The organism is Streptomyces sp. yr375 (genome assembly GCF_900110755.1).
In the GTDB taxonomy this organism is placed as follows: Bacteria; Actinomycetota; Actinomycetes; order Streptomycetales; family Streptomycetaceae; genus Streptomyces.
In genome coordinates, this window is record NZ_FOFF01000002.1 from 167419 (window position 1) to 224052 (window position 56634).

The following is a 56634-nucleotide window of genomic DNA, read 5'->3' on the forward strand; positions in this document are numbered from 1 at the left end:
CGGTGATGTCGTCGAGTGTGCGGGTGTAGAGGCGGATGTCGTCGCCGTCGCGGTGCACCTGGACGCGGATTCCGTCGAGCTTCTCCTCCACCGCGCAGCCGCCGAGCCTGCCGACCGCCTCGGTGACGGAGGACGCGGTGTGCGCGAGCATCGGCAGCACCGGGCGGCCGACGGTGAGCCGGAACGTCGCCAGGGCCGGGGGTCCGTCCGCGAGCAGGGCCCGCGCCACCGCCTGGAGCGACCCGGCCAGCATCACCGCCCGCCGTACGTCCGGCGGGGGCGCACCGGTCGCCTGCGCCAGACCCTCCACGGCTACGGCGTCCAGCGCGCCCTGCCGGACCTCGCCGGTGATCAGGCCCAGCAGGAAGCGCTGCTCGTCGGCGGTGGCCGCGCCCATCAACTCGCCGACCAGCCGGGCCCGTTCGGCCTGGGAGCCGGGGCCGGACACCGTGCCGAGCTCGGTGAGACGGGCGTCCACCTCGCGCACGGTCAGGGTCGGCGCGGCGGCCGGGGCGACCGGGCGGCTCAGCGCCTTCCAGCCGACGCCCAGCCGGCCCTGCGGGAGCCGGCCGGCCAGGTAGGGGATGACGATCGGGGCGTCGTCCGCCGCCGCGTCCCGGAACAGCTCGGCGAGCAGGGCGATCTTGCGGGAGCGCGCCGAGGCGGCGGCGACCTCCCGGGACACGTCGGCGAGCCGGGTCAGCAGCATGCAGCCATGGTGCAACGCCCGGGTCCCGGCTACATCCGCACCGCCGCGTCGAGGTGCGCCATCAGCAGCTCCCCGTTGATCGCGGCCCCGGCCCGGTAGCCCCGGCTGGCCGCGTTCACGACCTGCTCGGCGAAGCCGGACGCGTTGCCCGCCGGCCCTGCATGTGCGCGGCGGGCGCGTTGCGCGGCTCGCCGGCGTCGACGACCAGCGTGCGACGCCGGGCCCGGCCCAGGACGAGCGCGGCGGACAGCCCCGCCGCGCCCCCGCCGACGACGATCACCTCGTACGTCTCGGTCGTCTCGTACGTCTCGGTCGTTTCGTGGGTCTCGGTCATGGGGACCACCTCCGTCGCCACGGTCGCCGGGCAGGTGCGGGATTGACAAACCTCTTTGCCGGTTCGGCAAGATGGGGGCATGACTACCGATGAGGTTCTCGCGGAGGTCGGGCCGCGGCTGCGGCGGATCCGCAAGGAGCGGGAGGTGACGCTCGCGGCGCTGTCCGAGTCGACCGGGATCTCCGTCAGCACCCTGTCGCGGCTGGAGTCGGGGCTGCGCAAGCCCAGCCTGGAGCTGCTGCTGCCGATCGCGCAGGCCCACGAGGTGCCGTTGGACGAGCTGGTCGGGGCCCCGCCGGTGGGCGACCCCCGGGTGCGGCCGGCCAAGCCGCTGGTGCGGCACGGGCGCACCTTCTGGCCGCTGTCCCGCCAGCCCGGCGGCCTCCAGGCCTTCAAGGTGCTGGTGCCCCGGAGCGAGGAGGAGCCGGAGCCGCGCGTCCACGAGGGCTACGAATGGCTGTACGTGATGTCCGGGCGGCTGCGGGTGGTGCTCGGCGAGCACGACGTGGTGCTGTCGGCGGGCGAGGCCGCCGAGTTCGACACGCGCGTGCCGCACTGGTTCGGGTCGACGGGGGAGGGACCGGCCGAGTTCCTGAGCCTGTTCGGGCCGCAGGGGGAGCGGATGCACGTGCGGGCCAAGCCCCGGCAGCCGTGACGCAGGCGACTCTTGGGTGGTCGGCTGTTCCCTCTCCACAAGCGACCGCTTAGTATGCGTTCGACCCGGTCGGAACGCCGGTCGGACGACGCAGTCCCGTGGAGGCTCCGCATGCAGGCATGGCAGGTGCACGAGAACGGCGAGCCGAGCGAGGTGATGCGGCTCGCGGACGTGGAGCGGCCCACGCCCGGCGAGGGCCAGGTCCTGCTCAGGGTGCGTGCCGCCAACATCAACTTCCCGGACGCGCTGATGGTCCGGGGCCACTACCAGGTGCGGCCCCCGCTGCCCTTCACGCCGGGCCTGGAGATCTGCGGCGAGACCGAGGACGGCCGCCGCGTGATCGCCAACCCGGCCCTGCCGTACGGCGGTTTCGCCGAGTACGCCGTGGCCGACGCCGCCGCCGTGCTGCCCGCGCCCGAGTCGCTGGACGACGCCGAGGCCGCCGCGCTGCACATCGGCTACCAGACGGGCTGGTTCGGCCTGCACCGCAGGGCGCACCTGGAGGCCGGCGAGACACTGCTCGTGCACGCCGCCGCGGGAGGCGTCGGCAGCGCGGCCGTACAGCTCGGCAAGGCGGCCGGCGCGACCGTCATCGGTGTCGTCGGCGGCGCCGACAAGGCCGCCGTGGCACGGGAGTTGGGCTGTGACGTCGTCATCGACCGGCGGGTCGAGGACGTCATCGGCGCGGTGAAGGAGGTCACCGGCGGCCGGGGCGCCGACGTGATCTACGACCCCGTCGGCGGGGCTGCCTACACGCAGTCCACGAAGGTCGTCGCCTTCGAGGGCCGGATCGTGGTCGTCGGCTTCGCGAGCGGGACCATCCCGAGCCCCGCGCTCAACCACGCCCTCGTGAAGAACTACGCGATCCTCGGCCTGCACTGGGGCCTGTACAACACCAAGAACCCGAAGCTGGTCCAGCACTGCCACGAGCAGCTCACCGAGCTGGCCGCCCGGGGCGCGATCCGGCCGCTGGTGAGCGAGCGCGTACCGCTCGGTCAGGCCGCGGCCGCCGTGCAGCGGGTCGCCGACGGCGTCACCACCGGCCGCGTCGCCGTGCTGCCCGCGCTGGAGAACGGAGCCACCGCATGACCATCGACGCAGCCGAACTCCAGCGCCGCACAGCGGAGTTGCTGGCCGCGCACCCGCCCGCCGACACGGACCGGCTCGACTTCCTGAAGGCCCGCTTCGACGCCGGGCTCGCCTGGGTGCACTACCCGCAGGGCCTCGGCGGCCTCGGTGCGCCCCGCACCCTCCAGGCCGTCGTGGACGCCGAGTTGGAGGCCGCCGGCGCTCCCGACAACGACCCGCGGCGCATCGGCATCGGCCTCGGCATGGCCGCGCCGACGATCCTGAAGTACGGCACCGAGGAGCAGAAGCAGCGCTTCCTGCGCCCGTTGTGGGTGGGCGAGGAGGTGTGGTGCCAGCTCTTCAGCGAGCCCGGCGCGGGCTCCGACCTCGCGGCGCTCGGCACCCGGGCCGTCCGTGAGGGCGACGGCTGGGTCGTCAACGGGCAGAAGGTGTGGACGTCCAGCGCCCACCTCGCCCGCTGGGCCATCCTCATCGCCCGCACCGACCCGGACGTGCCCAAGCACGCGGGCATCACCTACTTCCTCTGCGACATGACCGACCCCGGCGTCGAGGTCCGGCCGCTGCGCCAGATCACCGGCGAGGCGGAGTTCAACGAGGTCTTCCTGACCGACGTCCGCATCCCCGACACGCGCCGCCTCGGCGAGGTCGGCGCGGGCTGGCGGGTCGCGCAGACCACGCTGAACAACGAACGCGTCGCCATCGGCGGCATGCGGCTGCCCCGCGAGGGCGGCATGATCGGCCCCGTCGCCAAGACCTGGCGCGAGCGGCCCGAGCTGCGCACCCACGACCTGCACCAGCGGCTGCTGAAGCTGTGGGTGGAGGCCGAGGTCGCCCGCCTCACCGGCGAACGCCTGCGCCAGCAGCTCGCCCTGGGCCAGCCGGGACCCGAGGGCGCCGGCATGAAGCTCGCCTTCGCCCGCCTCAACCAGGAGATCAGCGGACTGGAGGTGGAACTCCGCGGCGAGGAAGGCCTGTTGTACGACGACTGGACGATGCGCCGCCCGGAGCTGGTGGACTTCACCGGCCGTGACGCCGGGTACCGCTACCTCCGCTCCAAGGGCAACAGCATCGAGGGCGGGACCAGCGAGGTCCTGCTGAACATCGTCGCCGAACGCGTCCTGGGCCTGCCGTCCGAGCCGCGCACCGACAAGGACGTCGCCTGGAAGGACCTGTCCCGATGAGCGCACAGCCGGATCTCCTCTACACCGAGGAGGAAGAGGCGCTGCGGGCCGCGGTACGGGACCTGCTCGCCGATCACTGCGACGCGCCGGGCGTCATCGCCCGCACCGAGTCGGACACCCCGCACGACCTGGCGGCCTGGAAGGCGCTCTCCGACGGCATGGGCCTGGCCGGCCTGCTGGTGCCCGAGGAACTGGGCGGCCAGGGTGCCACGCACCGCGAAGTCGCCGTCGTGCTGGAGGAGTTGGGGCGCGCCGTCGCCCCCGTGCCGTATCTGACCAGTGCCGTGGTCGCCACCGAGGCGCTGCTCGCCGTCGAGGACGCGGAGCTGCTCGGCCGCCTCGCGTCCGGGCGGACCATCGGCGCACTGGCGGTCGCCCTGCACCTCGCGCCGGGCACCGCCGTCAAGGCCGTACACGTCGAAGACGGCCTGCTCCACGGGGAGTTGACCGGCATCGCGGACGCCGTCGCAGCCGACGTGCTGCTCGTGCCGGCCGACGACGGCGGGCTGTACGCGGTGGACGCGGCGGCCGTGACCGTCACCCCGCAGGTCTCCCTCGACCTGACCCGCCCGCTCGGGACGGTCACGCTGACCGGCGCACCCGGCCGCCGCCTCGGCGACGCCGAACCCGCCGTACGCCGCGCCCTGCGGGCCGGGGCCGGGCTGCTCGCCTCCGAGCAACTCGGGCTCGCCGACTGGGCGTTGACCGAGACCGTGCGCTACCTGAAGGAGCGCAAGCAGTTCAACCGGCCGGTCGGCGGGTTCCAGGCGCTCAAGCACCGGCTGGCCCAGTCGTGGCTGGAGGTCGTCAACCTCCGCGCCGCCGCCCGGGGCGCGGCCGACGCGCTCGCCACCGGCGCGGACGCCGACGTGGCGGTCGCCGTCGCCCAGGCCTACGCGGCGCCCGTCGCCGTCCGGGCCGCCGAGGAGGCCCTGCAACTGCACGGCGGCCTCGGCATGACGTGGGAGCACCCGGTCCACCTCAACCTCAAGCGGGCCAAGGCCGATTCGATCGCCTACGGCACGGCGGGCACCCACCGGGAGGCCCTGGCCGAACTGGTCGACCTGCGCGCCCCCTGACCCGGCGCGTATACGGCCGGAGAACCCGCGGGAAAGCCCGCCCCACCTGGGGCGGGCTTTTTCGGGTGCGGGGCCGGGTGGAGTGAACAGGCAGCGGCGGTCCGGCCAACTCCTGCCGTGCGCAGGCCCATCGGGTGCGGCGGGGCGTGATACTCGCGGAGGTCCCCACGCCGTCCACGGGAGGCAGAGTCATGGCCCTCACCACTCGTCGCAGAGCCCTCAGCACCCTCGGCGCCGCCTTCGCCGGCGCGGTCGCCCTGCCCGGCGTCAGCGCGCTCGCCGCCGAACGGCACCCCGGCGCCCGCCCGTTGCGGCACGCCCACGCCCACAACGACTACGAGCACCCCCGCCCCCTCCTCGACGCGCTCGACCACCGCTTCGGCAGCGTCGAGGCCGACATCTTCCTCGTCGACGGCGAACTGCTGATCGCCCACTCGGCGGACGAACTCGACCCCACCCGCACCCTGGAGTCCCTCTACCTCGCCCCGCTCGCCGCCCGCGTGAAGGCCAACCACGGGTCGGTGTACCGGGGCCACCGGCAGCCGCTGCAACTCCTCATCGACATCAAGACCGAGGGCTCCTCGACCTACCTCGAACTCGACCGCCGACTCAAGCGCTACAAGGGCCTGTTCACGACGTACGCGCACGGCCGCATCCACACCGGCCCGGTCACCGCCGTCATCTCCGGCGACCGCGCGGCCCGTACCCCGATGGCCGCGCAGAGCGTGCGCCGGGCCTTCTACGACGGCCGGCTCACCGACCTCGGCACCTCCGAGGCGTCGTTCGCCTCCCTCATCAGCGACAACTGGACGCTCAACTTCACCTGGCTCGGCGTCGGCACCTTCCCCGAGGCGGAGCGGCGCAAGCTGCGCGACATCGTGGCCGCCGCCCACGCGCGCGGACAGCAGGTGCGGTTCTGGGCCACGCCCGACATCGCCGGCCCCGACCGGGACGCGCTGTGGACGCAGCTCCTCGCCGCCGGCGTCGACTACCTCAACACCGACGACCTGGCAGGCCTGGAGGCGTTCCTCGACGCCCACCGGACGGCGTAGCGCGGCCCGCCGACACCACTCGTTCGGCGGACGGGGCAGCCGCACCGGCGCACCCTCCGTTGCGTCACACTTGCGGCCGAATGCCGCGAAAGCGGACGTAGCGGAGGAGGTTGACGGTGGCCATCTCGATTTCCGTCGTGCTGTTGCTGCTGATCCTGGCGGTGATCTTCATGCGCAGCGGCGGACTGAAGGTCTCGCACGCACTGGTCTGCCTGCTGCTCGGCTTCCTCCTGGCCGGCACCAGCATGGCCGCCACCATCCACAGCGGCATCACGGCGACCGCCGAACTCGTCGGCAGCCTTCGGCCGTGACGCCGCTGCGGGGTCGTCACCCCTGACGCGGGGCGACTACTTGGTGAAGACCCCGATGCCGTTCGACACCGGGCGCTCGTACCCGTCGGACGGGTGGTTGCGGACCGTCACCTTGGTCGCGCCCGACGGGCGGGCCACCAGGGTCGACGAGCCGCCGCCGTCCAGGCTGAAGCCCTCGGTCGCGCCCAGGCTCTTCAGCGCGCCGGCGACCTCGGCGACGGTCAGGCCCTTGCGGTACGCGGCGGCGCCGTCCAGCGCGAACAGGAAGACCCGCTTGCCGCCGTTGCCGATGCCCACCGCCGTCCGCACCGCCGAGACCGAGTTGTTCAGACCGGTCAGCGACCTTCCGCCGGACAGGAGCGGGTAGCCGCCGACGGCGAAGCCGTACGCCGACTTCGACGCGGACGTCAGCCCGTACCGCACCGCCACCGGCTGGCCCTTGACGAGCTTCTTCAGGCGCTGCGCGCCCGCCTCCCGCCCGACGAGGACCGTGGTGCCGGCGGCGATGACGCCGCTGCCGGGCGTGGTCGACGTCGACACGACCTTGCCCTTCTTCAGCGTCACCTCGTAGGTGGCGGTGCTGCACGCCGCGGCCCGTTCGGTGTCGGTGCCGCAGGTGGCCCGCTTGCGCGAGACGCCGCCCCAGTCCGAGGTGTACGCGCCGACCGAGTTCTCCGGCAGCGCGTACTGGTTGACGCCGCCCAGCGGCAGCCGCCGTCCCACGGTGGCGTACGTGCCGGTCAGGGACAGGCTGTCCACCCGGGCCCGGCCGTCGGTGCCGACGCCGACCACGGCCTTGGTGTTCGTGCCCGGCGGCAGCGCCGGGCCGAACCGCTGCCCGTCCGGGACCGCGCCCTTGAGCGCCCGCCCGTTCGCGATCGCCGGGCCCACGCTCGCCCCGGTCGCCGCGACGCCCGGGTGCTGCGCCTCGGAGATGTTGAAGAAGTCGCCGTTGATGCCGGCGACCGCCTTCTGACTGTTGGCCAGCGAGGAGACGGCCGCGCGGGACGCGACCGCCCCCGGGTACAACAGGCCGAGGCGTACGTGGGTGTTGGTGAGGTCGACGCTGAGCACATGCGCGTGCGTCGTCCCGGCGGCCCCTCGCAGGTCGTACTGTCGGTACGACACGCCTGCCGCCACGGTGGTCCAGGTCGCGGCGTCGGCCGAGGCCGCCCCCGCGAACGCCGCGCCGGCCACCGTGCCGAGTGCGACGACCGCGGTGAGCGACTTTCTGCGCACCCCGGACCGTTTCTGATGTCGTGTCACAGACCCCCCTGGGTAGTTTGGGCCGCAACTCTCTCATGACCTGCGGGAATGCCCGCCAAGAGGGTGCCGGAAAGCCACGGGAACGAGTGACGGGACACCCGATTCCGGGTGCCTGCTCCCTCGTTCGGCCTCGCACTCCGGCCGTATGTGCTACGCGCCCCGCACGCTTTCCACGACTGACCCGTCGTGTCAGTCGTGGGCGGAGGCGAGGTGCCAGACGGTGGCCTCGTCCAACTGCACCGAGCCGTTCTCGGCGAAGACCTGGACTCCCTGGCTGGCGGGGTCGGGGAAGATCTGGTCGGTGATCACCGCTTCGCCGTCGCCGCCGAAGACCTCGACGGACGACCAGTCGACGAGGATCCGCAGCGTGACCTTGCCGTCCACCGCCTTCAGAGGCGCGGTCTGGATGCCGGGGAACGTGCTGTTGAAGTCCACCGCGCCGGAGTGGCCGCGGTCGACGTACAGCTCCTGGGTCGTGGTGTCGTAGCCGATGACGGTCTCCTCGCCCGCCGCGCCGGTGCGCACCTTGAGCCCGAAGCGTTCGGCGTCCTTGAGGGAGAAGGTCGCCTCGATGTCGAGCGCCTTGCCTTCGGCGGCGGGACCGATCAGCGGCTGCGACCTGTTCGTCACGAGGCCGGCGGTCGCGGTCGCCGGAGGGTCCTGCCGCAAGTACGTCACGCTGTCCACCGGCTGGCTGGTCAGCAGGACGCGGCCGTCGACGGTGCGCAGCGCCATCTGGCGGGGGATGCTCTGCGCGCCGCGCCAGGCGGAGGTGGGGACGGCGCCGGCGTAGTCCCAGTTGCTCATCCAGCCGATCATGTACCGCTTGCCGTCCGGGGAGTCCTCCCAGGAGACGGCAGCGTAGTAGTCCTTGCCGTAGTCGGCCCAGTGGGCGCGCTGGAGGACCGAGCGGGCGGGGGCGTCGGCCGCGGTGAACTGGTCGGCGAGGATGTGGCCCCAGCCGCCGGTGTTCATGTCGACGAGCTGGAGCTGCGCCTGCTTGCCGAGGTAGGGGCGCATGTCGAAGGAGGCCCAGTCCAGCGTCTCGCTGTCGGAGCCGGTCGCGCTGCGGACGACCTGGCCGTCGACGACCAGATCGACCGAGGTCTCCTCGGCGCCGGGCCGGGCCTGGGTGTCGGACAGCACGATCTGGTCGGCGTTGAGGTGGCCCCAGCTTCCCGTGTTGTCATCGACGACCCTGATCTGCGCTTTCTTCCCGGCGAGGTCATTGACGTCCCAGGAGGCGGTCTCGAGTGCCTCGGCGTCCTTTCCGGTGGCGCTGCGCACGACCTGGCCGTCGACGAGGAGTTCGAGGGCGGTGGGGTCGGCGGAGCCGGCGGGGTGGTTGCCGCCGCCGATGCGGAAGTTGACGTACCGCTTGTCGAGGGTGAACTCCGGCGAGGTGAGGGTGCCGGTGCCGGCGTCGCCGTTCAGGAAGGTGTTGACCAGGCCGCCGCCCTGGAAGCCGGAGACCTGCTGCTGGCCGGGGAGGGTGCCGGTGGCCGGTGCCGTGCCGAAGGCGGTGCCGGTCGTCGTCCAGTCGCCGTAGCTGCCGGCCTCGAAGTCGGCGAGGACCGTCCCGGGTTGGTGCGGGTGCCGGCCGCCGCCGATCTTGAAGTTCAGGTAGGGGCTGTCGACGGTGAAGGCGGGCGAGGTGAGGGTGCCGGTGGTGGCGTCCCCGGAGTGGAAGCTGTTGGCGAGGCCCGTGCCGTCGAAGCCGGCGACGGTCTGCTGCCCGTCGAGCGTCCCGGCCGCCGGTCCCGGGCCGAACGCGCTGCCCGTGGCCGTCCACGCGCCGAAGCCGGTGCCCTCGAAGTCCTGCACGACGGTCCCGGCGGGCGGGGTGTAGGTGCCGTCGTCATCGGCGGTGAACTTCGTGCCGTCGAAGTCGCCGACGAAGTACTGGGCGGCCGAACCGCCCGCGATGCCACCGGGGTTGAGGTTGACGACCAGGACCCACTTGATGTTGTCGGGGTCCCCGTCGACGGCCAGCGGGAAGAGATCGGGGCACTCCCACACCCCGCCTGTCGCGCCGGCCGGACCGAACTCGCTGAGCTGCGTCCAGTCCTTGAGGTTCTTGGAGGAGTAGAACCGCACCTTGTGCTCGGCGGACAGCGACACCGTCATCAACCAGCTCTTGGTCGGCGCGTACCACTGGACCTTGGGGTCGCGGAAGTCCTTCGAGCCGATGTCGATGACGGGGTTGCCCTGGTACTTGGTCCAGGTGCGGCCGCGGTCGGTGCTGTAGGCGAGCGCCTGCGACTGGACGCCGGTGGCGATGTCGTTGCTGGTGTAGATCGCCACCATCGGCGGGTTCTCGGTGGTGCCGAAACCGGTGGTGTTGTTCTCGTCGACGACGGCGCTGCCGGAGAAGACCATCTCCTTGTCGTCGTGCGACAGGGCGAGCGGCAACTGCTGCCAGTGGATGAGGTCCGTGCTCACCGCGTGGCCCCAGGACATGTCGCCCCACGCGTTGCCGTTCGGGTTGTACTGGTAGAACAGGTGGTATTCGCCCTGGTAGTACACGAGGCCGTTGGGGTCGTTCATCCAGTTCTGTTCCGGAGTGAAGTGGAACTGGGGACGGTAGGTCTCGGAGTACGGCGGGGTGTCGGCCGCGGCGGCCTGCGGGGCGAGCAGGGCGCAGACGGCCGCCGCCGCGACGGTGATCCGCGCGCGGGCACGCCGGGATACACGTCCAGAACTCATGGTGTCTCCTGTGCTGCGGCCGTCCACGCAGCACAGCCTGCGGCGGGCGGCCCGAAAATGTGACGCCCTGGTCCGCGATGTCGTCCACACCGCCGACCAGAGGTGTCAGCGATGACATGTGTCAACGCTGACATCGAGTGGCCCGATGATGAGCGACATCAGGCCAACGCGTCAACGGTTCGCACGAGATTGCGCAACGCCTCCACAAATTCAGGGCAGTTGAGCCCTCCCCGGTGCCGCAGGTACGTGGTCGTCGTACGGGGTGAAGTGGGCCGGGGCGTGGTCGATCGGCAGGTCGGGCCGCCAGGCGGTGAGGGACTGGGCGCTGCACACGAACAGGGACGGCGGCAGGTGGTCCAGGGAGTACCAGCGCCAGTCGCCGACGCTCTCGCCGGGCTGGTCTGCCGGTTCGCCCTCCCAGTCGGTGACGACAGCGCCGACCGTGAGTCGTACGACGCCGTCGACGTGATCGACGAGCGTGCCCAGCAGCCGTACGTCCGACGGGTCCGCCCGCACCCCGGTCTCCTCCCGCAACTCCCGTACGACCGTCTCCTGGAGGGACTCGCCGGGTTCCACCGTGCCGCCGGGCAGCTCCCAGGTGCCCCGGCGGTGGCGGCCCAGGAGCAGTCCTCGGGGGCCGTGCAGGATCGCGCCGACGCCGATTGCCGCGTGGGCGACGGGCGGGAAGTTCGTGCGGGGGCGGGCGGAGACGCGCGGCGGGCGGCGGGCGCGGAAGACGCGGTAGGCGGCGGCGTTCGCCGGGTCGGGCGACGTCACCGGCACGACGTCCTCGACGACCAGTCCGTGCTCGGTGAGCAGTTCCTCCCACACCTCGGGGGCGGGCACCCACATCCGGACCGTCGTCTCGCCGCCGCCCGCCAACCGCAGGGTCTCCGGCCGGGCCACGAGGTCCGAAGTGGGCCCCTCCCCCTGGGAGTTGGTGTGCAGCACGGAGAAGCACAGCGTCCCGCCCGGGGTCAGCGCGGTCGCCAGCGCGGGCAGCAGCCGCCGTGGGTCGACGAACGGGACCGCGCCGACGGAGTACACGACGTCGTACCGCCGCGCGGCGTGCAGGTGCGCGACGGCGTCCGCGTGGAAGAGCCGCAGCCCGGGCAGGGAGCCGTACCGGGCCCGGGCGCGCTCGATCTGGCCCGGCGCGGAGTCGACCGCGTCGACCGTGGCGTCGTACGCGCGCACGAGCCGGGCGGCGTGCCGGGCCGTCCCGCAGCCGAGGTCCAGGACGCGCCGGCCCGTCAGCTCCCCGAGGAACGACTCGTCGGGACCCGCGTCCGGGAACCCCCAGTCGATCCGTTCCGCCTCCGCCAGGACGGTTCCGCGCCGCAGGTGGTGGGCGGCGTAGGCCTGCCAGGCCTCGGCGTTGACGGACTCCGGTCCGTCGGCGGGGGAGGAGGGGAGGGGCGTGCGGGGCATGGGTGGGGCCTCCAGGGAGTGGATCAGGGTCGGTCAGTGCACGGGGTGCTTGCTGAGGATGGACACCCGGTTGAAGGCGTTGATGGTGACCGCCACCCAGATCACCGCCGAGAGCTGGTCCTCGGTGAGCACCTGCCGGGCGTCCGCGTACGCGGCCTCCTGCGCGGCGGCGTCGGACGGCACGGTGGTCGCCTCCGCCAGCGCGAGCGCCGCGCGTTCCACGGGGGTGAAGAGGGCGGTGTCCCGCCAGGCGGCGAGGACACCGAGCCGCCGGGTGTCCTCGCCCGCCCGCAGGGCCGCCTTGGTGTGCACGTCCAGGCAGAACGCGCAGCCGTTGAGCTGGGAGACGCGCAGGTTGACCAGCTCCACGAGGGCGCGCTCCAGACCGGCTTCGGCGGCGGTCGCCCGTACCGCCTCGGAGGTCTGGACCAGCGCGTGGTAGGCCTTGGGGCTCTGCTTGTCTATGAATATCCGTCGGGTCACAGTCGGACATCAAACCATCCGTGCGCCCGGGAGGCGTGGGGTCACGTCCCGGGGAGCCAGCGGACGGGGAGGTGGCGGGGGCCCCGGATGAGGAGGCCGGTGCGCCAGGAGAGGGTGGCGGGGTCGGCGTCCAGGGCGAGGGCGGGGCAGCGGTCCAGGAGCGCCGTGATGGCGGTGCGGGCCTGGAGGCGGGCCAGGGGAGCGCCCAGGCAGTAGTGGATGCCGTGGCCGAAGGCGAGGTGACCGCCGGCCGGGCGGCGGATGTCGAAGCGGTCCGGGTCCGGGAAGCGCGCCGGGTCCCGGTCCGCGTCGGCGAGCGCGACCAGGACGAGTTCGCCGCCGCCCGGCACCACCATGCCGCCGATCTCCAGGGGGCCGGTGGTGAAGCGGTAGGTGGTGGTCTCGACGGGGCCGTCGTAGCGCAGCATCTCCTCGACGGCGTTGTCGACGAGCGAGGGGTCGGCGCGCAACGCGGTGAGCTGCTCGGGGTGGCGCAGCAGCGCGAGGACGCCGGCGGCGATCAGGTGCACGGTCGTCTCGAAGCCGGTGACCAGCAACAGCCAGGCCATGCCGATGAGTTCCTCGGCGGACAGCCGGTCGCCGTCCTCGTCCGTGGTCCGGATGAGGGCGCTCATCAGATCGTCGCCGGGCCGCTGCCGCATCTCGTCCACCATGGCGACCAGGTAGTCCGTCATCGCGGCCGTGGCGGCCGTCCTGGTGTCCCGGTCCGGGCTGCTCAGCGCCTGCTCGGCCCACTCCCGGAACGCGGCGCGGTCGAGCGAGGGCACGCCGAGCAGTTCGCAGATGATGCCCATGGCCAGCGGGAAGGACAGCGCCTCGACGAGGTCGGCGCGGCCGCCCGGCCCGGCCAGCATGGCGTCGAGGAGTTCGCCGGTCAACGCCCGGACCCTCGGGGCGAGTTCCTCGACCCGGCGGGGGGTGAACTCCTTCGCCACGAGCCTGCGCAGCCGGGAGTGGTCCGGCGGGTTCGAGCTCAGCAGGTTCTCGCCCGCGGAGAGCCGGGCCAGCGGCAGCGCCGGGGAGGCGTCCTGCCAGGACTTGGACAGCGTGGGGTCGGTGAGCGCGGCCCGGCACGCCTCGTAGCCGACCACGAGCCACGCCTCCGCGCCCTCGGGCACCCGGACCCGGTGCACCGGGCCCCGGGCGCGCAGGGCGGCGTACACCGGATGGGGATTCCTGAGGAACTCCTCGCCGAGCGCCCCGAAGTCCGCCGCGACGTCCGTCGTCACCGCGAGCTGTTCCGTTCCTCGAACACGGCCCTGGCCACCCCGATCGCGTTCAGCGTGCGCGGGAATCCGGCGTACGGCACGACGTGGATCAGCGTCTCGACCACCTGCCGCGCGCTCAGGCCGACGTTCAGCGCGGCCCCGATGTGCACGCGCAGTTGGGGAGCGGTGTCGCCGACGGCGGTCAGCGCGCCGACGGTGACGAGCTGCCGTGACGGGGCGCTCAGCCACGGGCGGTGGTAGACGTCGCCGAAGGTGAACTCGACGATGTAGCGGCCCAGATCAGGGGCGATGTCCTTCAGGGACTCGACGACCTCCAGGCCGTGCGCGCCGTCGATCTCCAGCAGCTTCTCCTTGCCGCGCTCGTAACGGTCGCCGCCTTCCTCCATGACCGGCGGCTCGAACGTGACGTCGCCGGCGGCGAACACCTTCCTGGCCACGCCGACCGCGTTGAGCGCCCGGGGGAATCCCACGAACGGCACCAGATGGATCAGGGCCTCGATGATCTCCGCGGGGCGCACGCCGACGTTCAGCGCCGCGTCCATGTGGAAGTCGAGCTGCGACGCGGTGTCCCCCGCCGCGGCCAGCGCCGCGACCGTCACCAACTCCCGCTGGCGCAGGTCGAGTCCGGCCCGCGAGAAGACGTCGCCGTACGCGAACTCGACGACGTAGCGGCCCAGGTCCGGGGCGATGTCCCGGAGCGACTCGACGACGGCCGCCCCGCGTTCGCCGGACGCCTCGCGCAGCACGGCCCACCCGCGCGTGTAGCGGGCGCTCTCGCGGGGCGCGGCGGCGGCCGGCGTCGCGTTCAGCAGACCGTCGACCCCGACGAGGGCGCCGGTGGTCAGCGTGGCGCGACGGGTGAGGGCGGCGGCGTTCTTACGTGATTCACTCATGGTGCTCCAAGCCGGTGATGTGGGACGTACGTGTTTCAGGCGGTGCCGATCGCGATGACGTTCCCCTCGCTGATGTAGCCGTCCGGGTCGCGCAACGGTGCCGCCGGGTCGTCGGGGTCCAGGAACGGGGCCCAGTCGCCCGGCATCCCCGCCCGCGTCGCCTGCCGGGCGAACCGCGCGCACGCGTTGCCGTAGAACCGCAGGGCCGCCGGGGACAGGGGGGCGTGGAACTCCATGAGGATCGTGCGCTGCCGTACGGACGTGAACCCGGCGGCGCGCAGCCGGCGGTACAGGTCGCGGCCCCGCAGCAACTGGCGGGCGTAGCCGGGGGATTGGGCGCCCTCGCGGAAGAAGTCGGTGATCAGGAAGGGGTCCGCCGGGCGTACGGTGCTCAGGGTGCCGTCGACGTCCTTGACGGCGACGAGGCCGCCGGGCCGGGTGACCCGGCGCAGTTCCGCCAGCACGCGCGTCAGTTCGACGTCGTCCAGGTACTGCGTCGTGTTCGCGCACCAGACGGCGTCGAACGTGCCGTCCGCGTAAGGCAGTTCGAGGAGACTGCCCTGCCGGACCGCGAGCCGTGCGCGGGCCGGATGGTCCCGCATCCGCTCGGCGGCGAGCGCGGCGTTCTCCTCGGCCAGGTCGAGGGCCGAGACCCGCCCCTCGGGCCCGACGAGCTCCGCGAGCCGGGGCAGGAACGCGCCGCTGCCGCACCCCGCGTCCAGCACATGCCAGCCCGGCCGGACGCCCACGCTGTCCAGGGCGTCCAGGTAGTACGCGGCACAGGCCTCGAAGTGCGGGTCCACGATGTCCTCGTGGGTGAACGCCAGCCCGGTGGACGTCTCGTAACCCCAAGTGTTTTCCCGGCTGTGCTGATTTTCCGTCAGCATGCTTTCACCTCAACGGAGTTGGCGCGGGCGAGCAGGTCCGTGAGGATGTCCACGGTCGCCTCCGGGACCTCCAGTGGGGCGAGGTGGCCGACGCCGGGGAGGGTGACGAGGCGGCCCTGTGGCAGGGCGGTCGCCGTCTCGCGGGCCTCGTCCAGGGAGACGAGTTCGTCCTCTTCGCCGATGACGACCACGGCCGGTATGTCGGCCGTGCGCAGGGTGGCGAGGGAGTCCGCCCGTGCCGCGACGGCCCGTTGCGCCCAGGCGACGGAGCGGGGACCGGCCGCCTGCGCCAGGTCCGTCACCCGGGCCAGGAGTCGGGGGTGCCGGGCGCGCGTGGTGGCGCCCAGCAGGGCCGGTGTGGTCCGGGCGACGACCGCGCCGCGCGCCGTGTCGTCGAGGACCAGGTCGGCGAAGAGCCGCCGCCGCTCCGCCGCCTCCGCCGTGTCGGCCGTGCCCCGTGCGGCCAGCAGGGCCAGGGCCCGCACCCGGTCCGGATGGCGGCGCAGGAAGGCCATCGCCACGTAACCGCCCATGGAGCAGCCGGCCAGCGCGACGCCGTCGATGCCCTGCCGGTCGAGTTCCCGGGCCAGGTCGTCGGCCACGAGGGCGAGCGAGGGCGACGCGTCCGGCAGCGGCGCGGCGCCGAAACCGCGCTGGTCGGGGGTGACGACATGGTGGGCGCGGGCGCGCAGCCCCTGTGCCGTCGCCTCCCACATGGACGAGTCGAGGGGCAGCGCGTGCAGCAGGACGACCGGGACGCCGTTCACCGGGACGCCGTTCATCGGGCCGCCGCCTGTTCCGCGTCGGCCACGAACCGCCGTACGTGCTCGGGGAGTTCGGCCTCCCGCAGCCAGCCCAGGGTGACGGCGGCGGGCGGCAGGTCGTGGACCGGGACGACCTTGATGTCCGGGGGGACGACGGCGTCCAGGGACTGGAACGACACGTGCAGCGCGGTGCTGTTCCTGAGCCGGTCCGCCAGTGCGGTCATCGTCGTCATGGGGTGGACCCGGCGGATCGGACGGCCTTGCGGGGTGCGGGGCGGCACGACCAGGTTCCAGACGTGCGGCGGGAAGTCGCCGGGGCACTCGAAACCCTCGTACGCGGCGGCCTCCTCCACCGACACCGACGCGCGGCCGGCCAGCGGGTGATGGGCGCCGACCAGCACGGCCCGCCCGTCGTGGGCGACGGGCGCGCTCATGGCGACGTCCGGCTCCAGCGGGTCGTACTTGACGATCATGACGTCCAGGCGGCCGGCGCGCAGCGGCTCGAACGGCTCGGTGACCTCGTAGGGCACGTACGCCACCGACTCCGGCGGATGACCGGCGGCGGCGACGATGCGGGACGCCAGGTGGGGGCTGCCGTGGACGCCGAGGCGGATCGGGCGCAGCGCGGTGCGGGGGGACGGCAATTCAGACCTCCGTGGTCAGTCCGGCGTATGCCTGGAGTTCGTCCGGGCGGTGGACGTCGGTGTCGACGCGCAGCATCGCGAAGCGCGAGTCCGGGCCGGCCGGGCCGGTGAGGCCGGTCAGACGGGGCACGAAGCGCAGCGTCAGCCGGTCGCCGGGGCCGATCAGCCCGTCCAGGACGGCTTCGGCGACGAGATGGTTGACGTGCACGAGCGCGTCCGTCACGCCGACCTTCGCGGTGGCGACGTACAGCTCGCGGTGGACCGCCGGGCGCGAGCGCGGGCGGCCGGGCACGGTCACGGTGGCCGACGGGCGGCCGGACAGTTCGTGCGACGCCTCGAAGGACTTGAGCAGCCGGCGCAGGGTGGCCGTCGCCGCGCCCGCCGCCGGTCCGGCCCAGGCCACCGAGCCGTCGGCGGCGACGTGTGCGAAGGCGAACCGCTCGCGGAGGTTGGGCGGGCTGCCGGCCAGGTAGACGGTACGGGTGAAGGAGCGCCGCCACACGGCCTGCGTCTCGGGTGTCAGACCGAGGGCGAAGGCGCACGTCTCGCGCACCCACGACGCCAGGTCGAGCCGGCCGATGACGACCACGGCCAGCACGTCGTCGTGGCGTACCGCGCCGGCGTCGTGGAATGCGGCCCGGGCGGTGCGCAGGGCCTGCGGGCTGGACAGGTCGAGCCGGTCCGCCAGCTCCGGGCGGGCGGTCCGCACCCGGTCCACGGCCGACTTGAGCAGGGCCTCCGAGGACAGCGGGTAGGGCGGGGGCGGGGGCGGCGGCGCGAGCAGCGCGGCGGAGACGGGGTCGAGGGAACGGGTCACAGGAACACCGCCGACAGGAGTCCGGGATCGGGAGCGGGCCGGCCCTTGCCCAGGAGCGAGCAGGTCAGCCGGTAGGGGTCGACGTAGGTGTGGTCCCGGCGGTGCCGGTCGAGCGCGTCGGACAGCTCGCCCGCGACGGCCGCCCTGGAGCGCTCCAGGAGCCGGGCGGCCACGGTCATGCAGTGCCGCAGCAGGTCGTGGCGGAACGACTGGCGCTGCCCGGGACCGAGGGTCGCGATGAAGTACAGCCGCATACCGAGCCGCAGCGCGCCCGCGCCCTCATCGCCGTTGCCGTCTCGGCCTACGTCTGCGTCGATCACGTCGGTTGCGGCCCGTAGCAGCGCGCCGGCCGTGTGGTCGCGCCAGCCGCCGTGCCGGGCCGAGGTGATCTTGCCGTCGATGGGCACCCGGCCGATCGGCACCCGGCGCACGGGCGGCCCCAGCGTGCTCAGCACCCGGTTCAAGAGCTGGTAGTCCGCGTCGAGTTCGGGGTCGTGCAGCAGCACGACCTCGTCGTACCAGGGCACGAGCGGGACCAGTTCACGCAGCGCGCAGGCGAGGTAGTTGGGGCGGCCGTCCGACGTGACGATCCGGCGCAGCGGCATGCCGTACCGGGTGGCGTCCAGGTAGACGGGGCCGCCGCAGTGCCGCTGGTCGAGGACCAGGCCCACGGCGGCGAGCCGCTCGATCATCTCGTCGAGGCGCAGGCCGGGCGGCTGGTGCTCCTGGAGACCGGGGTCGTGCATCCCCAGCCGCGCGTAGTGCCCGGCCCACAGCCGCAGCATCCGCTCGCTGGCCGGATGCACCCAGCCGCCGTGCTCGACGGCGTCCCGGTAGGGCCGCAGGACGTCGGCGTCCTGGCGCTCGGCCTCGGACCGGTAGCGGACGTAGAGGTCGCCGATGTCCTCCTCGGAGAGCCGCGTGTAGTCGGTCTCGCCGTGGGTGCGGTCGAGGTACTCCCAGAAGCCGACGGTCTGTTCGGTGACGTGGTAGGTGGTGTGGCTGTAGCGGTAGGTGACCTCGGCGAGCGGCGCGGTGGCCCGGAACATCACGTCGGTCCACAGCAGGCCTTTGAGGTGGCTGGGGGTCAGCGGTTTCGTGGGGGTGACCGTGACCGGCGCCAGCAGGACGTTCTTGCGAGGCGGCACCGTCAACATCCTCCTTTCGGGGCGGCGATGGCGTGGCTCAGTTCGGGATGGGTCGGCGGCCGGGGGCCGGGCGGGGCGGACGGCGCGTGCGTGTCCGTCGCGGCCCGCAGCCGGGCCTGGAAGTCCTCGTCGGCGAAGACCTCTGTGGGCGTGCGCAGGCTCGTCTGCATGCGGGTGACGCCCCGCCATACGGTGGGGTCGGTGGCCGCCGCCGTCATCGCGGCCGCCGTGAGGTGCCCGGGCACGGGCGGCGCGGGCCGCGCCGCCGTGGGGGCCGGGGGAGCGCCGGCCGCCGCCCGCCAGCGGGAGACCCGCGTCCAGGAGTCGTGCACGGCCTGGTCGTACCAGGGGCGCAGCAGCCGTCCGACGAGGGCCGCCGCCGCCCGGCTCAGCCGCTCGTCCGCCGTCGGGTGCTCGTCGAGCAGTCGGTCGAGCAGTTCGGCGAGGGCGAAGGCGTGCGCGAGGGCCAGGGACATGCCGCGGCCGAACATCGGGTCGGTGACACAGGCGGCGTCTCCCGCCTGGAGGAGCCCGGTGACCGGGGGGCGGTGGCCGGTGGCCGTGCCGCGCAGGATGTTCGGCGGCATGCCGATGACCCGTACCGGGCCGAGCGGCCGGGCGACGTCCTCGTCGACCCAGTCCGCCAGATACGGCGAGAGCCGGCAGGCGGCGGTGAAGGCCTCCGGGGTGCGCAGCGCCGTCGTCGCGCGGTCGCCGGGCAGGGTGCCGAAGGTGATCGCGAAGACGTCGTTGTCCGCCGGGTGCAGGACGGCGGAGTAGTGGTCCCAGACGCCGCCCGCCGCGTTGCCCCGGTTGAGCGGGCCGGGCGGTGGGGCGTCGGGGTCGCGCAGCCGGTAGAAGCGGCCGAAGGCGCGCAGCCGGGAGGGCCCGGTCAGGTCGTCCGGCACCGGGAAACCCGCCGCGGCGAGCCAGGACCGGGAGGCCGACGCGCGGCCGGTGGCGTCCACGACCAGATCGGCCGCGATCGTCTCACCGGCCCGCGTCACGACACCCGTCACCCGCCGCCCCGCCGGCCCGTCCGGCGCCGTCAGCAGCCCGGCGACCGTGCTGCGGTGACTGACGCTCACGCCGGACTGCGCCGCTGCGGCCCGGTGCAGTACGACGTCCAGGACGGGACGCCGGACGACCAGCGTGACCAGGTCGTCGTCGCCGGGCTGCCGGGGACCGGCGGGCGCGACGGCGGTGAGGTCGAGGAGCCTGGCCCCCTCCTCCAGCGCCGCGGCCAGGACGGCCGGCGCGTGGCGGCGCAGCATCCGGACGCCGAGCGAGTTCAGGATGTGGTCATGGGCGGCCTGCGCGACCGTGGGCCGCCGCCACAGCTCCGCGCTCTTGACGACCGGCCCGTCCGGCGGCGGCTCGCTCCGCTCCAGCACCCGCACCCGGTGGCCGCGCCCGCCGAGCGCGAGGGCCAAAGCGAGGCCGGCGACGCCGCCGCCCGCGATCACGATGGCCGCCATGGTCAGCGACGCCTGCCGTGCACGAAGAACACCCGGCGGACGTCCTTCACCTCGCGCGGCGGCACCGGGTCCGGCCACCGCCCGAAGTCGGCGTCGGGCTCGCCCGGTTGGACGGCGCGGACGTCGAACCCGTAGCTCTCGAACAGTTCCTCGGGCTCGTCGGTGCCGAACACCCAGGGGCAGCCCCAGCCCGCGAAGACGTCGAGCAGGCCCCGCATGTGAGGGAGCGTCAGGGCGGCCTGGTTGACGATGTCGGCGGCGATCCGGCTGCCGGGCGCGGAGATGGCGGCGACCCGCTCCAGCATGCGGTGCGCGTCGGCCTCGGGGATGTAGTAGAGCAGCCCTTCCAGCAGCCAGGTGGAGGGTACGGAGGGGTCGTAGCCGGCCGCGACGAGACGGTCCTCCCAGTCGTCGGCGGTGAGGTCGACGGCGACCGTACGGTGGTCCACCCGGGGCCGGACGCCGTCGAGCCGGTCGGCCTTGAACTCGAGCACCGCCGGGCGGTCGACCTCGAAGTAGCGGATGTGCGACGGCCACGGCAGCCGGTAGGCGCGCGAGTCCATGCCCGCAGGGGCCAGCACGATCTGGGTCGTCTCCGGTGCGTGGGCGGCGTGTTGGAGCAGGTCGTCGAAGAACCGGGTGCGGATGGCGTTGTAGTCGGGGGTGCTGGGCAGGGACCGCGGCCGGTCCGGCGGGAAGGTCGCGGCGCGGATCTCGGCCAGCAGTCCGGCGCCGGCGTCGCCGACCAGGCCGGCGGCGTACGGGTCCTCGTACAGCCGGTCCCCGCGGCGGGTCTCGGCGGCCCGCAGGGCGGCGGTGAGCAGGGCGGTCCGTTCGACGGGGTTGAGCACGGGCATCAGGGGTGGCTCCTCGTCGTGGGGGAGGTTCGGGCTGGCGGTGGGTCAGGCGTTGCCCGGCGTGCCGGTCAGGCGCTGCCAGAGGGCGTCGTCCTGCCTGAACAGGCGGTCCTTGACCTGGGTCGGGCGGATCCCGGTGCCGACCGCCGCGTGCCAGTCGCGGACGAACGCCTCGGCGTCCAGCAGCCGTACGGTGGGCGCCCCGAGCCGGCCCGCCGCCCGGGCCGTCGCGTACCCGGCGGACTCCGCCGTCAGGGCACGGTCCAGCGCCTGGCCGAAACGGTCGGTCTCGGCGCTGCTCCAGGGCGTGTGGGGGGCGATGGCGAAGAGGTGGTGCGGGGTGCCGTCCGCCGTCGGTTCGACCCGGCACGCCACGTTGCGCAGCGCGAGCCCGCCGGAGTCCAGCGCCGCGGCGAGGGCCCGGACGACCTGGGCGTCCCGCAGCCGTTCCCCGGCCGCGTCGCACCGGCCGCCGCGGCCCGCGTACTCCACGCGGGGCGCGCCGCCGACCCGGTCCACGACCCGGACCACGTCGCCGACCGCGTAGCGGTACAGGCCGCCGACATGGCTGAAGAGCACGTGGTAGTCCTGGCCCGCCTCCAGCTCGTGCGGCAGCAGGGTCGCCGAGTCGGGGGCGAGATCCTGGTCGGCGGGCACGAACTCGTACACCGACGCCGACGCGACGAGTGCGCCGGCCGACGCGTGCCGGTCCAGCGCCACCCCGACCGGCCCCTCCGAGGCGGCCACCGGCGCGGGCAGCGCGGTGACGCCGGCGCCGAACTCCTCGCGCAGCGCGGGCAGATACAGGGACGCCACCCCGGTGGTCCAGCAGAACAGGGCACGCAGCCGGGGCCACACGTGGGCGGGGCGCACGGTCCCGAAGTAGTCGGCCAGCCGCTCGAGTTCGGCCGCGCGGCCGGGGTCCGGCGAACCGTGCGGAAGGCCGCCGAGGGTGCCGTCGCGGACCTCCTTGACGATCCGCGGCCACCACAGGTTGAGCTGGTGGGGGACGGCGGCGATCATCGCCGGGTTGATGCCGATCAGACAGCGCAGATCGCTCTGCACCGCCAACCTGAGCCGCAGATAGGCTCGTTCGAGGTGGTCGCCGGGGTCGGTCGGCACCGGCAGCGTCGCCCACGGCGCGCCCGTGCCGGGCTCGGCGGACAGGGGTTCGCCGAACCGCGCGCCGAAGTCGACCTGGCTGGCGCCCACATGGGGCCGGCCGTCGGTGGTGGTGGGCGGGGCCGACAGCGGATCGTGCTTGAGGTTCAGGACGGCGTCCGGCCGCTCCAGCACCTCCGGGAAGTGCTCGATCAACGGCGCCCAGGCGGCGAAGTAGAACGGCATGAACGTCGTACTCATGAAGCGCGGGGTGACCGGCACCTTCTTGTGCGCGCCGGTGCTGCCGCTGCTGGTGAAGTAGACGACCGGGGTGTCGGCCGACAGCAGGTTGCGCTCGCCGGCGGCCGTCCGCTCGATGAGCGGGGCGTGCGCGGCGTAGTCCTGCACCGGGACGGCCCGCCGGAAGTCGTCGATCGTACGGATCCGCCCGAACCCGTGCCGCCGCCCGAACTCGGTGCCGCCATTGAACTCCAACAGGTCGGCAAGAACCCGCTTCTGCACCCCCCGCAGATCAGCATGCTCCCCCACCAGCCGCTCCCGCGCGGCGAACACTCGCGCACGGTAACGCCCGTTGTGCCCGGGTGCGTGCCAGACGGAGGCGGGGGCGGACGGAGTGGCGGCGGGGGTCGGAGGTGTGGTCAGGGGGGCCGGGGTCGTGTTGCCGGTGGCCGCCGGAGTGGTCACGGGGGCCGCAGACGTGTTCCCGGGGGCCGCTGGAGTGGTCACGGTGGCCGAAGGGGTAGGCACGGGGGTCTGAGGTGTGTTGCCGGGGGCCGCCGGTGTGGTCACGGTGGCCGACGGGGTGTTGCCGGGGGTTGCCGGAGTGGTCACGGCGGCCGAAGGGGTGTTGCCGGGGGCCGCTGGAGTGGTCACGGTGGCCGAAGGCGTGTTCCTGGGGGCCGATGGTGTGTTGCCGGGGACCGAGGGGGCGTTGTTGGGGGGTGGGGAGATGGTCACGAGGTCAGTGCCTCCCGTACCGCTTTGGTCGTGTGGGTGGCGTCGGGTTGTTCTCGGAGGATTGTCAGCGGCAGGGCGCTTGTTTCCTCCAGGAGTAGCTTGCGTAGGTTTTTCTGGTAGCGCTCGAAGCCTGGCCAGTCGGCGTCGGCGCCGTCGTGTTCGAGGATGTTGAGCTGGGCGCCGTCGCCGCGGCGGCGCCAGGCCGACTCGGGGGAGACGTCGAGGAAGACCACCCGGCTCGGCTGCGGGAACTCGCGCCACCAGGAGTACAGGCGGCTGTCCCCGACGCCCGCCAGCCGGCACTTCGCCAGGATCTTGTAGTAGTACGAGTCCACGAGCACCGGCGTCCGCGGATCCCCGCCCGCCACCTGGTCGCGGACGTACACGACGGCCGTCTGCAGCACGCTGGCCAGGAAGTCCACCGAGTAGGCGGTGCCCAGGCCCGGCAGCAGATGGTCGTGCAGGTCGCGCCGGAGCCGGCTGACCAGCGCGTGCTCGGGTGCGACGAACGCGCTGTCCGTCGACACCATCCGCCACTCGGGCAGCGCCTCGGCCAGTTGCCCCATGACCGACGACTTACCGGCCCCGTCGGGCCCCAGCAGCACGCAGAACCGACGCTCGCTCATGCCGTACGCACGCTCGTCGAGAGCTGTGCCAGAGCCTCGCGCAGCTCGCTGTCGTCGCCGACCACGACCGGATGCCCCACCAGTTCCAGCATGGGCAGGTCCGAGATGTGGTCCCCGTAGGCGTGGCAGTCACGCGGGTCGACATCGGGCCGCGCCGCCAACTGCCGTAGCACCGCGGCCCGTTTGCCCTCGCCGATGACCGGGGTGTCGACCTCGCCGGTGTAGCGGCCGGCCACGATCCGCGGGCGGGTGCACAGGACCGCGTCGGCCCCCACCTCGCGGGCCAGCGGCTCCAGCAGCGGCGGGAACGAGCCGGACACCAGGACGACGCTCGCGCCCGCCGCCCGGTGCGCGCGCAGCGCTTCGCGCGTGGAGTCGATGTAGAACCCCCGGGTGGACGAGGAGCGTTCGGCGAACCAGTCGTCCGCCAGCGCCGCGATCGTCTCCGCCGACTCGTCCGTGTAGTGGCTGTAGTAGAAGCGGTTGATGTCCGCGCGGGGCGTCCCGTCGGCGGAGCGCGCGCGGATCACGGCCATGATCCGCTCGTACTCCTCCTCCCCGGCCGTCCCCTGCCGGCGCACCAACTGGTAGTGCAGGAAGTCGAACATGCTCTTGACGGTGATCAGCGTCTCGTCGACGTCGCTGAAGACGACGTAGGGCCGGTCGGTGTCTGTCATCTGCTGGGCTCCTTGTCCTGACGGTCGGCGGCCCGCCGCACACGGGCCGCCGACTCAGGGCTGGCTGTCCGTCATGGTCATGGCGTACGGATCTCGGTCCGTTCCGGATTCGCCGCCGCTGCCGCGGCCTCCAGCGTCACGCAGTCCTGGAGGGACCGCCCGGCCGCCTTGGTCTCCTTGGTGTGGGAGACGCCGGTCTCGAACGCGGTGAACCGGACCTCCATCTCCGCGGCGGCCGATCCGCCCTGGCTCACGGAGAGTTCGCAGTGGAACGACGTGCGGGTGCGGTGCGGGGTGCGGTGGGCGAGGACCTCGCACCGCACCACCGCGGGCAGCGGGAAGAGGAAGTTGCGATACCGCGTGGCGAACGAGTCGATGACGAAGTAACTGTTGCCGACCGCCTCGTGCGCCAGGTAGAACTGCTCGGCCACCGCGATGAACATCTGCCGCCCGGCCTCCATGGCCAGCATGCCCTGCATGTGCTGTCCGGTGACATGGTCGGACATCACCTCGTTGGCGGCGTCCACCAGCAGGTCCGCCTCGAACAGGTCGGCGCGGACCAGCCGCGGCCAGGAGATCAGCACGTTCTCCGGGCGGTGCTTGTGCGCGATCTCCCGGCCGGCCCGGGCGTGCAGCGGCCGGTCGTCGATGACGACCCGCTGCGCGAGGCCGCGCCGGGCCAGGGTGTCCTGCACGAACTGGACGTCGAACAGCGAGACGCCCTGCCCCGGCGTCACCCGGACCACGTCGGCGCCCTCCGGGAACGTCCCGTTCCTGATCTGCCGGGTGAGCTGAGAGACCGTCAGCACACCTGAGTGGTGGGCGAATTCGGCGAACACGTCGCCCACGAGGAACAGCGTGTCCGGTGTGGCTTCGGCGGCCTGGGATGTCTCCTGGGGCATGGGTCTTCGCCTCTCCCGTTCTCCTGCTCGGTCTCTCCTGGTGGTCGTCTCGGCCCGCTACTCGGACAGCCGCCGGCTCAGTTCCGGGAACTTCGGGTCGCTGCCCAGGGCTCCCCCCTCCGCCCAGCGGTTGCGCGGCACCTCCTGGATGTAGACGGTGATCTTGTCCAGCGGTGCTCCCGTGACGCGCCGGACGGTCCGGGTCAGCTCCTCCAGGAGTTCCTGGCTCTGGGCGTCGTCCTGACCGTCCCAGGTGGTGACGGAGATGATGGGCATGCGACCTCTCTTGTGCTCTCTGGTGCGCTGGTACTTTCCGGTTTCTCAGGTGCCGCAGGTGTCTCAGGTACTTCAGGTGTTTCGTGGGGCCTCGGTGGTGCGCAGGTCCTTAAAGGACGGGCCGCGCAGCTTGAGGTGGGCGTGGATGTCCCCGCCGAGCCCGAACTCCCCGATGGCGCCGCCGTAGCTGCGCTGGTAGCTCATCCACAGCACGACCACGTTGATGATCCGGTTGGCGCCGGGCAGCTCCGGGTCGGGGAACGGGTTCGGCATCGTCGCGTGGTAGCGGCCGGAACCGTCCGCGTCCGTGACGAACACGTTCGGCACGCCGAGCGGGCCCGGTCGGGTCGGCCCGGCCGGATCGAGGTCGTGGGCGCGCAGCGACATGATCGTGTACACGCTGTCCGGGACGAGCCGGGAGAACGCGAAGTCGAACGTCCCGCTGTGGCCGTCCGCGGTGACCCCGACCTCCAGGGTGCCGCTCGCCCGCATCCAGTCGCCGAACGTCACCGGCTCGACGACCTTGGGGCCGTCCTCCGGACGCAGGTCCGGGATCGGCACCTCGTGGAAGGCGTGACTCGGCCGCTCGACCTTGCCGGCGTCGGGCAGTTGCTCGGGCGCGAACACCATCGGGTAGTTGTTGCACGGCAGCGGCAGCGGCAGCGTGTGCAGTACGACGTCCCGGTCCGCCCCGTCGGGGTCGGTGTCCAGCTCGCGCAGCACCGTGTACGGGGCGAGGCGGCCGAACTCGGGGACCGGACTGCCCGGGGAGACCACGGCCGCGCCCCACTCGGGCACCGCCCCCGCCCCGCCGGGCCGGTTGATCAGGCCCACCACCACGAAGTTGCCGTCGCCGTCCATGACTTCACTCGGCGGGTACAGCGGGCCCTGGGTCGTGAGGCTCAGCTCGTGCGTCTCTTTGCGGTTCGGGGTGGCGAGGTCGGTCGCACCGGTCACCGGGCCGGCCGCCGGGGCGCTCACCGTGGCGGTCTCAGGCATCGACGCGCTTGTAGACGCGGGTGTACAGGCCGCTCGTGCCGCCCACGATGTAGCGGTCGCCCGCCTGCTGCACGATCTGCTGGTACTCGGGCGACGTGAAGACCTTCTGGTACTCGGCCGGCTCGCACTCGAAACCGGACACGAACATCACGCCCGGCTCGGAGCTGAGCAGCGAGTGGTAGGCCAGGAACGCCTTGACCTGGTCCGCGCGCCGGACGACGTCGAAGATGGTGTTCTCCCGCCACTCGCGGTAGGCCGCGTACTCCCGCGGCTTCACCTCGATGTGCCGAAGCTGCACGTACGGGGTCTGCGGCAGCGGGTCGGCGGTGTCCTTCGGCGCCTCGACGAAGTCCAGGAGCTGGCGCCGGAAGTCCGTGACGAGGTCCGCCGACACGCGCTCCCAGAGCTGCTGCCAGACGGTGTTCAGCGCGGCCAGCTCCGCGAGGTCCGCGACGGGGGTGATCTCCAGGAGGTTGTCGTCGTCCAGGCTGCGCAGCAGCGCGCGGCCGGCCACCGGCTCCTTCTGGTTCAGTTCGCTCCACTCGGCCACCACCTGGTCCACCCTCCCGGGGGCCACGGCGACTTCGTTGAGCACGAGCAGGGTGGAAGACATCGGTATTCCTCTCAAGTGGAACGTCGTGGAACGCGGTTGGACGCGGTGGAACGTGAGGGATCCGTCCGGGATGTGCCCTGGATCCGCGCAAGAATGGCGAGAATTCGCTTCGTGGACGCCGCGTGGGGCGGGTCAGGCTACGGCGACGCCCTTGGACGCGAGCACCGTGGCCGCTTCGGCGACGGTCTGCTCGGGGACGAGTTCGCCCATCTCGATCTCGATGCCGAAACTTTTCTGAAGACGCAGCGCCAGTTCTTCCAGCAGCAGCGAGTCGATCTCCATGGCCTCGAAAGTGGTGTCCGGCGTGACATTCGCGGTCGGAACGTCCAGATCCGCCAGTACCACCACGATGCGGCTGACGATCGAGTTGCCCATTTCTTCCTCCGCAGATTCCTGGGAAGAACTGTTTCAGCACCGCACCGCACTGTGCGCACGACAGTTCTTGAAGACCGGGGAATTCAGCGACGTCAATTCCGCCGCGTCCCGCATTCATCCTGGGAGTCGCGGCACCGGAAGAGGAAGTGTCTCCTGATCATGGTGGTGCGAACACCACCTCCACGGAGAACGGGATCCCGCGTACGGGTATTCGCACGGGAAGACGCACGGGAAGACGTACGGGAAGGCGCGCGGGAAGACGTACGGGTATGAGGCAGGCGAGGGGAAGGTGGGGGAAGGTGGGGGGAAGCGTGGGGAAAGCAGAAACGCCGGCGTCCCGAGCCGGCGTTCCGCGTGAGAGCAGGGTACGGCTCAGGCGGCCTCGGCGTGCGCGCCGACCAACCCGCGCGACTGCTCGGCCAGACCCGTCCCGGGCTGGGCGACGTACAGCGTCAGGAGTGACTCGGGACACTCCGGCACGCGCATCACCAGGCGGTCGAAGACCATGACCCCGGCCTGCGGATGCGCGATCTTGCGCACGTTCTGGTGACGGTCGTCGACTTCGTGGCACTCCCACAGCTCGGCGAAGTGCGGGCTGCGCTCACACAGCGACTCGGCGATGCGGTCGAACTCCGGGTCGTCCGGGAAGCGGGCCGACTGCGCCCGGAACTGTGCCACCAGCCCGCGCGCCACCTCCGCCGCGTCCGGATACTTCTCGCGGGTCGGCGCATCGGTGAAGAACTTCACCACGCAGTTGTCGCCGCTCGCGTTGACCCGGAACAGGAAGCGCGCCGAACGGCTCGCCATTTCGATGCGGCCGTACCGGTCGGTGATGTAGGCCGGATTGGACGCCCAGCCTTCGACGAGCGCACACATCCGTTCGTACACGATGTCCCGGCTGTTGCTCTCCGTGCGCTGCGGCGGATTGTGTCCGGCCAGCCGGTAGAAATACTCGCGCTCGCAGCCTTCGAGCCGCAGGGCGTTGCCGACGGCGTTGACGATCTCTTCCGAGACGTTGATGTCCCGACCCTGCTCGAGCCAGGTGTACCAGGACACCCCGACTCCGGCCAGGGCCGCCACCTCCTCGCGGCGCAGTCCGGGGGTCCGTCGCCGCTCCATGTTCACCAGCCCGACTTCTTCCGGTGATATTTGCGCCCGGCGGGCCCGCAGAAAATGCCGGAGTTTTGTTCGTCGTAACAGTCCGGATACCGGGGGGGATGCAGTCATCTGCATGTATCGGCCTCTTTCCTTCGATCTCACGGCGTCGAAATTCCCGCCATGTGCGAGTTTCAAGCATTACGGAAATCGACGGCGGCAGTGTATTGGACGCCCCGCCGGACTCGCAACTAGAACTTTCAAGTAACGAAGAATGTCGGTAAGCGTAACTCCGGTGTTTTCCGGTGATCGGTGCCGGTCTCGACTGATGGTGTTGGCAGTACCCGGTTCGGCACGCACTGCCTCCCGCCGGTCTTCGGCGTCACACTGGCGGCCATGGTCCACACAGCGGCGAACATCCCGGCGGTCACGGACACGGACACGGTCACGGTCACCGCCGCGGGTACGGCGACGAGTGCCCCCGCGCGTACCTCCACGGGTGCCTCCCCGAGTACCTCCACGCGTGCCCCTGCGAAAAGCGAGGCCGCCCGGCTTCGCCTGTTCTGCTTCCATCACGCGGGGGGCAGCGCCTGGTCCTTCGCGGGCTGGGGGCAGCGGCTCGGGCGCGGCGTGGAGGTGGTGCCGGTGCCCCTGCCGCCGCGCCCGTCCGCCCGCGCCGACGACCCCGGCGCCGTCGCCACGATGGACGCGCTGGTGGGCGAGGTGACCCGGCGACTGGCTCCCGCCCTCGACGAGCCCTACGCGTTCTACGGGCACAGCATGGGTTCGCTGGTCGCCTACGGCGTGGCGCAGCGGCAGCTCGCCGCGGGGCGGCGGCCACCCGCCCTTTTCGTGGCCGGCGCCCACCGCGCGCCGCATCTGCCGTCCGAGGCGCACCTCACCGGGGACCTGTCGGACGACGCCGCGCTCGAACTGCTGCTGGGCCTCGACGGGGTCGGCCGGCTGGTGCGGGAGGATCCCCGCCGGATGCGGGCCGTCGCGGACCGGCTGCGGGCAGACCTCCATGTCTGTGGGACCTACAGACATCCGACGGCGGGGCACCGTCCGCTGCCCTGCCCGGTGCACGTTCTGTACGGCACCGGCGATCCCCTGGTCTCCGCCGCGCAAGCTGCCGCATGGCGCGCCCACGCAGGGGGGCGGTTCTCGGTGCACGCCTTTCCTGGCGGTCACTTCTTCCATCGGGAGCACAAGGACCTGTTCTTCGCGGAGTTGACACGTGTACTCGAGGTGGACGCGAGCTGAAGCATCGTCAAGTTCTTTTAGGTGTAGGCCACTTGGGCCGATCTCTCGCACAGCGCCTCGCGCGTCTGATGCACCGGGAAAGGCCTCTCCAAACCGCCTGCGATGTGATTCTCACCGCTGACAGTCCGTGTATGGGCGACCTACATTCGGTTGACATGGACGCCATGCCTTCCCGGACCCACACCAAGAACAAGCGACGCAGCCAACTGACGCACTTCCTGCGCAGCCGCCGCGCCGGGCTCTCCCCTGCGGACGTCGGGCTGGCGACCGTGGGCCGGCGCGCCCGGGTGGGGCTGCGGCGTGAGGAGGTGGCGGTCCTCGCCGGGGTGAGCGCGTCCTGGTACGCGTGGCTGGAGCAGGGCCGCCCCATCCGGGTCTCGGACGGGATCCTGGACGCGATCAGCCGCGCCCTGCGGCTCAGTGAACTCGAACGGGTCCACCTGTACCGGCTCGCGGACGCCAACCCGCCGCTGCCCGTGTCGGGCGGCGGCAGCCCGGACCCCGAGGTGTTCCAACGGGTGGTGGACACCCAGTTGTCGGGCCCGGCGTGCGTCATCGACCGCTACTGGGACGTCCTCGCCGTCAACCGGCCGGCGGCCGACATGCTGCGCCTGGGCCGCGACGGCAACCACAACTACCTGACCAGCCTGTTCACCGGATCCCACGGCACGCGCTATCCGAACTGGCCCCAGGTGGCCCGGTCGATGACCGCCCGCTACCGGCTCCAGGCCTCGTACGTCGCCGACGATCCCCGCTACGAGCAGACGGCGGACCAACTCGCCCTGAACGACCCCCGTTTCGCCGAGCTGTGGGCCCGTCACGAGGTCGAGGAGTTCGTGCCGACCACCGTCGAGGTGGACTCCCCGGTCGCCGGCCGCCTCCCGTTCGTGCTGTTCACCATGGACCTGGACGAGGCCGCCTGCACCCGGCTGCTGGTGTACCTGCCGCCGGGCGTCGACGGTCCCCGGCCGTGACCGGCGACGGCCCGGTCCGTCGCGCGGCCGGGGCCCTGGGCCTCGTATGCCGTGCAGGGTGGTGGTCCCGCCACCACCGCGGGCGCCCACAGCGTCCGTACAGTCTGGCAGCCGCCTGTCGGCGGCCGGATAATCGTCGTACGTCTTCGAGACGGCGCGAACATCCGCGCCGTTCGTAACAAGCCGCGTCCGGTGACCGGGTCCCAGGCCCGCCGGTGACGCCCCTGCCGCGTCCGCCGCCCTCCGCCCGGCGGAGGCCGGCCCGTCCGGCATGCCCGGGAGCGGCTTCCCGAACCGGCGACTATGGAGGCCCCCTTGACGGATGTGTTGTCCCACCGACAGTTACGGCACGCCCGGCGCCCGGTGCGGGAGGCCGCGGCATGAGCGGAGCAGCGGTCCTCACCGGGCTCGGGACGTATCTCCCGCCCCGTGTCGTGACCAACGAGGAGATCTCCCGGACCCTGGACACCTCGGACGAGTGGATCCGCACCAGGACGGGCATCACCCGGCGGCACTGGGCCGACCCCGGCACCGCCACCGGCGACCTGGCCGTGGAGGCGGGCGCGCGGGCGCTCAAGTCGGCGGGCTCCGGCGACGTCGACCTGGTGATCCTCGCCACGACCACCCCGGACCACCCGTGCCCGGCGACGGCTCCCGAAGTCGCCTCCCGGCTGGGCCTGGAGGCCGTCGCGGCCTATGACATCGCCGCCGTGTGCAGCGGGTTCGTGTACGCGCTGGCGTCCGCGGCGGGTGCCATCGCCTCCGGTGTCGCCGAACGGGTTCTGGTCATCGGCGCGGAGACGTACTCCACGATCCTCAACCCGCAGGACCGCACCACGTCGGTCATCTTCGGCGACGGCGCCGGGGCCGTGGTGCTGCGGGCCGGCGACCCCGCGGAGCCGGGTGCGCTGCTCGGCCACGACCTGGGCAGCGACGGCTCGTTGAAGGACCTCATCGTCGTCCCGCGCGGCGGTTCGCGGCAGCCGGCCACCGGCGCCGAGGAGCCCGGGCCGCGGCCCGCCGACTCGTACTTCACCATGCAGGGCCAGCCGGTGTTCCGGCACGCCGTGACGCGGATGGCGGCCTCCTCGCAGGCCATGCTCGACCGTGCCGGGTGGGCGGCCGAGTCGGTGGACTGGTTCGTCGGTCACCAGGCGAACGTACGGATCCTGCACGCCGTGGCCGATCAGCTCGGGATGGCCAGGGAACGGACGGTCGTCAACCTCGACCGGGTGGGCAACACCTCCGCCGCCTCCATCCCGCTGGCCCTCGCCGACGCCGTCAGCGGCGGCCTGATCACCCCCGGCGACCGGGTGCTGATGAGCGCCTTCGGCGGCGGTGTGACCTGGGGTTCGACCGCTCTGGTCTGGCCCGCCGTCGTACCGCACTGACCCCGGCCCGTCCCCGTCGGCCGTCGGTCAGGCACGACCGACGGCCGACACCCATGCCCGCACCAGCACGCATCTCTCACGCAAGAAATCCAGAGGAGTTCCAGATGACTGCTTCGGCGACCCCGATGACCATAGGCATCCTCGGCGCGGGCAACATCGGCCGCCCGCTCGGCCGGCACTGGCTGGCTGCCGGACACACGGTGGCGTTCGGCTCCCGGACCCCCGGCCGACTCGCCTCGTTCGTCGAGCCGTTGGGCGACCGGGCCCGGGCCGCGACGTACGCCGAGGCGGTCGAGTCGAGCGACGTCGTACTGCTGTCCGTCCCGCACCCGGCCCTGGACGACCTGCTGGACGAGTTCGCGGACCGGCTCGCCGGAAAGACCGTGATCGACGCCACCAGCCCGTTCGGCGTGGGCGAGGACGGCCTCTTCGCCTCCCAGCTCGGCGCGGGCATCACCCAGGGAAGCTGGACCGCCAAGCGCCTGCCCGAAAGCCGTGTCACCCGCGCCTTCACGCACTTCCCCGACGAACTGCTGTGGTCGCGCGGCACCCAACAGCCGCACTTCTGGGGCATGGCCATCGCATCCGACGACGCCGACGCCCTACGGCTCACGGAAAGCCTGGTACACGACGCCGGCTTCATCCCGGTCCCCCTCGGCACCCTGGACGAATCAGCCGCCGTGGACCCGGGCGGCCCGCTCTTCGGCCTGTTCTCCACCCCGGCGGGCCTGCGCGCCGCGGCCGGCCGCACGGCCTGAGCCGCCTCGCCGCTTGTTGCATGACGTCGGCTTCGTCCCGGTCCCGCTCGGCACCCTGGACGAGTCGGCCGTCGTGGATCCCGGCGGTGCGCTGTTCGGTCTGTTCTCCACGGCGGCGGGCCTGCGCGCCGCAGCCGGCTGCACGGCCTGAGCCGCCTCGCCGCTTGTTGCATGACGTCGGCTTCGTCCCGGTCCCGCTCGGCGGCTCGGACGAGTCGGCCGTCGTGGACCTCGGCGGCCCGCTGTTCGGTCTGTTCTCCACCGCCGCGGGTCTGCGCACCGCCTGAGTCACCCGCCCCACCCCGTCCCTCCGACATGAAGGACCGTCTGTCCCGCCCGGCTTTGGTCGGGTGGGACAGACGGTCCTCTGGTGTGGGGGGTCAGGCGCTTACGCCGTCGTCCGCGTGCTCCTCGCCCACCTGGCGGGCGGCGAGTGGCCGGGGCGCGGGCTCGGGCGGGGCAGTCGTCGCCACCGGCTTCTTCTTCGGGTTCGACCAGCGTCGGGTGATCGGCCGCTCGATCAGGGCGAACATCGCCCACGAGGCGAGGATCGCGACGCCCATGCACAGCGCCAGCATCCCGACGGCCTCCAACGGCGAGTACGCCTTGCTGCCGAGCAGCTTCCACACGGCGACCATCACCGTGTAGTGCACCAGGTAGAAGGCGAACGAGATGTCGCCGAGCCAGACCATCACCCGGTTGCGGAAGAGCGTGAACCGGCCCTCGTTGTCCGCTATCGCGCCGGCGGCGATGAGCAGCGCGGCGGGGACGACGCAGACCGCCCGCGTCGAGTAGATCGGCGGCGTGTAGTAGCCCACGGCGTAGCTGGCGGCGAGCAGTACACCCGACCAGATCATGCCGATGTTGCGCCACCGTCCCGCGATCACCGAGCGGGCCACGAGGATGCCCAGGGCGAAGTCCAGCACCCGGGGGAACGGCAGGATGTAGGAGACGAAGTACTGGTTGACGGAGGTGTCGGGCTCCGTCGCCATCATCAGCGAGCCGGCCGGCACCAGCAGCGTCGACAGCAGCGGCGTCGCGATGATGCCGGCGGCGGCCGCCGCGACCCAGAGGTTCAGCCGGTGCGCCGGGATCTTCTTGATCCAGTGGAACAGGGTCGGGAAGGACAGGTAGAAGATCGCCTCGACGGCGAGGGACCAACCGGCCGGGTTCACACCGAAGTTGATCGCGAAGTCCGGGTAGTAGACCTGGACCATGAACAGGTTGAGCGTGCCGATCGTGAAGTCGGTGACCGGGGCGGCGAACACCATCATCGCCAGCGCCCAGACCAGGACGTAGTTCGGGACGATCTTGAGGAAGCGGCGCCGCCAGAAGCGCGGCGCGGTGTCGGTGTCACGGGCCGACCAGGTCAGCACGAAACCGCTGAGCACGAAGAAGAACGTCACGCCCAGCGCGCCGGCGTGCGCGACGGCGTCGTAGTAGGTGGTCACGGCCGAGCTGCTGTTCAGCCACGGGACGCCCAGGAAGGCGAGCAGCGACGCGTGGTAGAGGAACACCACGAACGCGGCGGGGAAACGCAGTCCGGTCAGCGTGTCGAGGCGGGTCGCCCGGGCGCGTCCCGGGGCGGTCGAGGGCGTCGTCGAGGGTGTCGTCGAGCCGGCGGGCGGCGGCACACTGCCCGCTGTCTCGTGCCCCGACGCACGCAATTTGTCCGTCGACAAGTTCTGCTCCTTCAGGGAAAGGGCGGGCATTTGACAAGGCCGAGGAAATTCATTCGTCGAGCCGACTGAAAGCTACCCAAGGAGCTGCTCAATTGCCGGGGTGAATTTATCCGGTTGGCGTCAGCACCACCCCGGCCCCCACCAGCCTCGGCACGTTCCCGCAGGTCGGGGGCCTGGGCGGGGCGGCGACTGGTGGTCCCACCACCATGATCGGAAGACCCTTCCGCCCGACGCCGTACGCACGCGACAATTCTGCCGCGGATATTTCTGCGCGCTGTGGTGCCCGACGGACGGCAGGCGGCTCGAATTCAGGTCCGCAGCCCACCATTCATGCCACCCGGAGCGATGATGTCCCAGAGCGCGACCGACCAGAACGACAGGCGGACCGGAGACGGACACGGCGACGCCTCGACCGGCGAGGGCGGTGACGCGTCCGTCGAGACGTCCCGGCACTCGGCGCTGCGCGGCTGGTTCGCCGTGGTGGGGCTGGCGCTCGGCGTCTTCTCCTTCGTCACCACCGAGACCCTGCCCATCGGGCTGCTTCCGGCCATCGCCGACGGCACGTCGGTGTCGGTGGGCACCGCCGGGTTCCTCGTCAGCGGGTTCGCGGCGATGGCGGCGCTGACCGCCGCACCGCTGACCGCGCTCACCGGGCGCATGGACCGCAAGTGGCTGCTCGTCGCCCTGATGGTGGTGTACACGGCCGGCAACTTCATGGCCGCAGTCGCCTCCGGCTACGGGCTGCTGCTGACCGCGCGCATCGTCGTGGCCCTGGCGCACGGGGTGTTCTGGTCCATCGCCGTGTCGATCGCCGTCCGGCTGGTTCCGGAGCGGCACGCCGTCCGCGCGACCTCCGTCGTCCTCGGCGGCATCTCGCTCGCCTCCGTCGCGGGCACCCCGCTCGGTACGGCGGTGGGTCAGTCGGCGGGCTGGCAGGTGGCGTTCGTCTGTGTCGGCGTCCTCGGCTTCCTCGTCCTGGCGACGGTGCTGCTGTGCATGCCCGCGCTGCCGGCCCGGGGCAGCGGCAGCCTGAGCGCCCTGCGGCACGTGCTGCGGCACCGGGCGCTGCGCGTCGCGGTCGGCGTCACCGCGCTCATCATGAGCGGCCACTTCCTCGCCTTCACCTACGTCGCCCCGTACCTGGAGGACGTCACCGGCGTCCGGTCGTCCCTCATCGGCGCGTTGCTGCTGGTCTTCGGCGTGGCCGGGCTGATCGGCAACTTCGCGGCGGGCGCCGTGGTGGGCCGGGCGCTGCGTGCCAGCCTGATCGGCTGCACGGGGCTGCTGGCCGTCGTCATGGTCGTGATGTACCTGGGCGGCGCAGGTGTTCCGACGGCCGTCGCCATGCTGGTCTGCTGGGGCCTGCTCTACGCGGCGCTGCCGGTCGCGTTGCAGACGTGGGTGATGCGGCTCGTCCCCGAGGAGAGCGAGGCCGCGTCCTCGCTGTACGTGGCGGCCTTCAACGGGGCCATCGGCGTGGGCTCGTTCGTCGGCGGCCTGATCGTCGACTCCTCCGGCCCGCGCCCCGTGATGCTCGCGGCCGGCGCCTTCGCCGTCGCCGCCATGCTGCTGACCACAATCCTCGGTCGCCGCGAGGCCTGACCGACGCGGGTCGGGCGCCCCGCACCTGCCCCCGGGCCGCCAACTCGCCCATCGGGTAGGGCGGTTGGGGCACCCCCGACAGTGGAGGCGACCCCGACCGCGCCCCCGTCCGACCTCGGCGGCGGTCCCGTCGTCAGTCCTCGGTCTGACCGGTGCCGATCGGGTCGACCTTCGCCTCGCGGCCGTGGTGGTGGCCGTGGTGGTGGCTGGACGTGCTTCCCTGCCCGGTGCCGCAGTCCGTTCCGCCGGTTCCGGTTCCGGTGGGGTCCGGGGCGCTGTTCCCGTCCGTCTGCGGCGTCACCGAGGAGGGCGAGGGGGCGGGCGCCGGGGTCGCGGACGGGGAGGGGTCCGGTGTCTCCGATGTGCCGTCGCCGTACGGGGGTTCCTCGGACGGCGTGCCGCCGGGAGTCGCCGTGGGGCTGTCGACCGGGGCGGGCTGCGGCTGGGCCGACTCGCTCGCGCCGGGGGAGGCCGAGGGGGACGGGAGCGTGGGGGTGGCGTCCGGACGAGGGGCCGTCGGCCGGGCGTCGGTCGTCCGGGGGGACATGCCGTCGTCCATGGGAGCTACGGCCGGGACGGCGGCCGGCGACGGCGGGGCCTCGGCCGTCTTGGCCACCGGGGCCTCGGACAGCGGGACTTGGGCCGCAGGCGCCCCGGCCACCGGGACCCGCTGCGCCGGTATCGGAGCGGAGTCGGACCAGCCGAGGACGAGGACGACCACGGCGGCGCCCGCCACGAGCGTGCCGGCCGTCACCGCCGCGGGCGCCTTCGCGCCGCCGACCGCGGCCTGCCGCACCCCGTGCAGCAACCCGGCGCCGTGCCAGCCCGCCCCGGCGGCGGCAGCGGCGGTCGTCGCCGCACCGGTGGTCCCGGCGGCGAAGGCCAGGAGGAACTTGCCCGTACCGCCCACCGCGAGGACCAGCAGCGCCGGTCCGACCAGCGCGGGAAGCCGGTCGTTGGCCTGCATCAGCGAGGCGAGCAGCGCGCGGCAGTCGTCGCACGCGTCCACATGGCCGAGCAGCCGTTCGCTCTGCCGCGCGGTCGCCGCGCCGCGGACGTACGCGGGCATCCGGGCCCAGTGGACCTGGCACGCCGGGTCCTGCGGGGCGCCGGTCTGGGCGCGCAGGAACGCCTGCCGCATGCCCTCCCGCGCCCGGTGCAGCAGGACGGCCGTCGCGCCGTCCTTGGTGCCGAGCTGCGGCCCGATCGCCGCCAGCGGCTGCCCCTCCGCCTCCGCCAACCACAAGGCCTTCACCCAGCGTTCGGGCAACTGGCCCAGCACCCGCACCACCAGGTCGACACTGGACACCTGCTCGGCCGGGTCCGCTCCGTGCCCGCCCGGCTCGGCCCGGTCCTCGGTCTGCGGATCCCGCGGCGTCTCGCGCGCCGCGCTCCCCGACGCCATCGCGAGATGCCGCACCGTGGTCTTGAGGTACGCCGGCACGTTGTCGATCTCGTGCCCTTCGGACAGCCGCCGCCAGACGCGGAAGTGCGCCTCGGCGACGAGGTCTTCGGCGGTCCACGCGTTGCGGGTGAGCGAACGGGCGTACGCGACGAGACGCGGTTGCTGCTCCTCGTAGACGCGGGCGTACGCGGCGGTGGCGGCGCACTGAGCGGACGGGGCGGGCACGGCAGTGGACCTGTCGGTCATGGAGGAACGCTCCAGTTGCCTGCTGAGGGGCGGAAGTATTTGTCAGCCTAGATGACAAATACGTCGACCGAAGTTGCAGTCACCGGAGGATGTGACTCGCCTCACAAGATCATCTTCTTGGGGGGTTAGTCCAGGATGGCGTGATAAACGCTCCGCAGTCCCTTGCTCACGCCCACGCCCAGCTCCTCGGCGAGGTTGGAGCGGGTGCGCTCGTAGATGTGCAGGGCGTCGGCCCGTCGGCCGGACTGGTCCAGGGCGACCATGTAGTAGCTCGCCAGGTCCTCCCGTAGCGGGTAGCGGCGCACGTCGGGTCCCAGTGATTCGGTGACGGAGCGGTAGTCGCCCAGTTCGAGGCGGCACTTGGCCATGCCCGCCACCGCCGCCAGTCGGAGTTCCTCCAGCCGGGCGGCCTCCTGGGTGGCGAATTCGTAGCGGAACAGGTCTCCGTAAGGCACCCCGTCCCAGATCTCGAGGGCCCGCTCGAAGTTCTCCGCGGCTCCTTCGAGCGGGCCTTTGGTGAGGAGCCTGCGGCCGTTGTCGACGAGCTTTTCGAAATGATGCGTCCTGACCTGGTCGATGTCGATCCGCAATGAATAACCGGCCGAATAGTATTCGAAGCGGGGTGTCCGGTCGGAATTGTTGAAAGCGTTCGCGGAAAGCGACTTGCGTAACCTCGAAACATACGCCTGAATGCTTGCCTTCACGCGGGACGGCGGGGATTGCCCCCAGATCGACTCGATGATCGCGTCCATGCTCACCGCCTGGTTCGCGGAGGTCACGAGCAGGGCGAACAGGGCTCGTTGACGTGCCGTACCCAGGTTGACCTCGTGCGCGTCCCGCGTTACGGCGAAACGGCCGAAGGGGTTGATGTCGAGCCCCGGTCCCCCGCCTCGACCCGACCTGTCCGCGGAGATGACCATCGGCCCCATGACGCCTCCCTTGTGACCCGATCACCATGGCTGCCTGCACTGATGTTGTCGCACCCGGGTCCATTAACTGTCAAGGGACCCAGGTCGTTGCTGCCTACATTTTGCCATCGAGAGCCATTTGCGCAGCAACGCTATAAGTTTAAGAAACGGTCGGTTGGCGAGTTCTTGGTGCGGCTTGGTCCGGCCGTGGTCCCGTTGTATTTCGGCCGCGCTCCGGAAATCTGTCCGGAAACGATCAGCGGGATGCGCGCCGTGCGAGGAACTCCCGGCGGACCGAAGCGGCGGGCCTGGGGCGCGCGTTGGACGGTCCACCGACCGCACACCCCCGCGGCCCTGCCTGCCGGAGGCAAGCCGGAGATCAACCGGCCTGCAAGACCCCTCCCCGACAGTGAGCACGATCCCTTCCCCGCAAGGAAACGAGGCTCATGTGGCGACGACCCCACAGGCGGCGGACGCGACGAAGGCGACGGACGCCACGAAGACGAAGACCACCGCCGAGGTGATGCTGAGGCGGCTGCACGACTACGGAGTCGACCATGTCTTCGGCGTCGTCGGACGCGAGGCCGAGGCCATCCTCTTCGACGAGGTCGAGGGCCTCGAATTCGTCCTCACCCGGCACGAGTTCACCGCCGGTGTGATGGCCGACGTCCTCGCCCGGCTCACCGACCGCCCCCAGGCCTGCTTCGCGACACTCGGCCCCGGCATGACCAACCTGTCCACCGGCGTCGCCACTTCGGCCCTCGACCGCAGCTCGGTCATCGCGCTGGCCGCCCAGTCCGAGTCCTACGACTGCTTCCCCAACGTCACCCACCAGTGCGTCGACAGCGTCGCCATGATGGCCCCGATCACCAAGTTCAGCGCCCAGCTCGAACGCGGCGCGGACATCGTCTCCCTGGTCGACTCCGCCGTGCTCAACAGCACCACGGAACCGGTAGGCCCGAGCTTCATCAGCCTGCCCGTGGACCTCCTCGGCGCCCACGTCGACGGCGACCTCGGCGACCCGCCGCGCGTCGACGCAGGCCAGAAGGTGCTGATCGACCCCGCCTGGCAGGACAGCGTCCCGCGTATCGCCCGCCTGCTCGCCGAGGCCAACGGCTGCGACGCGGTACGCGCCACGGACCGCGACGCGCTGCTGGAGGCGCTGCGCAAAGGCTCCGAACTGGGCCGCCCGTTCCTCATCGAGGTGCCGGTGTCCTACGACTTCCAGTCCGGCGGCTTCGACGCCCTCGACATCTGACCGCCATGCTGGGACCGAATCTCGTCTCCGGCTTCACTGTCCGCGTCGCCTGGGCCGCAGGCCCCGCGACGCCCACCGCACCGCGGTTCGCCACCCAGGGACACCACGTACCCGTGGCGGCGACGTACGCGGGCCGCGAGCTGCGCGGCACGGCCGTCTGCCTCGGCGCGCCGACCGCCCTCGCCAGGGACGGCGCCACCCATCTGCTGCTCGGCGGTGAGATCTACAACCGGGAGGCGATCGCCGGGGCCGTCGGCAACGCCTTCCTGACCCACGGCAGCGACGCCGAACTCGTCCTCGCCGCCTGGCTGCACTGGGGCATCGGCGCCTTCCGGGTCCTCAACGGCCGCTTCGCCGCGGTGATCCTCGACAGCGGCGGCCGGATCGTCCTCGCCACCGACCACGCCGGCTCCTTCCCGCTGTGGGTGCGGGCCGACGAGTACGGCGTCGACATCTCCAGCGAGGCCAAGACCCTCGCCCGCCGCAGGAGCCTCGCCGTGGACGTGCCCGGGGCCCAACTGCTGCCCCGGGGCGCGGGCGTGCACCGGGTGCCCGCCGGCACCGCGCTGATCCTGGAGACCGTCCAGGGCGAGGTCCGCACCTCCTCCGCGGTGCGGACCTGGGCGCCCCCGCTGTCCCGGGTCGCCGCCGACCCCGACACCGCCGTGGCGACCGTCCACGCACTGCTCGGCGAGGCCGTCCGCGCCCGGCTGCGCGACGAACCCGAACCGACCGTCGTCCTGTCGGGCGGCGTCGACTCCAGCGGCGTCGCCGCCCACGCGGTCGCGCACAGCGAACGCGTGCACACCGTGTCCATGGGCACCGACGTGTCCGACGAGTTCGAGCACGCCGGCGCCGTGGCCCGGCATCTCGGCACCGACCACCAGGAGATCTCCGTCGACAGCGCGGACCTGGTGCGCGAACTGCCCTGGGCGGTCTGGGCCGCCGAGATCACCGACCACACGATCCTCGAGCACCTCCTCCCGCTGACCGCCCTGTACCGGCGGCTGCCGCCCGGCCCCCGCCGCGTCCTCACCGGCTACGGCGCCGACATCCCGCTGGGCGGCATGCACCGGCGCACCGAGCGGCTGGACTTCCTGGACGCCGTCATCGCCCACGACATGGCCACCTTCGACGGACTGAACGAAATGTCCCCCGTCGTGTCCGGAGTGGCCGGCATCTGGTCCACCCACCCCTACTGGGACCGCGACCTCCTCGACCACCTCGTCGTCCTCGACGCCGGACTCAAACGCCGCTACGGCCGCGACAAATGGGTGCTGCGCGAGTCACTGGCCGGCATGCTGCCGGACGCCACGCTGGCCCGCCCCAAACTCGGCATCCACGAGGGCTCCGGCACCACCGGCGCCTGGACCGCCCTGCTCCTGGAGCGGGGCGTCCCCGAGGAGCGGATCGAGGAGTTCAAGGCGGCGATGGCCCGCCGGATGCACGAACTGATCGTGCTCGGCGGCGAACAGCCCGACGCCGTCTCCTTCGACGAGGTCCTGTACTCCACCGAATCCGCACTGCGTCTGGAAAGGCGAACGGCGACATGAGCGACACCACTGAATTCGGCCTGCCGGAGGACCCCGAGCGGCCCCGGGCCCAGGTCCGCTCCGGCGTCTCACCCCGCTACGCGCAACTCGCCACCTTCATGCGGCTGCGCCACGACCCCGCCCCCGTCGGCCGGGACGTGGTCGTCGTCGGCGCCCCCTACGACGGCGGCACCAGCTACCGCCCCGGAGCCCGCTTCGCGCCCCGCGCCATCCGGCACGAGTCGTGCCTCATCCACGGCACGGGCATCGACCGCGGCCCGAACGTCTTCGAGCTCATCGACGTCGTGGACGGCGGCGACATCGACCTCAGCCCGTTCTCGATGGACCTCGCCATGGAGACCGCCACCGAGGCGCTCACCGCCCTGCTCGACGACAACGCCGCGTTCCTGATGCTCGGCGGCGACCACTCCCTGTCGCTGGCCGCCCTGCGGGCGGTGCGGCACAAGCACGGCAAGGTCGCCGTACTGCACCTGGACGCGCACAGCGACACCAACCCGCCCGTGTACGGCGGGACTTACCACCACGGCACGCCGTTCCGCTGGGCCATCGAGGAAGGCCTCATCGAACCCGCGCACATGGTGCAGCTCGGCATCCGCGGCCACAACCCGCGCCCCGACTCGCTGGACTACGCCCGCGGACACGGCGTACGCGTCATCACCGCCCAGGAGTGCGCCGACCGGCCGCTCGCCGACGTCGCCGCCGAGATCCGCGCCGTCGTGGGCGACCTGCCGCTGTACGTGTCGGTCGACATCGACGTCGTCGACCCCGCCCACGCCCCGGGCACCGGCACCCCCGCCCCCGGCGGACTGACCTCCCGGGAGGTGCTGTCCCTGCTCACCCTGGTCGGCGACCTCAACCCGGTCGGCTTCGATGTCGTCGAGGTCTCGCCCCCCTACGACCACTCCGGCATCACCGCACTCCTCGCCGCCGAGATCGGCGCCGAACTGCTCTACCAGTACGCCCGAGGCACCGGCCGAACCCGGACACCGGCCCCGCCACGCAAAAAACCGGAACCGAAAAACGTAACGGTGCCCACGTCGGAAGGAAGCACCATGACCCCGTCCGCCCCCTGCGTCGTGCGCCTGGACGACTCCGCGGACCACCTGCTCGACCTGCGCACCCGGCTGCCCCGCGTGCCGCGCCTGGACCTCTCCGGGTTCTTCGCCACCGCCGCGGAGGTGGCCCGGGACCTCCCGCCGGAACTGCGCGACGCGCTGCGCGCGTTCCGCCGCGCGGGCAACACCGAGGGCTATCTGCTGCTCACCGGGCTGCCCGTCGAGGAGAGCGAGCTGCCCGCCACACCCACCAGCACCCCGGCGCCCGTGCAGCGCCCGCTGCTCGCCATGGAAGCCTGGCTCGCCCTGGTCGGCCGGGAGCTCGGCCTGCCGACCGGCTACCGCGAACTGCGCGACGGGACCGTCCTCCAGGACGTCTATCCGTCGCCGAACGCGCACCACCTCTCCTCGGAGACCTCCGAGACGCTCCTGGACTTCCACACCGAGATGGCCTACCACCGCCACCAGCCGCACTACGTGATGCTCGCCTGCTCACGCGCCGACCACGAGCGCACGGCGGCCACCCTGGTCGGATCGGTGCGCAAGGCGCTGGCGCTCGTCGACGACGGCGTACAGGACGCGCTCTACCGCGAGCCGATGCGCTGCCACGTCGACATCTCCTTCCGGCCGGCTCCCGACGCGGACCCGATCTACTCCGTCGCCGTCCTGCACGGCCCCCGCCAGGACCCGCTGCTGGCCTACGACCGGGAACTCCTCGACCCCGACGACCAGCCCGCCAAGCAGGCCCTCGCCACTCTTTCGGACGCACTCGACGAGGTCACCGAGCCGGTCCTGCTCAAGCCCGGCGACCTGCTCATCGTCGACAACCACCGCACCACCCACGCACGGACCCCGTTCACTCCCCGGTGGGACGGCAAGGACCGGTGGCTGCACCGCATGTACATCCGGGTGCCGGAGCGCATGGAGGGCACCGCCGAACCCGGTGACGTGGTCGGCTTCGTGGGCCGCTGAGCCCCCACCCGACGGGACCGGTCGCGTTCGCGGTCGGCCCCGTCGGCGTAGCATCGATTTCGTTTCGTTTTCCCAGCTCAGACCTGATCAGAGAGGACCGGCCGAGGATGACCGTGTCTTTACCGCAAGGGTTTCGCACACACACCGGGAACTGTGGGATCCGTGCAGACCGCGACGACTTCCTCGTGGTCGCCTCGGACGTGCCGGCCAGCCTCAGCGCGGTGTTCACCCGCTCCCGCTTCGCCGGCCCGAGCGTCGTGCTCAGCCGGGAGACGGCCGCCGCCGGCACCGGCCGGGCGATCGTCGCCCTGTCCGGCAACGCCAACGTCGCGACGGGCGAGGGCGGCCTGCGTGACGCGGAAGCCGTCCGCGCGGCGGTCGCAGGCGTCCTCGGCGCCGCCGAGCAGGAGGTGCTCATCGCCTCCACCGGCCTCATCGGCCGGCGCTACCCGATGACCTCGGTGCGGGCCCATCTCGACGCGCTGCGGGCTCCGTTCGAGGGTGCGGACTTCTCCGCCGCCGCGCGGGCGATCATGACCACCGACACCCGGCCGAAGACCCGCTCGGCCCGGTGCGGAGCGGCCACCGTGGTCGGCATCGCCAAGGGCGTCGGCATGATGGAGCCGAACATGGCGACGCTGCTCACGTTCTTCTTCACCGACGCCCGCATCGACTCCGCGGACCTCGACGCGCTCTTCCGCCGCGTCGTCGACCGCACGTTCAACGCGCTGAGCATCGACACCGACACCTCCACCAGCGACACCGCGGCGGTCCTCGCCAACGGCGTCGCCGGGCCGGTGGACCTCGCCGAGTTCGAGGAGACCCTCGGCGCACTCGCCCTGGACCTGGTCAAGGACATCGCCCGGGACGGCGAGGGCGCCACCCGGCTGATCGAGGTGGCGGTCACCGGCGCGCGCGACGCCGAACAGGCCCGGCGGGTCGGCAAGGTCGTCGTCAACTCGCCGCTGGTGAAGACCGCCGTGCACGGCGCCGACCCCAACTGGGGGCGGGTCGCCATGGCCGTCGGCAAGTGCGAGGACGACACCGACATCGACCCCGGCCGCGTCACGATCGGCTTCGGCGACGTCGAGGTGTACCCGGCGGAGCCGGACGAGGCCCGCCTGTCCCGGGTGGCCGCCCACCTCAAGGGCGACGAGGTCCTCATCCGGGTCGGCCTGGGCATCGCCGACGGCGCTTTCCGGGTGTACGGCTGCGACCTGACGGAGGGGTACGTCCGCCTCAACGCGGACTACTCGACCTGACGGACGGGCGCCGGTCCGTCAGGCGGCCTGGGGGATGTATCGCCAGGGCGTCAGATGGGCCGGCAGGGTGTCGACGTACACCACCTCGCCCGTCAGCGCCGCCAGCTTGCGCATGCGCCGCAGGTAGGTGTGCGCCTGGCGGCGTCGGCCGGCCAGGCGTTCGGCGTCGGCCAGCAGGGTCAGCCCCAGGGTCAGCAGCCGGGTGCCGGCCAGCTCGCCGCGGTCCAGCGAGCGGCCCGCGTCGGCCAGCAGCCGTGGACCGGCGGTGCCCAGGTGGGCGTGGGCCCAGGCGAGCGAGGCGTCGATCAGCCACTGCCACTCCGGCAGCCGGATGCGGGCGGTCGCCTCGGCCGCCGCCAGACCGCTGCGCAGCGCGCCGTGCGGGTCGTTGTCGAGCACCCGCAGCACCGACTCGGTGGCGTGCAGCGTGACGAGCTCGTACACCGGGGCGTGGGCCGTCAGCGACACCGCGTACCGCAGGTCGTCCACCGACCGCCAGGCCTCCGCCGGGGCGCCCGCCATCCAGTGGGCCAGCGCCCGCAGCGAACGCGTCCCGGCCTGCACCCGCTGCACCCCGGCCCGGGACGGCCCGGCCCGCTCCGCCAGCGCCATGCTCTCGTCGGCCGCGGCCAGCGCCTGCGGCAGTCGCCCGCGCGCGTACAGCATGATGCCGCGGCCCTGATGGGCCACCGCCGCCAGCGCCGGATCGTTCTCCTGGGCCGCCAGCCTCAACAGCATCGGGACCATCGCCTCGGTCTTGCGGAACTCGGCCCGGTACACCAGGCCCAGGAAGCGTTTGGGCAGCAGCCTGCCGTTCTGCGACCTGCCCAGCGCACGGCCCAGCGTCTGGATGCGGGTGTGGATCGCCTCGGTCGACTCGGCCCCCGAGCCGTGCACGTACCAGGAGACGTCGGCGCGCCGGTGCTGGACGGTCAGTTCGGCCTCGGCGTACCCCGGCCGGGTGTCCCGGCCGCCGGTCAGCGCTGCCGCCTGGTCCAGCCAGGCCATCGCCACGTCGGCCAGGCCGCGTTGCCCGGCCTTCTCCGCCTCGTCCAGCAGCGGCTGGACCACCTCGGCGGGCGGCAGCGTCAGCATCGCCGCGCGGGCGTGCCGGGCGATCGACCGTTCGGCGTCGGCCGGGGCGGCGGCCCGGGCCGCCAGCGCCTTCACGGCGCACCCGTGCAGCCGGGCCCGCTCCGAGTACGGCAGCTCCTGGCGGACGGTGTCCCGCAGCAGCGGGTGCACGTACTCGAGCCGGCACTCGGCGCCCCGGCCGCCCCGCAGCAGGCCGCCGCGCAGCGCGTCGCGCAGGGCGTCCGCCGAGACGCCGTCCTCGGCCACGAGATCCCTCATCGCCCCCGGCGAACTGTCCGGGCCGAGCACCGCGCACGCCCGCAGCACGGTCAGGACGTCCTCCGGAAGCCCGGCGAGCCGCTCGTGGACGACGCCCCGCACCGAGTCGGGCAGCAGCTCGCGCACCTGGTTCGGGGAGGCGTCTGGGGTCAGTTGCTTCAGGAGCCTGACCAGGAAGTATGGGTTGCCCTGGGTGCGCTGTTGCAGCGCGGCGCACGGCTCCGGACCCAGCTCGCGGCACATCGTGGCCGCCAGCTCCCGGCTCTCCGCGAGGGTGAGGCCGGTGAGGGTGATCTCGTCGGACATGGGCAGCTCACGCACCGCCGCCAGCGTCGCGCGCATCTCCGGATCGGCGGCCGGCCGGAACGTACGCGAGGTGACGAGGAGCAGCAACTGCGAGTCGTCGAGCTGCCGGGCGAGGAACCGCAGCAGGTGCAGGGAGGCGGCGTCGGCCCAGTGCAGATCCTCCAGGACGAGGACCAGCGGACGGCGTGCGATGCCGAGCAGCGCGCGGCTCACGGCCTCGTGCAGCTCGAACCGGCTGGGTACGGGGGTGGTACCGGTTGGTAACTCCCCTGACTCCGGGGCGAGTTCGGGGACCAGGGTGGCCAGTGTGGCGCGGATGCCGGCGGGCAGCGCGCGGACCGTCTCCGGCCAGCGTTCGGCCGTCTGCCGCAGGGCCTGCTTCCACGGCCAGTGCGCGGGCAGGTCGTCGCTGTGCGGGCAGTTCACCGTGACGACGTCCAGGTCGTACTCCGCGCACGCGCGCCGGAACTCGTGCAGCAGGCTGGTCTTGCCGGCCCCGCTCTCGCCTAGCAGCAGCGTCACCCCGCCCTTGCCGTGCCGGGCGGCGTCCGCGCCGGCCAGCAGCCTGCGCAACTCCTCCTGCCGTCCGACGAACGGCCGGCCGACCGCCTCGTACTGCCGGTCGGCCACCGGCAGCGCAGCCACCGGCTCCTCGGGCACCGGCTCTTCGGGGGCGGCCGGGGGAGTGGCGTGCGGGGTCGTGGGGGGTGCGGGTGGGAGGGCGGCCTGCCGTCGGGGGGTGAGCGAGGGGTCCTGGCGCAGGATCTCGCCGTGTATCTGACGCAGTTCCGGGCTGACGTCCACGCCCAGCTCGTCGGCGAGGTAGCGCCGGGTGCGCTCGAAGACCCGTAACGCGTCGGCCTGGCGTCCGCTGCAGTACTGCGCCTGCATCAGCCGTCGCACGAGACGCTCCCGCATCGGATGCTCGAGCACCTCGCGCTCCAGGTCGTCGAGGATCTCGTGACTGCGGCCCAGCGCGAACGCGGCCTGCGCCCGCCCCTCCTCCGCCGACAGCCGTAACTGCACCAGCCGTTGGGTCTCGCGGCCGGCGAAGTCGTACTCGGACAGGTCCTCGAACGGCGGCGCCGTCCACTCCCGTAACGCCTGCGACAGCAGGGCGAAGGCCTCGGCCGGACTGCCCTGCCGCTCGGCGGCGAGGCCCTGGCCGATGAGCCGCTCGAACCTCATGACGTCGACGTGGTCGGGGTCGATGTCCAGCACATAGCCGGGGGAGCGGTACTGGAGCCGGAGCCGGGACCCGTCGGCCAGCGGCTGGCCGCCCACGAGTCTGCGCAGCCGCGAGACGTACGACTGGAGCGTGGCGACGGCGTGGTCGGGGAGGTCGTCGCCCCAGATGCCCGACAGGATGGACGGGTTGGAGACGACCTTCCCCGCGTTGATCACCAGCAGCGCGAGGACCGCGCGCTGCCGGGGCGGTCCCAGTTCCAGGGTCTTCTGGGGAAGCCGGACGGTCATCTTGCCGAAGACGCGGACGGCGGTACCGAGGGCCTCAGCATGCGGCATGCGAGTTCCTTGCTCTTGTACGGGCACGATCGGGGCAGACGGGTGCGGGCGTGCGCAACAACAGGCAGGGGTGGCGACAGGCGTGGCGGTCGGCCCGGCCGAGCGCGGGACACCGGGGCCCGGGCGACACGGACTTCCCACATCCGCAGCGCCCATGCTGTCAGCGGCGCTTGCAATCGACTTGCAGCCCGCTTGAGGGGGGGCGGGTGAAGGATCAGTGGGAGTCGACGGGCCGGGCGGTCCGGCGGTCGCGCGCCCAGCCGAGGAGCAGCACCGAGCACACCGCCGCGAACGCGCACCACGTCGAGACGAACTCCAGCCGCCACAGCGCGAAGCAGACCGCCGCGCCCACCGCGACCACCACCCCCAGGAGCAGTAGCCGCCGGTCGCCGGAGAGCAGCAGCGAGCCGACGGTCGCCAGCAGGTAGCCGGTGACCAGCACGGGCGGGTACGGCAGGTCGAGGGCGTAGCCGATCGAGTGGCCGCGGATCTCGGCCGTCACCGGCCCGGTGGCGATCCCGTACGCGAGCGCCGCGGCCGTCGCGACGCCGACCGCGAGCAGGACCGTCAGCCCGCGCCGGGCGGGCGGCGCAGCCGCGCACCACACGCCCGCGGGCACCCACACCACCAGCAGCGGCATCGCGATGACGGCCCAGACGACGGTGGCCGGCCCACCGCCCCCGCCCGCGTCCCAGACCACCGACTCCACGATCTGGTGCGCCCCGAGCAGCAGCGGCAGCGCGGCCAGCGGCAGGTCCCGGCTCGCGCGCACCGCCGCCACCGAGGCCACCCCGACGGCCGCCACCCCGGCGCCCGCGACCAGATCGGCCGTCGCACTCCAGCACATCGCGTCCCCGTCCGTCCGCCTAGCTCCGACCGCCCCGCCGTCCCCGTCATGCCCGCCCCGTCACGCTACGTCCCGCTCCGGCCGTCCGCCCGCCGCACACGGCCCCGGCGTCAGGCCGCTCGCGGAAGGAGGCGTCGGGTGAGGGACGGCGGTGGAGCGATCGCCGACGAGCGAGGGCAGCGGCTGGCGCGGCCGAGCCGACGGTGGCGGAGCTGACGACCGACAGCGTGGTGCACGGCGGCGGGCGGGGCGCCCTCGCGGTGTGGGCCGAGGCGGGGCAGGCCGTGTGCGAGGTCCGGGACCCGGGCCGGCCGGCCGCGGCCTGCTGCTGTTCCACTACATCGCCGACCTGGTACGCCTGCACACCGCCGACGACGGTACGACCGTCCGCTTCCACCTCACCCGCTGACCGGCGCCGGCGGTGCGCGCAGCCGTCAGTCGGTGGCGCGCAGGGCGGTCCACGTGGCCTTGTTCATGATGCCGTTGACCTTCAGCCCCTTGTCGACCTGGAAGCTGCTGACGGCCGCCTCCGTGTCGGGGCCGTAGTCGCCGTTCACGCCGCCGGCGCCCACGTCGTAACCCCGTTTGCCGAGCATGCACTGCACCTGCAGCACCCGCTTGCCGGTGTCGCCCGGGATAGTGCGGCGGCTGCCGGCGTAGTAGGTGCAGTCGGCGATCCAGGCCGGGGCCGGTGGCTCGCTCGGCACGGTCCCGGCGGTCGGGGTCGCGGCCGGGGAGGAGGCGGGGCCGTCGGCCGGGGCCGTGACGGGGGTGCCGGGCTGGTCGTCGCCGGTGGCCGCGGGGGCCCCGGGCGGCGGCGGGTCGCCCCCGACCTCGCCGTCGTCGCCGCCGTCGGCGGTGTCGTCCGGGTCGTCGGTGTGTTTGCTGGAGGCTCCCGCGGCGGACGCCCCGGCAGGCGTGCCGGACACGCTCGGCGGCGGGCCGCCGCCGGGCACCGTACCGCTCGCCGTCGCGACGCCCCCCGGTGCGGTGGCGCGCGGCGCACCGCCCTCGCGCAGGAGCACGAAGGTGCCCGCGGCGGCGACGGCGCACAGGGCCGTGCCCGCCGCGGCGGCCAGGATCCGCTTCCGGTGCTTCGCGGGCCGGGCCGCCGCCGCCGAGGACGGCGGCGGCGTCGACGAGACCGCTTCGGCGGCGTCCTTCGCTGCCGCCTCGTAGGAGTCCGGCGCGGCCGACGCGGCCGGCAGGCTCGCCCGCACCGGCGGCGGCACCGACTTCACCCGGTGGTCCGAGGGCCGCAGCCCGGCCGCCCGCTCGACGGGAAGGGTGCGCAGCGTCTCGTAGGCCCGCTGCCGGGCCAGGATCCTGCCGCGCAGCGGCTCCGGCCAGCCGGGCGCTGCGGCCCGGGGCACGGCCGCGTCGATCAGCGCCCCCGGGGCGGGGCGTCTCCCGGGCTCCTTGGCCAGGCAGGCGGCGAGCAGGTCGCCGAGCTCGGGGTCGGCCGCCGTCAGCGCGCCGAGCACCTCCGGGTTGGGCTCCTCGAACGCGACCCGGTGCATGACGTCGACCCCGGTGCCGTCGCCGAACGGGGCCCGCCCGGTGGCCGCGTAGAGCAGGGTGCCGGCCAGCGAGAACACGTCGGACGCGGCGTCGCAGTGGCCGGTGCGCAGATACTCCGGCGACATGTAGGCCGGGGTGCCGACCCGGTTGCCGGTGCTGGTGATCGCGCTGGCGTCGGCGGCCTTCGAGATCCCGAAGTCGATCACACACGCGCCCTGGAGCGACAGCAGCACGTTGGACGGCTTCAGATCCCGGTGCACGACGTCGACGGCGGCCAGCGCGGCGAGCGCCCGCCCCAACTCGGCGACCAGGTGCCACACGGTGGCCGGCGGCAGGGCTCCGCCCTCGCGTACGGCGTCCGCCAGGTCGAGTCCGGGGATGTACTCGGTGGCCATCCACAGCAGTTGGTCGTCCCAGCCGGTGCCGCATAACCTCGGGGCGTGCGGCGGGCCGAGCCGGGAGTGCACCGCCGCCTCGCGTTCGAACCGGTGCTGGAACTGGACGTCCTCGGCGTACTCGGGGCGGATCACCTTCACGGCGAACAGTCCGGGGCGGTCGTCGGCGGCCCGCGCCAGATACACGCGGCCCATCCCGCCGCTGCCGAGCAGCGCCACCGTGACGAAGGGACCGACCCGGGGCGGGTCGCCGACCCGCAGGGGAGCGGCGCCGGTCTGCCGGAGCGCGGCGGCCTCGTTCACGGCGGAGTTCGGTGAGGGCGGAAGCTGGTCGGACACGGAACTCCCGAAGTGATGTTCGTCGCAAGTAGGTTCGTCAGTCGGTCTGAGTGGCTCGTCGGTCGGTCTGAGTCGGCTCGCCGGTCGGTCTGTGTCAGCTCGTCGGTGGGTTCGTTTCGATCGGTTCCTTTCGATCGGAGATCGAGGCTAGCCCAGCCACCGCCTGTGATCAGGGTTTCAAGTACTTCTGTCCGATCGACAACGGTTCGCAACGGGCGTGCACCGGCATGCGGCGGTGTGCACATGCCCGTCGGCCCCGCGACGCAGCCGGGTGAAGCCTGAGCCGCCGTCAGCCCCACGGGGCATGCATGAGGATCTCCGCCGTATCCGGCCGGGTCGGCGGACACGACGCGCTGGAGGCGAGTGTGATGAACGAACGAGCCGAACGGACCGGCCCCGACATCCTCAGGGTCCCGGTCCTCATCGTCGGCGGCTCCCTGGTCGGGCTGGCGACCTCGTTGTTCCTGGGCCGGCTCGGGGTGCCGCATGTACTGGTGGAGCGCCATTCCGGCACCTCCATCCACCCCCGCGGCCGCGGCAACAACGTCCGGACGATGGAGCTGTTCCGGGTGGCGGGCGTGGAGAAGTCGATCCAGGAGGCAGCCGCCACCCTGGCCGGCAACCACGGCATCCTGCAGACCCCCACCCTGGTCGGCGACGCCGGCGAGTGGCTGTTCCGGGACATCGACCCGGGCGGCGGGCTGGCCCGTTTCAGCCCCAGCGCCTGGTGCCTGTGCAGCCAGAACGACCTGGAGCCGGTGCTCCTCGACCACGCCGTCCGGCACGGCGGCGACCTGCGGTTCTCCACCGAGCTCATGTCGTTCGACAGCGACCCCGCCGGCGTCACCGCGGTGGTCAAGAGCCGGGAGACGGGCGAGCACACCACCATCCGCGCCGACTACCTCGTCGCCGCCGACGGCCCCCGCAGCCCCGTCCGCGAACAGCTCGGCATCGGGCAGAGCGGGCCGGGCGACCTGTTCCACAACGTCAGCCTCACCTTCCGCTCCCGCCGCCTCGCCGACGTGGTGGGCGACCGCCGCTTCATCGTCTGCTACCTGACCAGCCCGGACGCCGACGGCGCCCTGCTGCCGGTGGACAACGTCGAGAACTGGGTCTTCCACGCCCCCTGGCACCCCGAACACGGGGAAACCCTGGAGGAGTTCACCGACGAGCGGTGCGTCGAGCACATCCGCCGGGCCGTCGGGGTCGCCGACCTCGACGTGACGGTCACCGGCAAGGCGCCCTGGCACGCCGCCCAGCGGGTCGCCCGCAGCTACCGGTCGGGCCGGGTGTTCCTGGCCGGCGACTCGGCCCACGAGATGTCCCCGACCGGCGCCTTCGGCTCCAACACCGGCATCCAGGACGCGCACAACCTGGCCTGGAAACTGGCCGCGGTGCTCGACGGCTGGGCCGGCGAGGGGCTGCTGGACAGCTACGACGCCGAGCGCCGCCCGGTCGCGGAGGCCACCAGCGCGCGGGCCGCCGTCCGGTCCGCCGAGCACAGCCACCCCGGGTTCGCCCCGCCGCCCGGCGTGGGCGGCGGCGGCCCCCAGCGGGGCATCCTCAACGTCGCCCTCGGCTACCGCTACCCGCAGGGCGCCGTCGTCGGCGCCGACCCCGCCGAGCCGGTCGTCCCGGAAGGCCTCGACCTGACCGGCCGCCCCGGCAGCCGCGCCCCCCACCTGTGGGTACGGCGGGCGGACGAGCGGATCTCCACCCTCGACCTCTACGAACGCTTCCTGGTGCTGCTCAGCGACGCCGACGAGCCCGGCGGAGGCGGCGGAGCCGGGGGAGGCGGCGGCTGGCACGGCGCCGCGACCCGCCTCGCCGCCGAACTGTCCCTCCCGCTCCGGTCCTACCGGGTCGGCACCGGCCCCGGCGCCGACCTGGTGCCCGAGGACGACGCCGACTGGGCGGAGCGCCACGGCACGTCACGCGGCGGCGCCGTACTCGTCCGCCCCGACGGGTTCGTCGCCTGGCGCTCGCCCGGCCCGGACCCGGACGCCGAGTCGACGCTGCGTCAGGTCCTGCAAGCCGGGCTGGACCTCGCCTGACCCCACGGACCCGGCGCGGCCCGCACCGGGCGTCACCCGTGTGAACGCCCCGAGTGGTGCCGCGGCGGCCGGGGGCTGACGGTGGATCACATCCCGGTCGGGTCACCCGAGCTGACGAAGCGTCGGCTGCCCGGTCGGGCCGGAAGGACCATCAGATGCGTGGCCCTCTCCCCACCGGACGCGACAGCGAAGCCGTGGCCGCCGCCCGTACCCCGTGCGGCGGCCCGGCTCGCTCCCCGCGCCCCGTCCGCACCGCTGCCGCGCCCCAGTGAGGTCGTCCCCGATGCCAGTCCCCCCTACTTCCTCCCCTTCCCCTTCTCCTTCCTCTTCTGATTCCTCCGCCGGTGAGGGCACCTCCCGTACCGGCCTGATGATGCTGTGCGCCGGGGCCGCCGTGGTCCTGGCGCTGAACCTGTTCGGCGGCAACGACACGTCGTCCGGCGCCGCCAGCCCCCCGCACGCCCCGCCCGCCGCCGCGTCCGTCCCGGCGAACCCGGCCCCGGGCCTGCCCCCGTCGGCCGCGCCCGACGGGGACCCGGCCCCGGCGGGCAAGCACCTGCCGCGCTCCAGGCCGGTGCGCCTGCTCATCCCGAAGATCGGCGTCGACGCCCCCTTCACCGCCCTCGCCATCGGCGCCGACGGCCGGCTGGAACCGCCGCCCGCGGACGACACCAACCTCGTCGGCTGGCACGCCGCGGGCGCCTCCCCCGGGGAGACGGGCACCTCGATCATCGCCGGGCACGTCGACACCAAGACGTCCCCCGCCGTGTTCGCGGGGCTCGCCGAACTCGCGAAGGGCGACACCTTCCAGGTCCTGCGGGCCGACGGCCGCACGGCGTCCTTCCAGGTCGACAGCGCGGAGACGTTCGCCAAGGACGACTTCCCCAGCGAACGCGTGTACGGCGACACCGCCCAGGCGCAGGTACGTCTCATCACCTGCGCGGGGGAGTACAACCGCACGGTCCGGGACTACACCGACAACCTGGTCGTCTTCGCCCATCTGGTGTGACGGCCGCGCGCGCCCAGTCACCCACGTAGTTCATCCGAGTCGCGCGCTTGCGGGGACGGGCACACGATCGAGGAACGCTGACGTCGCATCACCGCGGCCGACGTTCACTTCCCCCTCCGCGAAGGAGATGTGCGCAGGATGACCACCACGTCCGAACGTGTTGCAGGTTCGCGGGCGCGACAGGCGTCGCAACGAGTCTCCCAGTCCGTCTTCGACGGCTCCCGACTGCGCGTCGTCCTTTTGGTCGACGTCTACGACGGGGCCCAGCAGCAGTTCCTGGAAGCCTACGAGCAGCTCTGCAACCAGGTCGCGTCCGTCCCCGGGCATGTCAGCGACCAGTTGTGCCAGTCCATCGAGAACCCCTCCCAGTGGCTCATCACCAGCGAATGGGAGAGCGCCCCGCCGTTCCTCGCCTGGGTCAACAGCGAGGAACACGTGGCGATGGTGGAGCCGCTGCACAGTTGCGTCCGCGACACCCGGTCGCTGCGCTTCCACGTCGTCCGCGAGACCGGCGGCCCGGCGGCCGGCGCCGAGCGGGCCACGCGCCGGCTCCAGACGTCGCCCAGGATCGGCGACGGCGTGATCCGCCACGCCCTCACCTTCACGGTGAAGCCGGGCAGCGAGGAGATCGTCGCCAAGATCCTCGCCGACTACGCCTCGCCCGAGCCGCAGGTCGACGACACCACCCGGCTCTGCCGCACCTCGCTGTTCATGCACGGCAACCGGGTGGTGCGGGCCATCGAGGTGCGCGGCGACCTGCTCGCCGCGCTGCGCCACGTGTCCCGGCAGCCCGAGGTACGGGCCGTCGAGGAGGCCCTCAACCCCCATCTGGAGCAGGACCGGGACCTCGACGACCCCGAGTCCGCCCGGGTGTTCTTCACCCGCGCCGCGCTGCCGGCCGTCCACCACGTGACGGCCGAACGGCTGGACCCGCAGGCCGAGCGGTACGCCCTGTACTACCCGGCCCGCCCCGACCGCGGCATGAAGCTGGCCGAGCTGCTGTCCCGGCAGGACGAGGCGGCGGCGGACGACCCGCGCAGCCCGGTCCTGCGCAGCACGATCTTCCAGCGCGACGACGTCGTCGTCCGGCTGATCGACGTGCGCGGCGGACTCGACGCCGCCGACCCGGCCATGGCCCTCGGCCTGGCCGACCCCGGGCAGGTGGCCGAACTGACCACGCTCCCGGACGCCGCCGACGCGGACGCCTCCGCGCCGGACGCCGTCCGGCTCGCGCGCTTCCTCGAACGCGCGCGCATGGAGCTCGTCACCGACCGTCGGTCGCCCGACGCCTGATTCGTCATCACGCGGGCCGGGGCGCGCGCCCCGCCCGCGTCGGCGCAGTACATCATCGGAGGAACGTCGTGATCACTTCCCGTCCCAGAGTCGTGGATCTCAGCGAGGTCGAGCCCAACACCCGCCGCGGCGGCGATCTGCGCGCCCTGCTCACCCCCGTCACGGTCGGCTCTACCAGCGGTTTCATGGGTGTGGCCCTCATCCAGCCCGGCGACCGCATCGCCGAGCACTACCACCCCTACTCCGAGGAGTTCATCTACGTCGTCTGCGGGCAGTTGGAGGTGGACCTGGACGGCGAGTCGGTGCCGTTGCAGCCCGAGCAGGGCCTGATGATCCCCGCTCACATGCGCCACCGCTTCCGCAACGTCGGCAAGGTCGAGGCCCGGATGGTCTTCCACCTCGGCCCGCTGGCCCCGAGCCCGCCGCTCGGCCACGTCGACACCGAGGAGACCGACGCCGAGCCCGTCGTGATCGGCGCCGAGCCGGCCGGGCGACGTCAGGTCCGGTCATGACGCGACGGGTGGCGGTCACCGGCATAGGCATCGTCGCCCCGGGCGGCATAGGCACGCCGGCGTTCTGGAAGCTCCTGGTCGAGGGGCGCACGGCGACCCGCGGCATCACCTTCTTCGACCCGAGCGGGCTGCGCTCGCGGATCGCCGCCGAGTGCGACTTCGACCCGGCGGCCCACGGCCTGGACGCCCGGGACGTCGAACGCTGCGACCGCTACATCCAGTTCGCCATGGTCGCCGGCGACGAGGCGGTCCGGGACTCCGGTCTCGACCTCGCCGCCGAGGACCCCTGGCGGGTCGGCGTCTCCCTGGGCACCGCGGTCGGCGGCACCACCCGGCTGGAGAACGACTACGTCCTCGTCAGCAACCGCGGCAAGCGGTGGGACGTGGACCACCGGGAGGCGGCCCCGGAGCTGCACCGGGCGTTCTCGCCCAGCACCCTCGCCTCCACGGTGGCCGAGCGGTTCGGGGCGCGCGGG

Annotated in this window: 50 protein-coding genes and 4 pseudogenes (2 of these 54 cut by a window edge); 24 read left to right on the forward strand and 30 right to left on the reverse strand. The window is 72.7% G+C overall.

All coding sequences use genetic code 11. From position 1 onward, the window contains the following. Together BMZ82_RS03245 and BMZ82_RS03250 are read right to left on the reverse strand one after the other, a co-directional pair. Positions 1-709, reverse strand: partial view of an ATP-dependent DNA ligase gene (locus BMZ82_RS03245; protein ID WP_093771408.1) — the 5' portion only. Its footprint begins 830 nt before the window's first position; the window shows 709 of its 1539 coding nt (coding positions 1-709); it begins with the start codon at positions 707-709; the stop codon falls past the left edge of the window. A 154-nt stretch (positions 710-863) separates the two neighbouring features. Continuing rightward, a pseudogene (locus BMZ82_RS03250) lies at positions 864-1043 on the reverse strand (FAD-binding protein); the annotation flags it as partial. A 79-nt stretch (positions 1044-1122) separates the two neighbouring features. On the opposite strand from BMZ82_RS03250, the gene BMZ82_RS03255 reads away from it, so the two are divergent. The 6 genes from BMZ82_RS03255 to BMZ82_RS03280 all read left to right on the forward strand — a co-directional run bounded on the left by BMZ82_RS03255 (position 1123) and on the right by BMZ82_RS03280 (position 6410). After that, complete coding sequence (locus BMZ82_RS03255) at positions 1123-1698, forward strand: helix-turn-helix domain-containing protein (RefSeq protein ID WP_093771410.1); 576 nt, start codon at positions 1123-1125, stop codon at positions 1696-1698. A gap of 111 nt (positions 1699-1809) precedes the next feature. Continuing rightward, on the forward strand, positions 1810-2787 hold the full coding sequence (locus BMZ82_RS03260; RefSeq protein ID WP_093771412.1) for an NADPH:quinone oxidoreductase family protein: 978 nt from the start codon (positions 1810-1812) through the stop codon (positions 2785-2787). Next, positions 2784-3968 carry an acyl-CoA dehydrogenase family protein gene (locus BMZ82_RS03265; RefSeq protein ID WP_093771414.1) on the forward strand — a complete coding sequence of 395 codons (1185 nt, stop codon included), beginning with the start codon at positions 2784-2786 and terminating at the stop codon, positions 3966-3968. The genes BMZ82_RS03260 and BMZ82_RS03265 overlap by 4 nt, the downstream gene beginning before the upstream one ends. Beyond that, a complete protein-coding gene (locus tag BMZ82_RS03270) occupies positions 3965-5047 on the forward strand; it encodes an acyl-CoA dehydrogenase family protein (protein ID WP_093771416.1) in 1083 nt (360 codons plus the stop codon). The genes BMZ82_RS03265 and BMZ82_RS03270 overlap by 4 nt, the downstream gene beginning before the upstream one ends. A 191-nt stretch (positions 5048-5238) precedes the next feature. Next, entirely contained in the window at positions 5239-6099 is an 861-nt protein-coding gene (locus BMZ82_RS03275) for a phosphatidylinositol-specific phospholipase C/glycerophosphodiester phosphodiesterase family protein (RefSeq protein ID WP_093771418.1), read from the forward strand. A 116-nt stretch (positions 6100-6215) separates the two neighbouring features. Continuing rightward, complete coding sequence (locus BMZ82_RS03280; protein ID WP_093771420.1) at positions 6216-6410, forward strand: hypothetical protein; 195 nt, start codon at positions 6216-6218, stop codon at positions 6408-6410. 36 nt (positions 6411-6446) lie between these two features. Here BMZ82_RS03280 and BMZ82_RS03285 read toward each other — a convergent pair whose 3' ends face one another. The 22 genes from BMZ82_RS03285 to BMZ82_RS03390 all read right to left on the reverse strand — a co-directional run bounded on the left by BMZ82_RS03285 (position 6447) and on the right by BMZ82_RS03390 (position 28814). Next, entirely contained in the window at positions 6447-7676 is a 1230-nt protein-coding gene (locus tag BMZ82_RS03285; protein WP_093771422.1) for a phosphodiester glycosidase family protein, read from the reverse strand. A gap of 189 nt (positions 7677-7865) precedes the next feature. Next, the gene (locus BMZ82_RS03290; protein WP_093771424.1) at positions 7866-10382 is read right to left on the reverse strand and encodes a glycoside hydrolase family 32 protein; all 2517 of its coding nucleotides are present in this window, start codon (positions 10380-10382) and stop codon (positions 7866-7868) included. Between the two features lie 210 nt (positions 10383-10592). Continuing rightward, a complete protein-coding gene (locus tag BMZ82_RS03295; RefSeq protein ID WP_093771426.1) occupies positions 10593-11813 on the reverse strand; it encodes a bifunctional class I SAM-dependent methyltransferase/NUDIX hydrolase in 1221 nt (406 codons plus the stop codon). A gap of 33 nt (positions 11814-11846) precedes the next feature. Then, complete coding sequence (locus tag BMZ82_RS03300) at positions 11847-12296, reverse strand: carboxymuconolactone decarboxylase family protein (RefSeq protein WP_093771428.1); 450 nt, start codon at positions 12294-12296, stop codon at positions 11847-11849. A gap of 41 nt (positions 12297-12337) precedes the next feature. Beyond that, a complete protein-coding gene (locus BMZ82_RS03305; RefSeq protein ID WP_093771430.1) occupies positions 12338-13546 on the reverse strand; it encodes a cytochrome P450 family protein in 1209 nt (402 codons plus the stop codon). Then, the gene (locus BMZ82_RS03310) at positions 13543-14439 is read right to left on the reverse strand and encodes a carboxymuconolactone decarboxylase family protein (RefSeq protein ID WP_093771433.1); all 897 of its coding nucleotides are present in this window, start codon (positions 14437-14439) and stop codon (positions 13543-13545) included. Before BMZ82_RS03310 ends, BMZ82_RS03305 begins: the two co-directional genes overlap by 4 nt. A 35-nt stretch (positions 14440-14474) precedes the next feature. Next, positions 14475-15326, reverse strand: coding sequence for a methyltransferase domain-containing protein (locus tag BMZ82_RS03315; protein WP_093771435.1), 852 nt, complete (start codon positions 15324-15326; stop codon positions 14475-14477). Continuing rightward, positions 15320-16108: an alpha/beta fold hydrolase gene (locus BMZ82_RS03320; RefSeq protein WP_093771437.1), complete on the reverse strand. Its 789-nt coding sequence runs from the start codon at positions 16106-16108 to the stop codon at positions 15320-15322. Before BMZ82_RS03320 ends, BMZ82_RS03315 begins: the two co-directional genes overlap by 7 nt. Continuing rightward, the gene (locus BMZ82_RS03325) at positions 16105-16734 is read right to left on the reverse strand and encodes a LysR substrate-binding domain-containing protein (RefSeq protein ID WP_093771439.1); all 630 of its coding nucleotides are present in this window, start codon (positions 16732-16734) and stop codon (positions 16105-16107) included. The genes BMZ82_RS03320 and BMZ82_RS03325 overlap by 4 nt, the downstream gene beginning before the upstream one ends. 1 nt (position 16735) lies before the next feature. After that, a complete protein-coding gene (locus tag BMZ82_RS03330; protein ID WP_256251730.1) occupies positions 16736-17551 on the reverse strand; it encodes a DUF6182 family protein in 816 nt (271 codons plus the stop codon). Next, positions 17548-18708 carry a hypothetical protein gene (locus BMZ82_RS03335; protein ID WP_093771441.1) on the reverse strand — a complete coding sequence of 387 codons (1161 nt, stop codon included), beginning with the start codon at positions 18706-18708 and terminating at the stop codon, positions 17548-17550. The genes BMZ82_RS03330 and BMZ82_RS03335 overlap by 4 nt, the downstream gene beginning before the upstream one ends. Then, on the reverse strand, positions 18702-20177 hold the full coding sequence (locus BMZ82_RS03340; RefSeq protein ID WP_093771443.1) for an NAD(P)/FAD-dependent oxidoreductase: 1476 nt from the start codon (positions 20175-20177) through the stop codon (positions 18702-18704). The genes BMZ82_RS03335 and BMZ82_RS03340 overlap by 7 nt, the downstream gene beginning before the upstream one ends. Positions 20178-20179: 2 nt before the next feature. After that, on the reverse strand, positions 20180-21037 hold the full coding sequence (locus BMZ82_RS03345; RefSeq protein WP_093771445.1) for a class I SAM-dependent methyltransferase: 858 nt from the start codon (positions 21035-21037) through the stop codon (positions 20180-20182). A gap of 42 nt (positions 21038-21079) precedes the next feature. Further along, positions 21080-22708 carry a GH3 family acyl-acid amido synthetase gene (locus BMZ82_RS03350; protein ID WP_256251732.1) on the reverse strand — a complete coding sequence of 543 codons (1629 nt, stop codon included), beginning with the start codon at positions 22706-22708 and terminating at the stop codon, positions 21080-21082. 401 nt (positions 22709-23109) lie between these two features. Beyond that, entirely contained in the window at positions 23110-23739 is a 630-nt protein-coding gene (locus tag BMZ82_RS03355; RefSeq protein ID WP_093771447.1) for a hypothetical protein, read from the reverse strand. Beyond that, positions 23736-24416, reverse strand: coding sequence for an HAD family hydrolase (locus BMZ82_RS03360; RefSeq protein ID WP_093771449.1), 681 nt, complete (start codon positions 24414-24416; stop codon positions 23736-23738). Before BMZ82_RS03360 ends, BMZ82_RS03355 begins: the two co-directional genes overlap by 4 nt. Before the next feature lie 77 nt (positions 24417-24493). Further along, positions 24494-25318: an AfsA-related hotdog domain-containing protein gene (locus BMZ82_RS03365; protein WP_093771451.1), complete on the reverse strand. Its 825-nt coding sequence runs from the start codon at positions 25316-25318 to the stop codon at positions 24494-24496. A gap of 57 nt (positions 25319-25375) precedes the next feature. Continuing rightward, entirely contained in the window at positions 25376-25594 is a 219-nt protein-coding gene (locus BMZ82_RS03370) for a tautomerase family protein (RefSeq protein WP_093771453.1), read from the reverse strand. A gap of 72 nt (positions 25595-25666) precedes the next feature. Further along, positions 25667-26593 carry a hypothetical protein gene (locus BMZ82_RS03375; protein WP_256251733.1) on the reverse strand — a complete coding sequence of 309 codons (927 nt, stop codon included), beginning with the start codon at positions 26591-26593 and terminating at the stop codon, positions 25667-25669. Further along, positions 26586-27206 carry a hypothetical protein gene (locus tag BMZ82_RS03380; RefSeq protein ID WP_093771455.1) on the reverse strand — a complete coding sequence of 207 codons (621 nt, stop codon included), beginning with the start codon at positions 27204-27206 and terminating at the stop codon, positions 26586-26588. Before BMZ82_RS03380 ends, BMZ82_RS03375 begins: the two co-directional genes overlap by 8 nt. Before the next feature lie 132 nt (positions 27207-27338). Next, complete coding sequence (locus BMZ82_RS03385; RefSeq protein WP_093771457.1) at positions 27339-27581, reverse strand: acyl carrier protein; 243 nt, start codon at positions 27579-27581, stop codon at positions 27339-27341. 372 nt (positions 27582-27953) lie between these two features. Then, a complete protein-coding gene (locus BMZ82_RS03390; protein WP_093771459.1) occupies positions 27954-28814 on the reverse strand; it encodes a helix-turn-helix transcriptional regulator in 861 nt (286 codons plus the stop codon). A gap of 258 nt (positions 28815-29072) precedes the next feature. Between BMZ82_RS03390 and BMZ82_RS03395 the strand changes: the two genes are divergently transcribed. From BMZ82_RS03395 to BMZ82_RS41500, 6 genes are all read left to right on the forward strand, one after another. Beyond that, entirely contained in the window at positions 29073-29939 is an 867-nt protein-coding gene (locus BMZ82_RS03395) for a thioesterase II family protein (RefSeq protein WP_093771461.1), read from the forward strand. 155 nt (positions 29940-30094) lie between these two features. Further along, positions 30095-30913 carry a helix-turn-helix transcriptional regulator gene (locus tag BMZ82_RS03400; RefSeq protein ID WP_256251734.1) on the forward strand — a complete coding sequence of 273 codons (819 nt, stop codon included), beginning with the start codon at positions 30095-30097 and terminating at the stop codon, positions 30911-30913. A gap of 380 nt (positions 30914-31293) precedes the next feature. Then, positions 31294-32304, forward strand: coding sequence for a beta-ketoacyl-ACP synthase III (locus BMZ82_RS03405; RefSeq protein WP_093771465.1), 1011 nt, complete (start codon positions 31294-31296; stop codon positions 32302-32304). A gap of 104 nt (positions 32305-32408) precedes the next feature. Further along, positions 32409-33062 carry an NADPH-dependent F420 reductase gene (locus BMZ82_RS03410; protein WP_093771467.1) on the forward strand — a complete coding sequence of 218 codons (654 nt, stop codon included), beginning with the start codon at positions 32409-32411 and terminating at the stop codon, positions 33060-33062. 13 nt (positions 33063-33075) lie between these two features. Then, on the forward strand, positions 33076-33213 hold the full coding sequence (locus tag BMZ82_RS40545) for a hypothetical protein (RefSeq protein WP_177244348.1): 138 nt from the start codon (positions 33076-33078) through the stop codon (positions 33211-33213). A gap of 13 nt (positions 33214-33226) precedes the next feature. Further along, positions 33227-33349, forward strand: a complete 123-nt coding sequence (locus BMZ82_RS41500; RefSeq protein ID WP_256251735.1) for a hypothetical protein — start codon at positions 33227-33229, stop codon at positions 33347-33349. Positions 33350-33442: 93 nt separating this feature from the next. On the opposite strand, the gene BMZ82_RS03420 is transcribed toward BMZ82_RS41500, so the two are convergent. Continuing rightward, positions 33443-34744: an acyltransferase family protein gene (locus BMZ82_RS03420; protein WP_256251736.1), complete on the reverse strand. Its 1302-nt coding sequence runs from the start codon at positions 34742-34744 to the stop codon at positions 33443-33445. 348 nt (positions 34745-35092) lie between these two features. Here BMZ82_RS03420 and BMZ82_RS03425 point away from each other — a divergent pair, with 348 nt between their 5' ends. Further along, positions 35093-36346: an MFS transporter gene (locus BMZ82_RS03425; protein ID WP_177244358.1), complete on the forward strand. Its 1254-nt coding sequence runs from the start codon at positions 35093-35095 to the stop codon at positions 36344-36346. A gap of 133 nt (positions 36347-36479) precedes the next feature. Here BMZ82_RS03425 and BMZ82_RS03430 read toward each other — a convergent pair whose 3' ends face one another. Both BMZ82_RS03430 and BMZ82_RS03435 read right to left on the reverse strand, forming a co-directional pair. Continuing rightward, entirely contained in the window at positions 36480-37997 is a 1518-nt protein-coding gene (locus BMZ82_RS03430) for a sigma factor (RefSeq protein ID WP_093771473.1), read from the reverse strand. A 125-nt stretch (positions 37998-38122) separates the two neighbouring features. Beyond that, positions 38123-38926, reverse strand: coding sequence for an AfsR/SARP family transcriptional regulator (locus BMZ82_RS03435; protein ID WP_093771475.1), 804 nt, complete (start codon positions 38924-38926; stop codon positions 38123-38125). Positions 38927-39428: 502 nt separating this feature from the next. Here BMZ82_RS03435 and BMZ82_RS42610 point away from each other — a divergent pair. The 5 genes and pseudogenes from BMZ82_RS42610 to argJ all read left to right on the forward strand — a co-directional run. Further along, a pseudogene (locus BMZ82_RS42610) lies at positions 39429-39912 on the forward strand (thiamine pyrophosphate-binding protein); the annotation flags it as partial. A 256-nt stretch (positions 39913-40168) separates the two neighbouring features. Further along, positions 40169-41716: an asparagine synthase-related protein gene (locus BMZ82_RS03445; protein WP_093771477.1), complete on the forward strand. Its 1548-nt coding sequence runs from the start codon at positions 40169-40171 to the stop codon at positions 41714-41716. Then, positions 41713-42681, forward strand: a pseudogene (gene speB, locus BMZ82_RS03450) (agmatinase); the annotation flags it as partial. The gene BMZ82_RS03445 and the pseudogene speB, both read left to right, overlap by 4 nt. 87 nt (positions 42682-42768) lie before the next feature. Further along, positions 42769-43743, forward strand: coding sequence for a clavaminate synthase Cs1 (gene cs1 / locus BMZ82_RS03455; RefSeq protein ID WP_093771874.1), 975 nt, complete (start codon positions 42769-42771; stop codon positions 43741-43743). Between the two features lie 107 nt (positions 43744-43850). After that, complete coding sequence (gene argJ / locus BMZ82_RS03460) at positions 43851-45005, forward strand: bifunctional glutamate N-acetyltransferase/amino-acid acetyltransferase ArgJ (protein ID WP_093771479.1); 1155 nt, start codon at positions 43851-43853, stop codon at positions 45003-45005. Between the two features lie 18 nt (positions 45006-45023). Here argJ and BMZ82_RS03465 read toward each other — a convergent pair whose 3' ends face one another. Further along, positions 45024-48188, reverse strand: coding sequence for an ATP-binding protein (locus tag BMZ82_RS03465; protein WP_177244359.1), 3165 nt, complete (start codon positions 48186-48188; stop codon positions 45024-45026). A 214-nt stretch (positions 48189-48402) separates the two neighbouring features. Beyond that, a complete protein-coding gene (locus tag BMZ82_RS03470) occupies positions 48403-49035 on the reverse strand; it encodes a DUF6629 family protein (protein WP_093771483.1) in 633 nt (210 codons plus the stop codon). Positions 49036-49229: 194 nt separating this feature from the next. Between BMZ82_RS03470 and BMZ82_RS03475 the strand changes: the two are divergent. Beyond that, positions 49230-49444: pseudogene (locus BMZ82_RS03475) on the forward strand (sensor histidine kinase); the annotation flags it as partial. Positions 49445-49469: 25 nt separating this feature from the next. Here the strand turns inward: BMZ82_RS03475 and BMZ82_RS03480 are convergent. Beyond that, entirely contained in the window at positions 49470-51290 is a 1821-nt protein-coding gene (locus BMZ82_RS03480; RefSeq protein ID WP_093771485.1) for a serine/threonine-protein kinase, read from the reverse strand. A gap of 368 nt (positions 51291-51658) precedes the next feature. Here BMZ82_RS03480 and BMZ82_RS03485 point away from each other — a divergent pair, with 368 nt between their 5' ends. The 5 genes from BMZ82_RS03485 to BMZ82_RS03505 form a co-directional block, all read left to right on the forward strand. Beyond that, entirely contained in the window at positions 51659-53344 is a 1686-nt protein-coding gene (locus tag BMZ82_RS03485) for an FAD-dependent oxidoreductase (protein WP_093771876.1), read from the forward strand. A 373-nt stretch (positions 53345-53717) separates the two neighbouring features. Then, on the forward strand, positions 53718-54353 hold the full coding sequence (locus BMZ82_RS03490) for a class F sortase (protein ID WP_177244381.1): 636 nt from the start codon (positions 53718-53720) through the stop codon (positions 54351-54353). A 138-nt stretch (positions 54354-54491) separates the two neighbouring features. Beyond that, a complete protein-coding gene (locus BMZ82_RS03495; RefSeq protein WP_093771489.1) occupies positions 54492-55646 on the forward strand; it encodes a SchA/CurD-like domain-containing protein in 1155 nt (384 codons plus the stop codon). 68 nt (positions 55647-55714) lie between these two features. Then, positions 55715-56158, forward strand: coding sequence for a cupin domain-containing protein (locus BMZ82_RS03500; RefSeq protein ID WP_177244360.1), 444 nt, complete (start codon positions 55715-55717; stop codon positions 56156-56158). After that, on the forward strand, positions 56155-56634 hold the 5' portion of the coding sequence (locus BMZ82_RS03505; RefSeq protein WP_093771493.1) for a beta-ketoacyl-[acyl-carrier-protein] synthase family protein. The gene runs 789 nt beyond the window's last position; 480 of the gene's 1269 nt are visible here — the first part of the coding sequence; the start codon lies at positions 56155-56157; the stop codon falls past the right edge of the window. Before BMZ82_RS03500 ends, BMZ82_RS03505 begins: the two co-directional genes overlap by 4 nt.

What these genes read in the sequence shown, in the direction of transcription:
- BMZ82_RS03255 (WP_093771410.1), top strand. Translation starts at nt 1,123, where the DNA reads ATGACTACCGATGAGGTTCTCGCGGAGGTCGGGCCGCGGCTGCGGCGG.
- BMZ82_RS03260 (WP_093771412.1), top strand. Translation starts at nt 1,810, where the DNA reads ATGCAGGCATGGCAGGTGCACGAGAACGGCGAGCCGAGCGAGGTGATG.
- BMZ82_RS03265 (WP_093771414.1), top strand. Translation starts at nt 2,784, where the DNA reads ATGACCATCGACGCAGCCGAACTCCAGCGCCGCACAGCGGAGTTGCTG.
- BMZ82_RS03270 (WP_093771416.1), top strand. Translation starts at nt 3,965, where the DNA reads ATGAGCGCACAGCCGGATCTCCTCTACACCGAGGAGGAAGAGGCGCTG.
- BMZ82_RS03275 (WP_093771418.1), top strand. Translation starts at nt 5,239, where the DNA reads ATGGCCCTCACCACTCGTCGCAGAGCCCTCAGCACCCTCGGCGCCGCC.
- BMZ82_RS03290 (WP_093771424.1), bottom strand. Translation starts at nt 10,382, where the DNA reads ATGAGTTCTGGACGTGTATCCCGGCGTGCCCGCGCGCGGATCACCGTC.
- BMZ82_RS03295 (WP_093771426.1), bottom strand. Translation starts at nt 11,813, where the DNA reads ATGCCCCGCACGCCCCTCCCCTCCTCCCCCGCCGACGGACCGGAGTCC.
- BMZ82_RS03310 (WP_093771433.1), bottom strand. Translation starts at nt 14,439, where the DNA reads ATGAGTGAATCACGTAAGAACGCCGCCGCCCTCACCCGTCGCGCCACG.
- BMZ82_RS03315 (WP_093771435.1), bottom strand. Translation starts at nt 15,326, where the DNA reads ATGCTGACGGAAAATCAGCACAGCCGGGAAAACACTTGGGGTTACGAG.
- BMZ82_RS03320 (WP_093771437.1), bottom strand. Translation starts at nt 16,108, where the DNA reads ATGAACGGCGTCCCGGTGAACGGCGTCCCGGTCGTCCTGCTGCACGCG.
- BMZ82_RS03335 (WP_093771441.1), bottom strand. Translation starts at nt 18,708, where the DNA reads ATGTTGACGGTGCCGCCTCGCAAGAACGTCCTGCTGGCGCCGGTCACG.
- BMZ82_RS03340 (WP_093771443.1), bottom strand. Translation starts at nt 20,177, where the DNA reads ATGGCGGCCATCGTGATCGCGGGCGGCGGCGTCGCCGGCCTCGCTTTG.
- BMZ82_RS03355 (WP_093771447.1), bottom strand. Translation starts at nt 23,739, where the DNA reads ATGAGCGAGCGTCGGTTCTGCGTGCTGCTGGGGCCCGACGGGGCCGGT.
- BMZ82_RS03360 (WP_093771449.1), bottom strand. Translation starts at nt 24,416, where the DNA reads ATGACAGACACCGACCGGCCCTACGTCGTCTTCAGCGACGTCGACGAG.
- BMZ82_RS03365 (WP_093771451.1), bottom strand. Translation starts at nt 25,318, where the DNA reads ATGCCCCAGGAGACATCCCAGGCCGCCGAAGCCACACCGGACACGCTG.
- BMZ82_RS03370 (WP_093771453.1), bottom strand. Translation starts at nt 25,594, where the DNA reads ATGCCCATCATCTCCGTCACCACCTGGGACGGTCAGGACGACGCCCAG.
- BMZ82_RS03375 (WP_256251733.1), bottom strand. Translation starts at nt 26,593, where the DNA reads ATGCCTGAGACCGCCACGGTGAGCGCCCCGGCGGCCGGCCCGGTGACC.
- BMZ82_RS03380 (WP_093771455.1), bottom strand. Translation starts at nt 27,206, where the DNA reads ATGTCTTCCACCCTGCTCGTGCTCAACGAAGTCGCCGTGGCCCCCGGG.
- BMZ82_RS03385 (WP_093771457.1), bottom strand. Translation starts at nt 27,581, where the DNA reads ATGGGCAACTCGATCGTCAGCCGCATCGTGGTGGTACTGGCGGATCTG.
- BMZ82_RS03390 (WP_093771459.1), bottom strand. Translation starts at nt 28,814, where the DNA reads ATGCAGATGACTGCATCCCCCCCGGTATCCGGACTGTTACGACGAACA.
- BMZ82_RS03395 (WP_093771461.1), top strand. Translation starts at nt 29,073, where the DNA reads ATGGTCCACACAGCGGCGAACATCCCGGCGGTCACGGACACGGACACG.
- BMZ82_RS03400 (WP_256251734.1), top strand. Translation starts at nt 30,095, where the DNA reads ATGGACGCCATGCCTTCCCGGACCCACACCAAGAACAAGCGACGCAGC.
- BMZ82_RS03405 (WP_093771465.1), top strand. Translation starts at nt 31,294, where the DNA reads ATGAGCGGAGCAGCGGTCCTCACCGGGCTCGGGACGTATCTCCCGCCC.
- BMZ82_RS03410 (WP_093771467.1), top strand. Translation starts at nt 32,409, where the DNA reads ATGACTGCTTCGGCGACCCCGATGACCATAGGCATCCTCGGCGCGGGC.
- BMZ82_RS03425 (WP_177244358.1), top strand. Translation starts at nt 35,093, where the DNA reads ATGTCCCAGAGCGCGACCGACCAGAACGACAGGCGGACCGGAGACGGA.
- BMZ82_RS03430 (WP_093771473.1), bottom strand. Translation starts at nt 37,997, where the DNA reads ATGACCGACAGGTCCACTGCCGTGCCCGCCCCGTCCGCTCAGTGCGCC.
- BMZ82_RS03435 (WP_093771475.1), bottom strand. Translation starts at nt 38,926, where the DNA reads ATGGGGCCGATGGTCATCTCCGCGGACAGGTCGGGTCGAGGCGGGGGA.
- BMZ82_RS03445 (WP_093771477.1), top strand. Translation starts at nt 40,169, where the DNA reads ATGCTGGGACCGAATCTCGTCTCCGGCTTCACTGTCCGCGTCGCCTGG.
- cs1 (WP_093771874.1), top strand. Translation starts at nt 42,769, where the DNA reads ATGACCCCGTCCGCCCCCTGCGTCGTGCGCCTGGACGACTCCGCGGAC.
- argJ (WP_093771479.1), top strand. Translation starts at nt 43,851, where the DNA reads ATGACCGTGTCTTTACCGCAAGGGTTTCGCACACACACCGGGAACTGT.
- BMZ82_RS03465 (WP_177244359.1), bottom strand. Translation starts at nt 48,188, where the DNA reads ATGCCGCATGCTGAGGCCCTCGGTACCGCCGTCCGCGTCTTCGGCAAG.
- BMZ82_RS03470 (WP_093771483.1), bottom strand. Translation starts at nt 49,035, where the DNA reads ATGTGCTGGAGTGCGACGGCCGATCTGGTCGCGGGCGCCGGGGTGGCG.
- BMZ82_RS03485 (WP_093771876.1), top strand. Translation starts at nt 51,659, where the DNA reads ATGAACGAACGAGCCGAACGGACCGGCCCCGACATCCTCAGGGTCCCG.
- BMZ82_RS03490 (WP_177244381.1), top strand. Translation starts at nt 53,718, where the DNA reads ATGCTGTGCGCCGGGGCCGCCGTGGTCCTGGCGCTGAACCTGTTCGGC.
- BMZ82_RS03495 (WP_093771489.1), top strand. Translation starts at nt 54,492, where the DNA reads ATGACCACCACGTCCGAACGTGTTGCAGGTTCGCGGGCGCGACAGGCG.